At 71.6% G+C, this 57671-nt stretch carries 46 protein-coding genes and 1 pseudogene (2 of these 47 cut by a window edge); 31 read left to right on the top strand and 16 right to left on the bottom strand.

The features are described from left to right. Positions 1 to 373: the 3' portion of a response regulator gene (locus BLQ63_RS29610; protein ID WP_091032070.1), read on the top strand. It extends 269 nt beyond the left edge of the window; 373 of the gene's 642 nt are visible here — the last part of the coding sequence; its start codon lies beyond the left edge, outside the window; its stop codon occupies positions 371 to 373. 53 nt (positions 374 to 426) lie between these two features. Here the strand turns inward: BLQ63_RS29610 and BLQ63_RS08980 are convergent, their stop codons facing one another. The 3 genes and pseudogenes from BLQ63_RS08980 to BLQ63_RS08970 all read right to left on the bottom strand — a co-directional run bounded on the left by BLQ63_RS08980 (position 427) and on the right by BLQ63_RS08970 (position 4623). Further along, positions 427 to 1863: a GuaB1 family IMP dehydrogenase-related protein gene (locus tag BLQ63_RS08980; protein WP_091032065.1), complete on the bottom strand. Its 1437-nt coding sequence runs from the start codon at positions 1861 to 1863 to the stop codon at positions 427 to 429. Positions 1864 to 2011: 148 nt separating this feature from the next. After that, a pseudogene (locus BLQ63_RS08975) lies at positions 2012 to 3748 on the bottom strand (acetyl/propionyl/methylcrotonyl-CoA carboxylase subunit alpha); the annotation flags it as partial. A gap of 203 nt (positions 3749 to 3951) precedes the next feature. Then, entirely contained in the window at positions 3952 to 4623 is a 672-nt protein-coding gene (locus tag BLQ63_RS08970) for a PadR family transcriptional regulator (protein WP_091032058.1), read from the bottom strand. Between the two features lie 169 nt (positions 4624 to 4792). Here BLQ63_RS08970 and BLQ63_RS08965 point away from each other — a divergent pair, with 169 nt between their 5' ends. Together BLQ63_RS08965 and BLQ63_RS08960 are read left to right on the top strand one after the other, a co-directional pair. Continuing rightward, positions 4793 to 5761 carry an ATP-binding cassette domain-containing protein gene (locus BLQ63_RS08965; protein WP_091032054.1) on the top strand — a complete coding sequence of 323 codons (969 nt, stop codon included), beginning with the start codon at positions 4793 to 4795 and terminating at the stop codon, positions 5759 to 5761. A 1-nt stretch (position 5762) separates the two neighbouring features. Next, positions 5763 to 6524 (top strand): ABC transporter permease, encoded by a 762-nt coding sequence (locus BLQ63_RS08960; protein WP_091032050.1) that lies wholly within the window; start codon positions 5763 to 5765, stop codon positions 6522 to 6524. Between the two features lie 162 nt (positions 6525 to 6686). Here BLQ63_RS08960 and BLQ63_RS08955 read toward each other — a convergent pair whose 3' ends face one another. Continuing rightward, on the bottom strand, positions 6687 to 7961 hold the full coding sequence (locus BLQ63_RS08955) for a nucleotide sugar dehydrogenase (RefSeq protein ID WP_218125166.1): 1275 nt from the start codon (positions 7959 to 7961) through the stop codon (positions 6687 to 6689). Positions 7962 to 8299: 338 nt separating this feature from the next. Here BLQ63_RS08955 and BLQ63_RS08950 point away from each other — a divergent pair, with 338 nt between their 5' ends. Further along, a complete protein-coding gene (locus tag BLQ63_RS08950; protein WP_091032047.1) occupies positions 8300 to 9439 on the top strand; it encodes a glycosyltransferase family 2 protein in 1140 nt (379 codons plus the stop codon). Here the strand turns inward: BLQ63_RS08950 and BLQ63_RS08945 are convergent. Beyond that, a complete protein-coding gene (locus BLQ63_RS08945; RefSeq protein WP_091032043.1) occupies positions 9353 to 10810 on the bottom strand; it encodes a glycosyltransferase family 2 protein in 1458 nt (485 codons plus the stop codon). The genes BLQ63_RS08950 and BLQ63_RS08945 overlap by 87 nt on opposite strands. Before the next feature lie 7 nt (positions 10811 to 10817). Continuing rightward, a complete protein-coding gene (locus BLQ63_RS08940) occupies positions 10818 to 12317 on the bottom strand; it encodes a glycosyltransferase family 2 protein (RefSeq protein ID WP_091032038.1) in 1500 nt (499 codons plus the stop codon). Positions 12318 to 12480: 163 nt separating this feature from the next. On the opposite strand from BLQ63_RS08940, the gene BLQ63_RS08935 reads away from it, so the two are divergent. The 5 genes from BLQ63_RS08935 to BLQ63_RS27720 all read left to right on the top strand — a co-directional run bounded on the left by BLQ63_RS08935 (position 12481) and on the right by BLQ63_RS27720 (position 18845). Beyond that, on the top strand, positions 12481 to 14967 hold the full coding sequence (locus BLQ63_RS08935) for a glycosyltransferase (RefSeq protein WP_091032034.1): 2487 nt from the start codon (positions 12481 to 12483) through the stop codon (positions 14965 to 14967). A 13-nt stretch (positions 14968 to 14980) separates the two neighbouring features. Further along, positions 14981 to 15313, top strand: coding sequence for a hypothetical protein (locus tag BLQ63_RS08930; protein ID WP_091032031.1), 333 nt, complete (start codon positions 14981 to 14983; stop codon positions 15311 to 15313). A gap of 130 nt (positions 15314 to 15443) precedes the next feature. Then, a complete protein-coding gene (locus BLQ63_RS08925) occupies positions 15444 to 16298 on the top strand; it encodes an ABC transporter ATP-binding protein (RefSeq protein ID WP_091032026.1) in 855 nt (284 codons plus the stop codon). Then, positions 16295 to 18280: a CDP-alcohol phosphatidyltransferase family protein gene (locus BLQ63_RS08920; RefSeq protein ID WP_143014820.1), complete on the top strand. Its 1986-nt coding sequence runs from the start codon at positions 16295 to 16297 to the stop codon at positions 18278 to 18280. The genes BLQ63_RS08925 and BLQ63_RS08920 overlap by 4 nt, the downstream gene beginning before the upstream one ends. Before the next feature lie 106 nt (positions 18281 to 18386). After that, on the top strand, positions 18387 to 18845 hold the full coding sequence (locus tag BLQ63_RS27720; protein WP_143014819.1) for a hypothetical protein: 459 nt from the start codon (positions 18387 to 18389) through the stop codon (positions 18843 to 18845). Positions 18846 to 18866: 21 nt separating this feature from the next. On the opposite strand, the gene BLQ63_RS08910 is transcribed toward BLQ63_RS27720, so the two are convergent. After that, entirely contained in the window at positions 18867 to 19763 is an 897-nt protein-coding gene (locus BLQ63_RS08910; RefSeq protein WP_091032010.1) for a polysaccharide deacetylase family protein, read from the bottom strand. 53 nt (positions 19764 to 19816) lie between these two features. Between BLQ63_RS08910 and BLQ63_RS08905 the strand changes: the two genes are divergently transcribed. Further along, positions 19817 to 20407, top strand: a complete 591-nt coding sequence (locus BLQ63_RS08905; RefSeq protein ID WP_091032006.1) for a UbiX family flavin prenyltransferase — start codon at positions 19817 to 19819, stop codon at positions 20405 to 20407. A gap of 3 nt (positions 20408 to 20410) precedes the next feature. Further along, positions 20411 to 20662: a hypothetical protein gene (locus tag BLQ63_RS08900; protein WP_218125165.1), complete on the top strand. Its 252-nt coding sequence runs from the start codon at positions 20411 to 20413 to the stop codon at positions 20660 to 20662. A 143-nt stretch (positions 20663 to 20805) separates the two neighbouring features. On the opposite strand, the gene BLQ63_RS08895 is transcribed toward BLQ63_RS08900, so the two are convergent. Beyond that, positions 20806 to 22200, bottom strand: a complete 1395-nt coding sequence (locus tag BLQ63_RS08895) for a UDP-glucose dehydrogenase family protein (protein WP_091032000.1) — start codon at positions 22198 to 22200, stop codon at positions 20806 to 20808. Between the two features lie 312 nt (positions 22201 to 22512). Between BLQ63_RS08895 and BLQ63_RS08890 the strand changes: the two genes are divergently transcribed. Then, positions 22513 to 23679 (top strand): acyl-CoA dehydrogenase family protein, encoded by a 1167-nt coding sequence (locus BLQ63_RS08890; RefSeq protein WP_091031996.1) that lies wholly within the window; start codon positions 22513 to 22515, stop codon positions 23677 to 23679. Between the two features lie 37 nt (positions 23680 to 23716). Here the strand turns inward: BLQ63_RS08890 and BLQ63_RS08885 are convergent, their stop codons facing one another. After that, complete coding sequence (locus tag BLQ63_RS08885) at positions 23717 to 24658, bottom strand: sulfite exporter TauE/SafE family protein (protein ID WP_143014818.1); 942 nt, start codon at positions 24656 to 24658, stop codon at positions 23717 to 23719. Positions 24659 to 24874: 216 nt separating this feature from the next. Here BLQ63_RS08885 and mdh point away from each other — a divergent pair, with 216 nt between their 5' ends. The 3 genes from mdh to BLQ63_RS08870 all read left to right on the top strand — a co-directional run bounded on the left by mdh (position 24875) and on the right by BLQ63_RS08870 (position 27965). Then, entirely contained in the window at positions 24875 to 25825 is a 951-nt protein-coding gene (gene mdh / locus BLQ63_RS08880) for a malate dehydrogenase (protein WP_091031987.1), read from the top strand. A 124-nt stretch (positions 25826 to 25949) separates the two neighbouring features. Beyond that, positions 25950 to 26696: a phosphatase PAP2 family protein gene (locus BLQ63_RS08875; RefSeq protein WP_091031984.1), complete on the top strand. Its 747-nt coding sequence runs from the start codon at positions 25950 to 25952 to the stop codon at positions 26694 to 26696. Between the two features lie 36 nt (positions 26697 to 26732). Further along, positions 26733 to 27965, top strand: a complete 1233-nt coding sequence (locus BLQ63_RS08870; protein ID WP_091031980.1) for an APC family permease — start codon at positions 26733 to 26735, stop codon at positions 27963 to 27965. Positions 27966 to 27980: 15 nt separating this feature from the next. Here BLQ63_RS08870 and BLQ63_RS28795 read toward each other — a convergent pair whose 3' ends face one another. Then, positions 27981 to 28373, bottom strand: a complete 393-nt coding sequence (locus tag BLQ63_RS28795) for a DUF3263 domain-containing protein (RefSeq protein WP_218125164.1) — start codon at positions 28371 to 28373, stop codon at positions 27981 to 27983. A gap of 8 nt (positions 28374 to 28381) precedes the next feature. Further along, positions 28382 to 29167 (bottom strand): HAD-IIA family hydrolase, encoded by a 786-nt coding sequence (locus BLQ63_RS08860; protein WP_091032748.1) that lies wholly within the window; start codon positions 29165 to 29167, stop codon positions 28382 to 28384. 151 nt (positions 29168 to 29318) lie between these two features. Here BLQ63_RS08860 and BLQ63_RS08855 point away from each other — a divergent pair, with 151 nt between their 5' ends. Continuing rightward, entirely contained in the window at positions 29319 to 29909 is a 591-nt protein-coding gene (locus BLQ63_RS08855) for a heme-binding beta-barrel domain-containing protein (protein ID WP_091031973.1), read from the top strand. A 14-nt stretch (positions 29910 to 29923) separates the two neighbouring features. Here BLQ63_RS08855 and BLQ63_RS08850 read toward each other — a convergent pair whose 3' ends face one another. After that, on the bottom strand, positions 29924 to 32272 hold the full coding sequence (locus BLQ63_RS08850; RefSeq protein ID WP_218125163.1) for a DEAD/DEAH box helicase: 2349 nt from the start codon (positions 32270 to 32272) through the stop codon (positions 29924 to 29926). A gap of 204 nt (positions 32273 to 32476) precedes the next feature. Between BLQ63_RS08850 and BLQ63_RS29185 the strand changes: the two genes are divergently transcribed. The 9 genes from BLQ63_RS29185 (at position 32477) to BLQ63_RS08805 (ending at position 45565) form a co-directional block, all read left to right on the top strand. Then, positions 32477 to 32836, top strand: coding sequence for an STAS domain-containing protein (locus BLQ63_RS29185; RefSeq protein WP_245680911.1), 360 nt, complete (start codon positions 32477 to 32479; stop codon positions 32834 to 32836). Next, the gene (locus BLQ63_RS08840; RefSeq protein WP_177154851.1) at positions 32833 to 33351 is read left to right on the top strand and encodes an ATP-binding protein; all 519 of its coding nucleotides are present in this window, start codon (positions 32833 to 32835) and stop codon (positions 33349 to 33351) included. The genes BLQ63_RS29185 and BLQ63_RS08840 overlap by 4 nt, the downstream gene beginning before the upstream one ends. Positions 33352 to 33546: 195 nt before the next feature. Then, positions 33547 to 35874 (top strand): sodium-translocating pyrophosphatase, encoded by a 2328-nt coding sequence (locus BLQ63_RS08835; RefSeq protein ID WP_091031964.1) that lies wholly within the window; start codon positions 33547 to 33549, stop codon positions 35872 to 35874. A gap of 167 nt (positions 35875 to 36041) precedes the next feature. Beyond that, complete coding sequence (topA, locus tag BLQ63_RS08830; RefSeq protein WP_218125162.1) at positions 36042 to 38804, top strand: type I DNA topoisomerase; 2763 nt, start codon at positions 36042 to 36044, stop codon at positions 38802 to 38804. Positions 38805 to 39079: 275 nt separating this feature from the next. Then, positions 39080 to 40249 carry a glycosyltransferase family 4 protein gene (locus BLQ63_RS08825; protein ID WP_177154850.1) on the top strand — a complete coding sequence of 390 codons (1170 nt, stop codon included), beginning with the start codon at positions 39080 to 39082 and terminating at the stop codon, positions 40247 to 40249. Positions 40250 to 40338: 89 nt separating this feature from the next. Further along, complete coding sequence (locus BLQ63_RS08820) at positions 40339 to 41052, top strand: IspD/TarI family cytidylyltransferase (RefSeq protein ID WP_218125161.1); 714 nt, start codon at positions 40339 to 40341, stop codon at positions 41050 to 41052. A 145-nt stretch (positions 41053 to 41197) separates the two neighbouring features. After that, a complete protein-coding gene (locus BLQ63_RS08815) occupies positions 41198 to 41893 on the top strand; it encodes a phosphocholine cytidylyltransferase family protein (RefSeq protein ID WP_091031957.1) in 696 nt (231 codons plus the stop codon). A gap of 95 nt (positions 41894 to 41988) precedes the next feature. Continuing rightward, the gene (locus BLQ63_RS08810; protein ID WP_091031954.1) at positions 41989 to 43704 is read left to right on the top strand and encodes a CDP-glycerol glycerophosphotransferase family protein; all 1716 of its coding nucleotides are present in this window, start codon (positions 41989 to 41991) and stop codon (positions 43702 to 43704) included. A gap of 163 nt (positions 43705 to 43867) precedes the next feature. Next, positions 43868 to 45565, top strand: a complete 1698-nt coding sequence (locus tag BLQ63_RS08805; RefSeq protein WP_143014817.1) for a CDP-glycerol glycerophosphotransferase family protein — start codon at positions 43868 to 43870, stop codon at positions 45563 to 45565. Between the two features lie 79 nt (positions 45566 to 45644). Here the strand turns inward: BLQ63_RS08805 and BLQ63_RS08800 are convergent, their stop codons facing one another. Then, complete coding sequence (locus BLQ63_RS08800; protein ID WP_091031947.1) at positions 45645 to 46481, bottom strand: DUF3109 family protein; 837 nt, start codon at positions 46479 to 46481, stop codon at positions 45645 to 45647. A 214-nt stretch (positions 46482 to 46695) separates the two neighbouring features. On the opposite strand from BLQ63_RS08800, the gene BLQ63_RS08795 reads away from it, so the two are divergent. From BLQ63_RS08795 to galE, 6 genes are all read left to right on the top strand, one after another. Continuing rightward, on the top strand, positions 46696 to 47496 hold the full coding sequence (locus BLQ63_RS08795) for a sugar phosphate isomerase/epimerase family protein (protein ID WP_091031944.1): 801 nt from the start codon (positions 46696 to 46698) through the stop codon (positions 47494 to 47496). A 103-nt stretch (positions 47497 to 47599) separates the two neighbouring features. Continuing rightward, positions 47600 to 48694 (top strand): DegT/DnrJ/EryC1/StrS family aminotransferase, encoded by a 1095-nt coding sequence (locus tag BLQ63_RS08790; protein ID WP_091031940.1) that lies wholly within the window; start codon positions 47600 to 47602, stop codon positions 48692 to 48694. Beyond that, entirely contained in the window at positions 48691 to 49707 is a 1017-nt protein-coding gene (locus BLQ63_RS08785; RefSeq protein WP_091031935.1) for a Gfo/Idh/MocA family protein, read from the top strand. The genes BLQ63_RS08790 and BLQ63_RS08785 overlap by 4 nt, the downstream gene beginning before the upstream one ends. Beyond that, positions 49704 to 51284 carry a glycosyltransferase family 2 protein gene (locus BLQ63_RS08780; RefSeq protein ID WP_091031931.1) on the top strand — a complete coding sequence of 527 codons (1581 nt, stop codon included), beginning with the start codon at positions 49704 to 49706 and terminating at the stop codon, positions 51282 to 51284. Before BLQ63_RS08785 ends, BLQ63_RS08780 begins: the two co-directional genes overlap by 4 nt. Positions 51285 to 51286: 2 nt before the next feature. Further along, positions 51287 to 52579: a nucleotide sugar dehydrogenase gene (locus tag BLQ63_RS08775; RefSeq protein ID WP_091031928.1), complete on the top strand. Its 1293-nt coding sequence runs from the start codon at positions 51287 to 51289 to the stop codon at positions 52577 to 52579. Next, a complete protein-coding gene (gene galE / locus BLQ63_RS08770; protein WP_091031925.1) occupies positions 52576 to 53556 on the top strand; it encodes a UDP-glucose 4-epimerase GalE in 981 nt (326 codons plus the stop codon). The genes BLQ63_RS08775 and galE overlap by 4 nt, the downstream gene beginning before the upstream one ends. Positions 53557 to 53610: 54 nt before the next feature. Here galE and BLQ63_RS08765 read toward each other — a convergent pair whose 3' ends face one another. The 3 genes from BLQ63_RS08765 to BLQ63_RS08755 form a co-directional block, all read right to left on the bottom strand. Beyond that, positions 53611 to 55725, bottom strand: a complete 2115-nt coding sequence (locus tag BLQ63_RS08765; RefSeq protein ID WP_091031922.1) for a glycosyltransferase family protein — start codon at positions 55723 to 55725, stop codon at positions 53611 to 53613. After that, a complete protein-coding gene (locus BLQ63_RS08760; protein WP_177154849.1) occupies positions 55722 to 56984 on the bottom strand; it encodes a glycosyltransferase in 1263 nt (420 codons plus the stop codon). The genes BLQ63_RS08765 and BLQ63_RS08760 overlap by 4 nt, the downstream gene beginning before the upstream one ends. Before the next feature lie 288 nt (positions 56985 to 57272). After that, positions 57273 to 57671 carry the 3' portion of an acyltransferase gene (locus tag BLQ63_RS08755; protein WP_091031918.1) on the bottom strand. It continues 210 nt past the right edge of the window, so only the last 399 of its 609 coding nucleotides appear in the window; its start codon lies beyond the right edge, outside the window; its stop codon occupies positions 57273 to 57275.

Below are 57671 nucleotides of genomic sequence, written 5' to 3'. Positions count from 1 at the left end.
GGCGGCGGTGGAGGGCGGCGCGGCCGGGTTCGTGCTGAAGACGTGCGCGCCCGAGGAGCTGGTGGCGGCGGTGCGGGCGGTGGCGGCGGGGGAGGCGTACCTGTCGCCGGCGGTGACGCGGATGGTGCTGGGGCTGGTGGCCCCGGAGTCGGTGCCGCGCCGCAGGGACGCGGTCGAACGGGTGGCGCGGCTGGCAGCCCGCGAGCGGGAGGTGCTGGAGCTGGTGGCCGAGGGCCTGTCCAATGCGGAGATCGCCGGGAGGGCCCACATGAGCGAGGCGACGGTGAAGACCTATGTGAGCCGGGTGCTCGCGAAGCTCGCCTGCACCAACCGGGTCCAGGCGGCGATGCTCGCGAGGGACGCGCGGCGCTGAAGCGCCGCGGGCGCCCGCCTTGCGGCGGACGCCCGCGACTTCGCCTGCGGCGCTCACCAGCTGCTGGGGACCGGGGCGCCTTCCGTATAGCCGGCGGCCGACTGGATGCCGATCGCGGCCCGCTCGTGGAACTCCTCCAGCGTGGTCGCGCCCGCATAGGTCGCCGCCGAGCGCACGCCCGCCACGATCGAGTCGAGCAGGTCCTCCACGCCCGGGTTCTTCGGGTCCAGGTACATCCGCCCGGTGGAGATGCCCTCCTCGAACAGCGCCTTCCTGGCCTGCTGGAACGACGACTCGCTCGCGCTGCGGGCCTTCACCGCGCGCGCCGACGCCATCCCGAAGGACTCCTTGAACGGGCGCCCGTCCGCGTCGTAGTGCATGTCCCCGGGCGACTCGTGGGTCCCCGCGAACCAGGAGCCGATCATGACGTTCGACGCCCCCGCGGCCAGCGCCAGGGCGACGTCCCTCGGGTGCCGCACGCCGCCGTCGGCCCACACGTGCCGGCCGTGGCGCCGCGCGGTCGCGGCGCATTCGAGCACCGCCGAGAACTGGGGGCGGCCCACGCCGGTCATCATCCGCGTGGTGCACATCGCGCCCGGGCCCACGCCGACCTTGACGATGTCGGCGCCCGCGTTGATGAGGTCGGTCGCGCCCTCGGCGGTCACCACGTTGCCCGCGGCGATCGGCAGGTGCGGGGCCGCGTCGCGCACGAGCTTGAGCGCGTCCAGCATCTTCTCCTGGTGGCCGTGCGCGGTGTCGACGACGATCACGTCGGCCCCGGCCTCGACCAGGGCGGCGGCCTTGCCGGTCACGTCGCCGTTGATGCCGATCGCGACGGCGACCCGCAGCTTCCCGTCCGCGTCCGTGTTCGGCTTGTAGATGGTGTTGCGCAGCGCCCCGGCCCGCGTGATCACCCCGTGCAGGCGCCCGTCGGCGTCGAGCACCGGCGCGAGCTTGATGTTGGCCTCCTCCAGGACCCTGAACGCCTCGGCCTCGGGGGTCCCGATCGGGAGGGTCACGAGGCGGTCGGACGCGACCTGCTCGAGCTGGGTGAACCGGTCGACGCCGCGGCAGTCGGCCTCGGTGACCACGCCCAGCGGGCGGTGCTCGGAGTCGATGACGATGACCGCGCTGTGGGCCCGCTTGGGGAACAAGGCGATCGCCTCGGCGACGGTGGCCGTCGGCGGGAGGGTCAGGGCCGCGTCGCAGTCGAGCGGGCGGGACTTGACGCGCGCGATGACGTCGGCGACGACGTCGACGGGGATGTCCTGCGGGATGACGGCGAGCGCGCCGCGGCGCGCGAGCGTCTCCGCCATGCGCCGGCCCGAGACCGCGGTCATGTTCGCCGCGATGATCGGGATCGAGTTCCCGGTCCCGTCCTGGGTCGAGAGGTCGACGTCGAGCCGCGAGGCCACGTTCGACCGGTTCGGGACCATGAACACGTCCGAGTAGGTGAGGTCGTGTCCGGGTTGTCCGTCGATGAAGCGCATGTCAGGCCCCCTGTAGGGAGTGGTGGAGTACCGGCGGTGGATGGCCGCCGCCGGGCACTCTAACCGGTTTTCAGTCGGCAGGCGCGGTGCTTGTGGTGCTACGCACAGCGACTTCCATCATCTCTCGCCGAGGGCCCGCCTGTAAGTCGGAGATGTGACAGATCGGGGCACCGGCCGCGACGACGTCGCCGATGCCGACCTCGAGCCCCGAGACGGTGCCGGACTTGTGCGCCTCGATGGGCTGCTCCATCTTCATGGCCTCCAGGACCACGATGGTGTCGCCCTTGACGACCGACTGCCCGTCGGCGACGGCGACCTTCACGATGGTGCCCTGCATCGGCGAGGGCAGCGAGTCGCCGCCGATCGCCGGCCCCGCGTCAGCCTTCTTCTTGGGGCCGCGCTTCTTCGGCTTGCTGGAGGCGACCGGGTTCAGCAGCCCCGCCGGGATCGACACCTCGAGCCGCTTGCCGCCGACCTCGACGACGAGGCTGGTGCGCTCCTCGGCCTCGGCGCCGCCGCCCGCCCCCGCGCCGTACGGCTCCAGGGTGTTGTCGAACTCGGTCTCGATCCAGCGGGTGTGGACGGTGAAGTCTTCGGCGAAGGCCGGGTCCTCGATGACGGCGCGGTGGAACGGGAGCACCGTCGCCAGGCCCTCGACCTCCATCTCGGCGAGCGCCCGGCGCGAGCGGCGCAGGGCCTCGTCGCGGGTCGCGCCGGTGACGATGACCTTGGCCAGCAGCGAGTCGAAGTTGCCGTCGATGACGGAGCCCTCTTCGATGCCGGTGTCCACGCGCACGCCCGGGCCGGCCGGGAGGCGCAGCTTCGTGACGGTGCCGGGCGCGGGCAGGAAGCCGCGGCCCGGGTCCTCGCCGTTGATGCGGAACTCGATGGAGTGCCCGCGCGGCTCGGGGTCCTCGGTGATCGGGACGGCCTCGCCGGAGGCGATGCGGAACTGCTCGCGCACGAGGTCGAGGCCGCTGGTCTCCTCGGAGACGGGGTGCTCGACCTGGAGGCGGGTGTTCACCTCGAGGAAGGAGATGGTGCCGTCGACGGCCACGAGGAACTCGACGGTGCCCGCGCCGTGGTAGTCGGCCGCCTTGCAGATCGCCTTGGCGGCGTTGTGGATGACGGCGCGCTGGTCGTCGGTGAGGAACGGCGCGGGCGCCTCCTCGACGAGCTTCTGGTGGCGGCGCTGGAGGGAGCAGTCGCGGGTGCCGACGACGATGACGTTCCCGTGCGTGTCGGCCAGGACCTGCGCCTCGACGTGGCGGGGCCGGTCGAGGTAGCGCTCGACGAAGCACTCGCCGCGCCCGAACGCGGCCTCGGCCTCGCGCACGGCCGACTCGAACAGGTCGGGGATCTCGTCGCGCTCGCGGGCGACCTTGAGGCCGCGCCCGCCGCCGCCGAAGGCGGCCTTGATCGCGACGGGCAGGCCGTGCTCGTCGGCGAACGCGAGGATCTCGGAGGCGTCCTTCACGGGGTCCTTGGTGCCGGGCACCAGGGGCACGTCCGCCTTCATGGCGAGGTGGCGCGCGGTGACCTTGTCGCCGAGGTCCCGAATGGACTGCGGGGTGGGGCCGATCCAGGTGAGCCCGGCGTCGATGACGGCCTGGGCGAAGTCGGCGTTCTCGGAGAGGAACCCGTACCCCGGGTGGACCGCGTCCGCTTCGGACCGCTGTGCGATCTTCAGCAGCTTGTCGATCCGCAGGTAGGTGTCGGCGGCCGTGAGGCCGTCGAGGGCGAAGGCCTCGTCGGCCAGGAGCGTGTGGGGTGCATCGCGATCGCCGTCGGCGTAGACGGCGACGGACTCGTAGCCGGCGTCCCGGCAGGCCCGGATGACTCTCACTGCGATCTCGCCGCGGTTGGCGATCAAAACCTTGCGCACGTCCCGCAGTGTAGTTGCCGCGTATCCGGGTGCGGGCGGGCGGCGAGCCGGAGTGCCCGGATGAACCGGCATATACCACCCAGAGTTTGGAGGGTTTCCATAAGACGGCTTGTGGATTTTTTAGCGTGATCAATCAAACGATCGTTAAGGCGCGAAGCGCCTCGCCATTCCGTCCGCGGCGGTGTAGCGCGCCCGGGCCCGCCTCACTCGAAGGCGGCGTGCCAGATGGCCGACTCCTGGGCGAACCGCTCGCTGCGGATCGCCTCGCGCCAGTGCGCGGACGCCTCGGCATCGGGGGCGGGGTCGATCACGAGGTCCCCGGACTCGATGCGGGCGGCGACGTCCTCGCACCATGCGGCGTCGGCGTTCCACAGGTCGGTCTGGCGTTTGAGCAGCGCCCGGGCGTGCGCCGGGACGAAGGACGCCTCGGCGCCCTCCTCGAAGTCCGGCGTCGTCGCGGCGAGGATCATCGTCACCGCCTCGATGCGCTGGTAGAGGACCTCGGTGCGCTGGCGCAGCAGGGCGATGTTCTCGGCGGGGGTGAGCACCTGCGCGAAGGACCACGCGGTGTGGAAGGGGTCGTCGGAGGCCGTGACCTCCCAGAGCTTCTCGCGCAGCGTCCGCTGGAAGTCGGCCTCGCCGACGGTGGTGATGCGGTACGTCGTCCTCGCGGGGCGGTCGTCAACCGACTCGGTGGCGACGACCTCGATGAGCCCGTCGGCGGCGAGCCGCTTGAGCGCGTGGTAGATCGAGCCCGCGCCGATCTCGGAGGCGCCGGGCATCCGCCACGAGTCGATCTCGCGCCGCACCAGGTAGCCGTGGACGGGGCCGAGCCACCGGACCAGGCCGAGAACGATCAGACGCGTGCTCCACATGCCCACATATTATACCGTTGACTAATCTCATCTCGACGTCTATACCTGGTTGTGCCCTGCGCGACGGGCCCTATATAGTCAAACTTGAACAAGGAAATCGGTCGTGTTCCGCACACCCGCGAGCCCGCCGGGCGCGACCGGTGCAACCCGAACCCACCGCGAGGTACACATGCTCATCGAGACCAAGGGGCTGAAGAAGACCTTCAAGTCCCGCGGCAAGTCAGTCGAGGCCGTGCGCGGCGTCGACCTGTCCGTGAAGGAAGGGGAGATCTTCGGACTCCTCGGCCCCAACGGCGCCGGCAAGACCACGACGATGCGGATGCTCTCCACCCTCATCGAGCCCACCGAGGGCGCCGCGAAGGTCTGCGGCCACGACCTCTCCAAGGACGCCGCCGCCGTCCGCCGCGACATCGGCTACGTCGGCCAGGAGGGCGGCACCTGGGGCGAGGTCACCGCCCGCGAGGAACTGGTCATGCAGGGCCGCCTCTACGGCATGTCCAAGAAGCGCGCCGCCGACCGCGCCGAGTCGGTCCTGGGGTCCTTCGACCTCACCGAGTTCGCCGACCGCAACGTCAAGACCTACTCCGGCGGCCAGAAGCGCCGCCTCGACATCGCGCTCGGCATCATGCACGAGCCCAAGCTGCTGTTCCTCGACGAGCCCACCACCGGCCTCGACCCGCAGTCGCGCGCCCACATGTGGGACGAGGTGCGCGCCCTGCGCGAACGCGGCACCGCGATCTTCCTCACCACCCACTACCTCGACGAGGCCGACGCCCTGTGCGACCGGCTCGCCATCATCGACCACGGCGAGGTCGTCGCCGAGGGCACACCCCTCGAACTCAAGAAGGAAGTCGCGGGCGACGTGGTCGCCATCGGCGTCCTCGGCCTCGCCGCCGAAGCGCTCGACCTCCTGGGCGCCAAGGACTTCGTCCGCGAGATCGAAGCGGGCGAACCCGACCCGGCCACCGGGGTCGCGACCCTGCGCATGTACGTCGACGACGGCGCCGCCGCCCTGCCGGAGCTCCTGCGCTCCCTCGACGGCAAGGACATCGCCCCCGCGTCCATCGAGCTGCACCGGCCCAGCCTCGACGACGTCTTCCTGAAGCAGACCGGCCGCTCGCTGCGGGAGGAGAACTGACATGAAGGCACTTCGCGACACCTGGCTCGTCTACTCGCGGGCCATGAAGCTCAACCTGAAGCAGCCCGTGTGGCTGGTCGTCATGCTCATCCAGCCGCTGTACTTCCTGATCTTCTTCGCCCCGCTGCTCAACGGCCTCGACGGCGCCCCCGGATTCGAATCCGGCGCCATGGAGACCTTCGTGCCCGGCCTGATCATCATGATGGCCCTGTTCGGCTCCACGTTCGTCGGCTTCGGCCTCATCGCCGAACTGCGGGCGGGCGTCATCGAGCGCATGCGGGTCACCCCCGTCAGCCGCGCGGCGCTCCTCATCGGACGGACGCTCGCCACGGTGACGACCACGCTCATCCAGGCGCTCCTGCTGGTCGTGCTCGCCGCCCCGATCGGCGGCCTGACCATCTACTGGCCGGGCGTGTTCCTCATGTTCGGGATCATCATCCTGACCTCGTTCATGCTCGGCGCGCTCTCCTACGGGGTGGCGATCGTCCTCAAGAGCGAGGACACGCTCGCGCCGGTGCTCAACACCTTCGTCCAGCCGATCATGCTGCTGTCGGGCATCATGCTGCCGATGGCGCTGGCCCCGCAGTGGCTCCAGAGCGTGGCCGACTTCAACCCGTTCTACTACGCGGTCGAGGCCGCGCGCTCCCTCTTCGAGGGCGACATGGGCGCGAACGCGATCTGGCAGGCCGCCGCCTACATCGGCGCGCTCGCGATCGTGCTCGTGTGGTGGGCGACCCGCAAGTTCGCCCGCGCCGTCGCATAGCCGGGGAAGACGAGAACCGCCGCGGGCCGGAAGGCCCGCGGCGGTTCTTTCACTCTTTCGGATGACAATTTCGCTTACGACGGTAAGACGGCCGCTTTTCTGTCGGACCCCCGCAGAAAACTTGAGCTGGGGACGCCCCCCTGGGAGGGCGGGGGGCTGCCGTCAGAGCGTTTCGACGCCTTCCGTGCCGCGCAGCGCGCCTCGCGTGTCGAGGACCGACACGCCGGCCGGCAGCGCCTCCGGCGCGTACTCGGCGTGGTTCGTCAGCAGCACGATCAGGTCCGCCTTGGCCGTGGCCAGGTCCACCACCCGCTCGACCTCGTGCCCGGCGACCGACCAGGACGGCACGTGCGGGTCGTGGTAGGCCAACTCGGCGCCCGCCTCGATCAGCTTGCGCGCCACCGGAGTCGAAGGCGACTCGCGCTGGTCGGCGATGTCGGGCTTGTAGGTCACGCCCAGCAGCAGCACGCGCGCGCGCGAAAGCGCCAGGCCGTCCGCGTTCAGCTTCGCCATCGCGCGGGTGACCACATATTCCGGCATCCGGTTGTTGATCTCCTGCGCCAGCTCCACGAACCGGAACGGGTACCCGAGCGTGCGGACCTTGTACGACAGGTAGTTCGGGTCGATCGGGATGCAGTGCCCGCCCACGCCCGGCCCGGGGTAGAAGGCCTGGTAGCCGAACGGTTTGGTCTTCGCCAGGCCGATCGCGTCCCACAGGTCCACGCCGAGCTCGCGGCAGAAGACCGCCATCTCGTTGACCAGCGCGATGTTCACATGCCGGTAGGTGTTCTCGAGCAGCTTCGCCATCTCCGCCTCGCGGGTGCCCTTGGCCTCCACGATGGTGTCGATGAACTGCGAGTAGAGCGCCTTCGCCACGGCGGTGCACTCGGGCGTCAGACCGCCGACGACCTTGGGGGTGTTGACGATCCCGTAGACCGGGTTGCCCGGGTCGACGCGCTCGGGGGAGAACGCCAGGTGGAAGTCGACGCCCGGCTCCAGGCCGGACTCCTCGCGCAGGATCGGCGCGACGACCTCCTCGGTGGTGCCGGGGTAGGTGGTGGACTCCAGGACCACCAGGGCGCCCGGGGTCAGGTGCTGCCCGGCGGCGCGGGACGCGCCGATGACGGCGGCCAGGTCGGGCCCGCCCGCCTCGCCCAGCGGCGTCGGCACGCAGATGACGATCGCCTTCGCCCGGGACTGGACGGACGCGTCGGCCGAGGCGGTGTAGCCCTGGCCGAGCATGACGTCGAGTTCGGCGTCGCTGACGTCGTCGATGTGGCTGACCCCTGAGTTGAGCGCGTCGACGACGCGCTGGGAGCGGTCGAGGCCGACCACGGTCAGGCCCTTGGCGGTCGCCGCCTGGGCCAGCGGCAGGCCGACGTAGCCCTGGCCGACCACGACCAGGTCGATCGGGGTCCCGGCTTCAACAGATGCCACAGTGGAGTCCTTTGCGATTCGGCGGGGTGGTTCGAGGGTGCTCGAAACGAGATTAGCAATAGCGAATTACTACACTTTGACCAGGGCAAACGTCGGATATTGTTGACCATTGGTTCAGGTGTTGTACATGTAAAGTCAACGTGGCGGCCGACTGACCTGATTGTTCACCCGCCGCTCGAAAAGAGTTCACCATTATCCGAATCTTCGCGGCGCGGCGGGAATGGTACGAAACGCTCCCCGTAATCTGTCGTTTACATGCGAAAACGGCCTGTCTGTGACGAGACATGGGCCCTATTCGGTTCCCGCGGTTCGCGGTGACGTAGGGCTACGATCGGTGCATGCCCTCTTTGAGCATTGTCATCCCCGTCTACGAGGCCGAGGACTACCTCGCGGGTTGCCTCGACACCATCGTGGGCGGCGGCGGAGACCGGCTCGAGATCGTCATCGTCGACGACTGCTCGCCCGACGGCTCGCGGGCCGTCGCCGAGCGGTACGCAAGCGCCGACCCGCGCGTGCGCGTGGTCGCCACGCCCGAGAACGCCGGCTCCGGTCCGGCGCGCAACATCGGCCTCGCCCAGGCCACCGGCGACTACGTGTGGTTCGTGGACGCCGACGACGAGCTCAAGCCGGGTGCGGTCGAGCGGGTCCTCGCCGCCGTCACCGGAAGCGAGCGCCCCGACGTGGTCCTCGTGCAGCACGAGAAGGTGCGCGACACGGGCGTCGTGGAGACCGGCGAGCTCGCTGAACTGGCCGAGCGCTGCCCGGCGGACCCGAACGGCTTCACGCTCGCCGAGTGGCCCCGGATCGTGGACTACACGCACACGCCGTGGACGAAGGTCTCCCGCCGCGAGTTCCTCACCGGCATCGACCTCGACTTCCCCGCCGGCTGGTACACCGACATCCCCTGGACGTACGGGCTGCTGCGCCGCGCCGAGCGGATCGCGGTGGTCACCGAGTGCTGCTACCAGTGGCGCCAGCGCGCCGGCTCCTCGATCACCCGCACCCGCGACGACCGCCACTTCGACGTGTTCACCCAGTGGCAGCGCACCTGGGACGACTTCGACGGCGTCGAGGACGCCGGCGTCCGCGTCGCCCTGTTCAACCACATGGTCTGGCACCTGCTGCTCGTCATCGGCAACACCGAGCGGGTCGACCCGCGCAAGCGCCGCGAGTTCTTCCGCCGCACCTCGGAGCTGTACCGCCGCTACCACCCCGGGCCCGAGGCCTGGCGGCCCGCCGAGGGCGTCACCGGTCTCAAGCAGCGGCTCCTGGCCGCCCGCGCCTACCTCGGCTACGAGGCGCTGCGCCAGGTCTACCGGTTCAGCAGGAAGGTGCGCGGGGACGCGAGCGTCCCGCAGGCGCGGGCCGAGGTCCGGGCCCCGGCCGACCTGTCAGGACCCCAGAACGCGCCTGACGACGCGTCGGGCCTTCCCGCTCAGCCCACGCTTCCGGCCTCCACCCGCCTCTCGGGGTCCTGAGGCCCCGGGCTCCGGGGCCGCCCCGAACGCTTCGGCGAGCGGTCCGGCGGTGACGCGCTCGGCGCCCCACACCGCGTCGATCGTCGTCTCCAGGTGCGCCGCGCGCGCGGCGGCCGCGGTGCGCTCCAAGCGGACCGCGCCCGACGGGAGCGCCACCTCGACCAGTCCGAGCCGGTGCTCGTTGGCGTGGGCGACGAGTGCGGCCACGGCTTCGGGCCGCGGCTTCGCGTCGGCGGGCACATGGATGCGGTAGGGCACGCGGCGGTCCGTTTCGGCGTCGAGCGCGAAGCGCACACGGCCCTCGCCCTTGAACGACTCCAGGAGCAGCCGGGCGTCCAGCTGCGGGTCGTCAAGGGGCGCATGGCGTCCGGCGTCGGGCTCGGGCCACTGGCCGAGGAGGGTCACGCGCAGGTCCGCGGTGGTGCCCGTCAGGAGCGCGTCCACGCAGGCCTCGGCGCCGGGCGCGGCGTCCACGAACACGTCGGCGAGCGGCGTGTCCCAGCTTCGCGGGGCCCTGGGCCGCTTGAGGTCCAGTTCGGGCACCCGGTTGGCGATGTGGGGCCTGCGGTAGCGCTTGGCGAGGTCGCCCCGCGCGCTGATCTGGCGCGGGCCCAGGTGCCAGGACGAGGAGTCGTCGTCGGGCACGAAGAGCGCGCCGGCCTGGTGCAGCCGGTAGCCGAAGACCGTGTCGGAGCCGAGGACCACGTCGGCGTCCATGCCGCCCGAGGCCTCGTACAGGCTGCGCGGCACGGAGAACGAGGCGCCGACGAGCACCCGGAACGCCCGGTGGTCGGCCTCGCGCAGGCCGCCGGTCGCGTCGATGATCCGCTCGATCCACTGCGGCTCTGAGCTTTCGCGGTCGAACAGCTCGGCGGCCTTGCCGGCCTTCACCGACTCGTACACCGCGGCCGGGTCGAGGTCGCCGACCGCGTAGGCCACGAACCGCTTGTGGCCCAGCACCGCGAGGTAGTCGGCCGCGTGGTGCCAGCGCAGCTGCGACTCGACGTGGTCGTCGAAGACCAGCATGTCCGAGTCCAGGCGCAGGACGACGTCGCCGTCCGACTGGGCCGCACCGGAGTTGGTGGCGTGCGCCGAGGCCCATCCGCCCGGGAGCGGGGCGACGATCCGGGTCCGCTCGGGGCGGATCTCGGGCAGGCGCAGCGGGGGCTCGGTGCCGTCGTCGACGACGACCGCTTCGAGGAGCGCGGCCGGGTACGTCTGGGCCGCGAGGGACGCCAGTGTCGCGTCGAGCTTGTCCTGGTGCCCGTGGGCGGGGATGACGACGCTGACGCTCAGCCGGGGTTCGCCGGTGTGGCGCTCCAGGGGTCCGTAGTCGTTGCGCCGCAGGACCGGTCCGTGCTCCGCATGCATCCGCTGCTCACTTCCTCAGGATCTCGCGCAGGCGCGCGCGCTGGCGTGCGTTGAAGAACCGGCGTACGAACCGCCTGGCGGGGCACACGGGCGGCGGTTCGAAGACGGTGCCGTCGGCCTCGGCCTCGGCGAGGCCGGTGTAGCTCGTCGCGCCCCAGATGCCGGCCACGACCTGGTCGAGTCCGCCGCCGCCGGTGATGTGGCGGGCGCGGGCGAAGGCCGCGGTGCGTTCGAAGCGGGCGGGCGGCCCGCCGGGCAGTTCGGCGAGGACCAGGCCGGCGTCGGCCCGTTCGATCGCCTGCACGAGTTTGCCGACGCTGCCGGGCCGCAGGGGGACCGGCTTGGGGAGCAGGAGCCGGTAGGGCACGGACGGGTCGGGTTCGGGGGCCTGCGCGGACAGTCGCACCCGCGCTTCGGCGTCGTACTGCTCTTCCATGAGCCGCAGCTGCGCGCCGTCTCCGGCGAGGATCGAGGCGCGGTCCTGGGGGGCGGGGCCCTGCCCGGTGACGAGGGTGATGCGCGCGTCGCCGTCGGGGCCGCCGAGCACGGGCGCCACGGCCGCGTCGACCTCGGCGACGGTCGCGTTCTTGACGTCGATGACGATGTCCACCAGGGGGACGCGCCAGGCGCGCGGGGGCGCGGTGCGCCGCATCCCGTGCAGCGGCACGCGCTGCGCGATGTAGGGGACGCGCTGGAGGCGGCCGGTCTCCTCCTTCTCCTGCATCTGGGGGAAGCCCAGGTGCCAGGCCGAGGAGGTGGTCTCGGGGACGAACACCGCGCCGGCCTGCGAGAGCCGGTAGGCGAATTCGGTGTCCGAGCCCAGTCGCAGGTCGGTGTCGAGGCCGCCGACGGTCTTGAAGAAGTCGCGGTGCAGTGAACCGGTGGCGCCGATGAACACCCGGAAGTTCCCGGGGTGGTGGGAGGTCAGCCGGTCGGTGTCGGCGATGGTCTTCTCGATCCAGTGCGGGCGCGAGTCCTCGACCGCGAACAGCGCCGACGCCTCGCCGCACAGGACTTTCTCGTGGACCTGTTCGGGGGTCATCGCGTCCGGTTCCCAGGCCACGAACCGCTTGTGGCCCAGCACGGCGAGGTAGTCGGCCGCGTGGTGCCAGCGCAGCTGCGCCTCGACGTGGTCGCGGAACGCCACCATGTCGGCGTCGAGGCGCAGGACGACCTGCCCGTCGGTGTGGTTCACACCGGTGTTCACCGCGTGCGCCGAGCCCCAGGACTCGGCCGTGGTGACGACCAGCCGGGTGTGCTCGGGGCGCAGTTCGGGCAGTCGCAGCGCGGGGGAGGAATTGTCGTCGACGACGACCACTTCCATGAGGTCCGACGGATAGCTCTGCGCCGCAAGGGCGGCCAACGTGAGGTCCAGTTTGTCCTGGCTACCATAAGCCGGGATGACGACGCTCACCGCGAGACTCGGCTTCCATTCACCCGGTTTCGGGGGGTGCAGGGCCATATAGTCGTTGCGGACGATGCGCGGGCGTTTCGGTGAGTCGCTCATTTCGCGCTCACGATATCCCGCCTACCCCGGTTGACATTGACCGGCTTCCCGGTTCAACATCTGTTTACACAGGTGAGGACATTTGTTCGCCTTCAATTCAACATTATTGCCTTTAAGCAGGCGAAGATCTGGGCGGAATGCAACCTGGAGATGAACGGACGAGATGACCGCAGCTGACGAGACCGCGCGCTATCCGGCCCGCCTCACCGACGACTACCTGGTGCGGGCGAAGGCCCGGCCGCCCGGCACGCTCGCCGCGACCGCGCTGCGCACCCGCTCGCCGGGGGCGCGCCACCTGCTGGCGCGCGCCGCCTGCCGGAGCCTGTCGCTCCCCGCGCTCCTGGAGGCCGCCCGCGGCGGCGGCACCGACGCCGCGGTGGACGTCGAGGCGCTGTGCGCCCTGGCCCGCGTCGTCGGGCTGCAGTTCGGCGGCGAGGAGGACCGCCGGGACGCCCTGGCGCTGTTCGACCTCGCCCTCGACCGCGGAGGCCCCAAGCGGGTCCCCCCGCGGGACGCCGCCGTCCACGGGCAGCTCGCGTACGCGCTCGGCGACTTCGACCGGGCCCGGCAGCTGCTGCGCCGCTACGGGAAGCACATGGCGCCGCTGGAGCGCGGCGGCCTGGCCGCCGACCTCGCGCACCCCGACCGGGGCGGCGACGAGGCCGCCTGGGTCAAGCGGTTGGGCGCGCTGTCGCGCCAGCCCTCGCTGCGGCTGGACCCCGACCGGGGCCTGCCGTGGTTCGACCGCCTCCGCGCCGACGCGGGGCCGCGGATCGAGCACGGGCCCCGGATCTCGGTGGTCATGACCGCGTTCCGGCCCGACCGGGCGCTGCTGACCGCCGTCAGGTCCCTCCTGGAGGGGACGTGGCGGAACCTGGAGGTCCTCGTCGTCGACGACGCCTCGGGGGCGGAGTACGACGCGGTCCTGGAGGCCGCGGCGGCCCTGGACGACCGCGTGCGGGTGATCCGCAAGCCGTCCAACGGCGGCACGTTCGCGGCCCGCAACACCGCGTTCGACCGCATCCTCGACCGCGCCGCCCTCGACAGTGCGACCGGCGAGTTCATCACCGGGCTCGACTCCGACGACTGGGCCGTCCCCGACCGCCTCGCGCGCTCGATCGCGCCCCTGCTGGCCGAGCCGGAGGTCCAGCTGACGCACGGCGAGGCGTTCCTGTTCAACGAGGACCTCACCGTCACCCGCCCCGGCCGGGTCGTCACCACCATCTCCACGGCCTCGATGATGTTCCGCCGCGGCGTGCTCGAGCGGATCGGCTACTACGACGAGGTCCGCAAGGGCGCCGACACCGAGTTCCTGCAACGGGTCTCGTCCGCGTTCGGCAAGGACGCGGTGCACCGCCTCCAGGGCGCGTGGGACACGTTCATGCGCCAGGCCCCCGGCTCGCTCTCCCGCGAGGAGTTCGGGCCCGGCTGGAAGCACCCGTCCCGGCGCGCCTACCAGTCCTCATACCCCTTGTGGCACAAGGAGATCAGCAAGGGCGGCGCCGACCCGTACCTGCCCCGGAGCCCGCGGCCGCGCCCGTTCTGGGCCCCGCAGCACACCGCGGTGGCCCGGGCCGACCAGCGGCAGCGGCACTTCGACGTCGTGTTCTGCCTCGACTGGCGGCCCTTCGGCGGACCGCAGAAGTCCACGATGGAGGAGATCCGGGCGCTCAGGGCCGAGGGCATGTCCATCGCGGTCATGCACCTGGAGTCGTGGCGGCACATGACCACCGAGGACCGGCTCTACTGCGAGCCGATCCAGCGGATGATCAACGACGGCACCGTCGAGCAGGTCCTGGTCACCGACGACGTCGTGTGCGACCTGCTGGTCCTGCGCTACCCGCCGATCCTGCAGTTCCGCTCCGGGGAGGTGTCGAACGTGCGCCCGAAGCGGATGGTGGTCCTGGCCAACCAGGCCCCGGCCGAGCGCGACGGCACCGACATCCGCTACGTCCCGGACGCCTGCCACGACAACGCGGCCGAGATGTTCGGGGTCGCGCCGCTGTGGGTCCCCCAGGGCCCGCAGGTCCGCGAGGCGCTCGCCGACCTGACCGCCGGGCGCATGGCCGCCTTCGACATGCCCGGCATCCTCGACACCGCCGACATCGCGCCCGCCCGCACCGGCTTCCGCTCGGTCCTGCCGGTGGTCGGGCGCCACTCCCGCGACGACGCGACCAAGTGGCCCACGGCCGCCGACCTGCCCCGGATCTACCCCGGGGACGGGCGCTGGGACGTGCGCGTCATGGGCGGGGTCAAGTCCGTCGCCCGCATCACCGGCCAGGCCCCGCCGGTGTCGTGGACCTGCTACGGCTTCAACGAGACCGACGTCGACTCGTTCCTGTTCCAGCTCGACTTCTGGATCTACTTCCCGCACCCGAACCAGTACGAGGCCTTCGGGCGGGCGGTCCTGGAGGCGCTCGCGGCCGGGTGCGTGACCGTGCTGCCGCCGCGCTTCGAGCCGACGTTCGGCGACGCGGCCCTGTACTGCGAACCGTCCGAAGTGGTGGATCTGGTCGACGCCCACTACGCCGACCTCGAACGGTTCCTGGCCCGCAGCGCCCTCGCCCAGCAGCGGGTGCGCGAGCGGTTCAGCCACGACTCGTACCGCAAGCTCGTGTCGGACCTGCTGGCCGACCCCATCGTGAGTTGAGAGTGCACCGCGCATGAAATCGAAGTTCAAAGCCCTCTACGTCCGGCTCGGCCGGCCCTCGGTCCTGCGGGTCGGCGCCGCCGCGGGGCTCCTCGCCGCCGCCGGGCTGCTCGCCGTCGCCCTGTTCGGCGACCAGCGCCTGGTGTGGGCCGTCTCATTCCTCATGAGCCTGGTCACCCTGGGCGCCTTGGGCCTGGTGTGGAACGAGAGCTACCGGGCCCGGCTCGAAGCCAGAGCCTCGACCGAGCGGGCCGAGGTCACCTACCGGCGGATCCTGGCCGCGTTCGAGGTCGAACGCCTGGCAGCGGAGCGCCGCCACGCCGCCGGCGCCGACCGGAGCGCCTGAGGCCCGCAGGGGCGCCCGGCCGGCCGCGGGGCCATGAGAAGCGTCTCGGATCGGCCGTCATCCGGCGGCAACGACCGGGCGGTACTATTGGCGCGCCGTGTCAACCACCTGTTCCGGGAGGGCCGCCCCCATGGAAGAGCCGATCATCCAGGCTCGCGACCTCGGGATCTGCTTCGCTAAAGGCAAGCAGAAGAAAGGCCGGGTCAAGGACCTGTTCGTGCGCCGCAGCGCCAACCAGAAGGGCGCCGCCGCGCAGGACTTCTGGCCGCTGCGCCACGTCAACTTCGACATCTTCCCCGGCGATGCGGTCGGCATCATCGGCCGCAACGGCACCGGCAAGTCCACGCTGCTGCGCCTGATCACCGGCGTGCTCATCCCCGACGAGGGCTACGTGCGCCGCGAGGGCCGCGTGGCCCCGCTCATCGCGCTGTCGGCCGGCTTCTCCGGCGACCTCACCGGGCGCGAGAACGTCAACCTCGTGGGCGCCCTGCACGGCATGTCCAGCAAGGAGATCAAGTCGAAGTTCGACGAGATCGTCGACTTCTCCGAGCTCGAGGACTTCATCGACACGCCCGTCAAGCACTACTCCTCGGGCATGAAGGTGCGCCTGGGCTTCGGCGTCATCACGCAGCTGCCGCACCCGATCCTCCTGGTCGACGAGGCGCTCGCCGTCGGCGACGCCGCGTTCAAACGCAAGTGCCAGGTCGTCATCCGCGGCCTGCTCGACCAGGGCCGCACCCTCGTGTTCGTCTCCCACTCCGAAGGCGACCTGAAGAAGTACTGCAAGCGCGGCATCTTCCTCGACGCGGGCACCGTCGTCACCGACGGCACCGTGCAGGAGGCCCTCGACTCCTACAAGGAGGCCGAGGAGCGCGACACGAAGCGCAAGGCCGAGAAGAAGAAGCGCCAGAAAGCGGAGAAGGAGGCCGCCGAGCGGGCCGCCGCTCCGGTCCTCGTCCCCGGCCCCGCCGAGGCGGCCACGTGAGTCGAGCCGTCATCTTGCCGGCTCCGGGCGGCCACGCCGAACTCGACGAAGACCGCACTGTTCTCGACAGGCTCATCGCGCAGATCCGCGAGGCCGGCTGCGACGACGTGATCGTGCTCTCCAGGCCGGGGACGGACCGTCCCGTCAAGGCCACCCAGGTCGAGTCGGCCGACGCCGACGCCGACCTGGAGCACCTCGGCGAACTCGCCTTCTCCGGCTCGGGCGCCCTGTTCCTGGCCTGCGCCGACCTGGTCGCCTCCCAGACCACGGTGGCCGCGGTCCTGTCGGACTCCACCCGGCGCTCGGGCGTCCTGATCGGCGCCGACGACCCCGCCGCCGCCCCCGTCACCGTCGAACGGGGCCTGGTCACCGGCCCCGGGCCGGGCCCGACCCGCCTCGGCGGCCTCGCGAAAGTCTCCGCGGCCCACCTCGCGCGCCTGCGCCGGCACTGGCCGCGCCGCAGCGACGGCGACGCCTTCGCGGCCGTGCTCGCCGGCCTCCAGGCCCGCGCCGTCCCCGTGAACGCCTACCGGACCGGCGGCCTCGAGCACCGCCAGGTCGACACCGGCGAGGAGGCCCGCGAGGTCATCGGCGCGTTCGAAGCGGTCGACATGGACGCCTGGCGCCTCGGCAACGCCGTCAAGCACGACGACGACCTCTTCGCGACCTACGCCGTCTCGACCTGGTCGCCCCGCCTCGTGAAGCTCTGCGCGCGCCTGGGCTGGACCCCCACCCCGATCACCTGGGTCTCCATCGCCCTCGCCCTCGGCGCCGCCGCGATCTTCGCCGCCGGACACTCCCTGCCGCTGTACCTCGCCGCGGCCGCCCTCATGTACTTCAGCTTCGTCTTCGACTGTGTCGACGGCCAACTCGCGCGCTACACCCAGAACTTCTCCTCCTTCGGCGGCTGGCTCGACATGATGGCCGACCGCTCCAAGGAGTTCGTGCTCTACGCGGGCCTCGCCGCCGGGGCCGTCGCCGACGGCGCCTCCGCGCCCGCCGCGTGGGGCCTCGCGATCGGTGCGATGGCCACCCAGACCGTCCGGCACACCGCCGACACCTGGTACGCCGTCCTGCTCGACACCGCCGTGGTCCGCCAGGCCCGCCGGCGCGAATCCGCCCCGCCCGTGGGCCGCGCCGCCCACCTCGGCCAGCGCCTCGGCTCGGCCTCCGAGCAGGTCATGGGCGCGCACCGGACCCCCCTGTACTGGGTCAAGCGCACCATCGTCGCGCCCGTCGGCGAACGCTGGCTCCTCCTCGCCGCCGCCGCGGTCGCCTTCGGCCCGCAGATCGCGATCACCGCGCTCCTGGCCTGGCAGCTGCTGGCGCTCGGCTACACGACCGCGGGCCGCACGCTCCGGTCCCTGGCCGCCCGCACCGCCGCCCTGCGCCGCCCCGACCGGTCCGCGCACCGCGACGACGGGCCCCTGGCCCGCCTGGTGCCGCGTTCACCCGTGGGCGGGGACATGACGCCGTTCGCCGCGACCGCCGCCGCGGTGCTGGCCGCGGGCGCGGCCGTGCTCGCCGCGGGCCTCGGCACGCCGCCGTGGGTGCCGTTCGGGCTCGCCGCGCTCGCGCTCGTGCTGGCCGCCTCGGTGGCGCGCACCGATCACGAGGGCCTGTTCGACTGGTTCATCCCCGCGGGGCTCCGCGCGGTCGAACTGGGCGTCATCTGCGCGTCCGGGATCGCCGCGGGCGTGTCCTGGCCGGTCCTGTACCTGCTGCTGACGGTGATCGCGCTGTACTTCTACGACCTCGCCGCGGGGCTCGACAAGGCCGCCTCGCCGGTGGCCCGCCGCGACCTCGGGCTCGGCTGGCCGGCGAGGAGCCTCGTCGCGATCATCGCGGGCGCCGTCGCGGTCGCGACCGTTCCCATGGCGGCCACTGTGGTCTATGCGGCGCTGGCCGCGTACGTCGCCGCGGTGTTCGTCGGGGCCGTCGTGGCGGGCACGGTCCGCGCCTCGCGCGAGGCCGCGGCCTGACCGCCGCGGGCCCCCGATCGGACTGTCAAGACCGTCAACCGAACTCGTTCGGCGTACATGCCCCGACGGGCGCGCGCCGATGGTTCGCCGCGACTAAGGTGTACGTGTGCGCAAGTGTCGGCTCCAGCGTCTGGTGCTCGCCGCGGCCGTGGTCGGGGCGGTGGGCGTGCTTTCCCTGCCCTGGTATGCCGACCGCGGTTCGAACGCGGAGGGCGAATCCGCCATTTCCCAAGTGGACTGGCTCAACGCCGACGAGACCAACCCGTGGCCGCCCGGCACCTCGCCGGGCGAGAGCCCGAGTTACGACGGCGACGGCACCTCGGACACCGGTGACGGTGACGGTGACGGGGACGGCGACGGCGACGGCGGCGAGGGTGACGAGGGCGGCGACGGCCCCTCCGGCGACGGCGCCACCCCGGGCTCGGGCCCGGTCGGCGGCCAGAACAAGTCGGACGGCATCCTCGGCCTGGCCTTCCCGGTCCAGGCGGGCATGAGCGTGGGGCTGCTCGCGCTCGCGTTCCTGGCGCTGCTGCCGGGCCGGAAGATGCCGGCCGGCCTGCGCTGACCGCGCCTTAGGGCGGGGAGCTCACAGCCCGGTGTAGGTGTAGCCGCGGCGCTCGAACTCGTCGAGGATCGACGTCAGGGCCCCGCACATGTCCTTCTGGTTCGAGGCGCCGTCGTGCAGCAGCACGATCCCGCCGGGCTCGGTCCGGTCCGTCACGTGGTCGCGGATCTGGGCCTCGGTGGTCGCGTTGTCCCAGTCGGAGGGGTCGACCGACCAGTGCAGGGACTCCATGCCCATGTCGGCGGCGACCGCGACGGCCCGGTCGGTCCACTGGCCGCCCGGGTGCCGGAAGTACGCCACGGCGGCGCCGGGCGCGGCCTTGGTGATCGCGTCGTTGGTGCGCTGGAGGTTCGCGCGGATCTCGTCGTCGCCCTGCGTGCCGAGGTCGAACTCGTGGAACCACGAGTGGTTGCACAGGGTGTGGCCCTCGCGGACGATGTCGGCGACGAGCTCGGGGTAGGCCTCGGCGTAGGCGCCGATGAGGCAGAACGTGGCCTTGATGCCGCGTTCGCGCAGCTCCCCGAGGACCTTCGGCGTCCATTCGGGCGAGGGTCCGTCGTCGAAGGTGAGGGCCACGGCCTCGGTGCCGGTGTGGTTGCGGGTGCCGAGCGGCCCGTCGTAGGCGTTCGCGGCCGGTTCGGCCGCCGGGGCCGGGGACGGCTCCGCGGCGGACTCGGGGGCCGTGGTGGGCGCCGGTTCGCTCGGGGTCTCGCCGGAGGCGTCCGGCTCCGGCGAGGAGGAGGAGCCGGTGTCCTCGGCCTCGTCGGGGTCCTCGCTCGCGGGCGGGGCGTCCGCGGAGGCAGTAGGCTCGGTCGCGGTCAGGGTCCCCGCCGGCGGCTCACTGCCTTCGGGCCACACCCAGGCGAGCGCGAACAGTACGACGATCGCTGTCGCTATGCCCAGCTTGTGGCGTCCCATCCCGTGATTGTAGGTGTCCCCGGCGAGGGGACGCGGTATTCGAGGAGGCTCATATGCGACTGGTCGTCGGCATGACCGGCGCGACCGGCGCGATCTTCGGCGTGCGGCTGCTCCAGGAGCTGCGGGGGATCGACGGCGTCGAGACGCACCTGGTCATGAGCCGCTGGGCGCGCACGACGCTCCGGCTGGAGACCCCGTACTCGCCGTCCGAAGTGGCCGGTCTGGCCGACCACTCGTGGGGTCCGGGGGAGCAGGCCGCGCCGATCTCCTCGGGGTCGTTCCGCACCGACGGGATGATCATCGCGCCCTGTTCGATGAAGACCGTGGCAGCGGTGCGCACCGGCTACACCGAGGGCCTCATCGGGCGGGCCGCGGACGTGACGCTCAAGGAGCGGCGCCGCCTGGTGCTGCTGGCCCGCGAGAGCCCGCTTTCGGAGATCCACCTGGAGAACCTGCTCGCGCTCTCGCGCATGGGCGCGGTGGTGCTGCCGCCGGTGCCCGCGTTCTACAACCTCCCTGAGACCATCGAGGACATCGTCGACCACGTGGTCGCCCGGACCCTCGACCAGTTCGGCCTCGAGAGCGCGAAAGCGAAGCGCTGGAAGGGCCTGGGACCGGACGGGGCGGGCGCAGAGGAGGAGTAAGCGGTGGACACGCTGATGTGGGAGGCCAAGGCCGCCGAGGGGCGGGGGGCCGCGCTGCTGCGCTGGGTCCTGGACGAGGGCGTGCGGACGATCAACGACCCGTCGCTGCGCACCGAGGTGTTCGTCGCGGGCGACCGGGTGGTCGTCATCGCGGTGGGGGAGCACCCGCCCAGGCGATTGCCGGACCCGCCCGAGGAGCTCGTCGACCGCGCCCCGCACGCCTGGCCGTTCACGCGGGTGAACCTCGCGACCTGATCGAACACGCGGTCGTCGCACCCCGCGGGCATCGTTGAGCACGGGGGGACCTCGGGATGTCCGGTTTGAAGGCTGACGCCGCGAATCGCCGGAAATGATGAACCGCCCGGCGCGATGCGCCGGGCGGTGTCGCGTATGCGGGCCTAGCGGCCGATGCCCTGGTAGGTCCAGCCGTGGCCGCGCCAGCGCTCGGGGTCGAAGGCGTTCATGCCGTCGAGGATGCGCCGCTCGGCGACCTGCTGGCCCAGCGCCTCGGGGTCGAGCGTGCGGAACTCCTCCCACGGGACCATCGCGCACACCACGTCGGCTCCCGCCACGGCCTCGGCGAGGGTCTTCACGAAGCTCAGCTCGGGCGCGTGGGCCTTGGCGTTCTCCAGGCCCTCGGGGTCGTACACGACGACGTCGGCGCGCGCGCTGCGCAGGCGCCGGGCGATGTCGAGCGCGGGCGAGTCGCGGATGTCGTCGGTGTCGGGCTTGAAGGTCGCGCCCAGGTAGGCGATGCGCACGCCCGACAGGTCGGGTCCGTTCGGGCCCGGCGTGCGCCCGACCAGGTTCGCGACCGAGCGCACGGCGTGCGAGCGGCGGCGCGTGTTGACCGCGTCGACCTCGTCGAGGAACCGGAAGGACTCGCCCACGCCCAGCTCGCCGGCGCGGGCCGAGAGCGCCCGGATGTCCTTGGGCAGGCACCCGCCGCCGAAGCCGATGCCGGCGCGCAGGAACTTGTTGCCGATGCGCTGGTCGTAGCCGATGGCCTTGGCCAGGTCGGCGACGTCGCCGCCGGTGACCTCGCACAGGTCGGCCATGGCGTTGATGAAGGAGATCTTGGTGGACAGGAACGCGTTGGCCGCGACCTTCACCAGTTCGGCCGTGGCCAGGTCGGTCTCCACGACGGGGACCTCGCGGTCCTCGACCGCGGCGAGTTCGAGGATGCCGCGGTGGACGTCCTTGAGCAGCTGGGAGGCCCATTCGGACTGCGCGGCGTAGACGATGCGGTTGGGGCGCAGCACGTCGTGCATCGCGTTGGACTCCTGGAGGAACTCCGGGCTCCAGCCGACCTCGACGCCCAGGCCCTGCGGGGCGTGGCGGTCGACGAGCTCCTGGACCCAGGAGGCGGTGCCGACGGGCACCGTGGACTTGCCGACGATGAGGACCTTGCGGCTCAGGTGCTTGGAGAGGTCGACGACCGAGGCCTCGATGTAGGAGAGGTCGGCGCCCGGCTCGCCCTTGCGCTGGGGGGTGCCCACGCAGATGAAGTGCACGTCGGCGAAGTCGGCGACGGACTGGACGTCGGTGGTGAAGCGCAGGCGCCCCGATTCGAGGTTCTTCTTCAGCAGCTCGGGCAGGCCGGGCTCGTGGAAGGGCACGGTCCCGGAGGCGAAGGAGTCGATCTTGGCGGTGTCGACGTCGTATCCGATCACCTCGTACCCCAACTCGGCGAAGCAGATCGCGTAGGTCGCTCCGAGGTAGCCGCAGCCCAGGAAGGAGATGCGGGGCCGTGTCGTGGTGTTCTGCGAGGGGTTCTGGATCGCGTTGACCATCTGGTGCGTGCCCTGTCTGTGTCGTCCGGCAGTGCCTGGCTGGCGCACCGGTTCGGCAGTGCGCGCTCGTTCGTGCGGTATCGGCGGAGCTCAAGTCTGGCGTGTCCGCGGGCCGATAGCGCGGGGACCTCGAATTGTACGTGAGCACGCACTATGGCCTGCGCCATCGTATATTCAACTTCACGCATGAACGTCCGGTGACGTTGCAGGGAAGGCGTGGAGAATTCGCGGTGTTGACCGTCACCGGTCCGCTCGGGCGTGCGTTACACTCGCCCTACCTTACTGACGAGTAACAACTGCCGGGAGTCATCGATGCCTGCTGGGTTCGCCCCCTATCAGCTGCCAGACGAGTACGCCGACATCCGCGCCGCGACCCGGGACGTGTGCGACGCGGGCGTCGCACCGCACGCCGCCGAGGCCGACGCGACCGCGACGTTCCCCGAGCAGTCCTACGCGGCGCTCAAGTCCGCCGACCTCCACGCCCCGCACGTCCCCGCGGAGTACGGCGGGGCCGGCATCGACGCGCTCGGCACCGCGATCGTCATCGAGGAGGTCGCGCGCGCGTGCGCCTCGTCCTCGCTCATCCCCGCGGTCAACAAGCTCGGCTCGCTGCCGCTGCTGCTCGACGGCTCCGAGGACCTCAAGCGCCGCTACCTGCCGCCGGTGGCCGCGGGCGAGGCGATGTTCTCCTACTGCCTCTCCGAGCCCGAGGCGGGCTCCGACGCCGCCTCCATGACCACCCGGGCCGTGAAAGACGGCGACGGCTGGGTCCTCGACGGCGTCAAGCGCTGGATCACCAACGCGGGCGTCAGCGACTACTACACGGTCTTCGCCGTGACCGAGCCCGGCGCCGGCGCCAAGGGCATCTCCGCGTTCGTGGTCGAGAAGTCCGACGCGGGCGTCTCCTTCGGCAAGCCCGAGAAGAAGCTCGGCGTCAAGGGCTCCCCGACCGCCGAGGTCTACTTCGACGGGGTGCGCCTGGGCGCCGACCGCCTCATCGGCGAACTCGGGCAGGGCTTCTCCCTCGCGATGCGCACGCTCGACCACACGCGCGTGACCATCGCCGCGCAGGCCCTCGGGATCGCCCAGGGCGCGCTCGACGCCGCCACCGGCTACGCGGCCGAGCGCGAGCAGTTCGGGCGCCCGATCGCGGCGTTCCAGGGCGTGCAGTTCCTCCTCGCCGACGCGGCGATGAAGATCAGCGCCGCCCGCGAGCTGACCTACGCCGCCGCGGCGAAGTCCGAGCGCGGCGACGGCGACCTCACCTACTTCGGCGCGGCCGCCAAGTGCTTCGCCTCGGACGCGGCCATGCAGATCACCACCGACATGGTCCAGGTCCTCGGCGGCTACGGCTACACGCAGGACTTCCCCCTCGAGCGCATGATGCGCGACGCCAAGATCACCCAGATCTACGAGGGCACCAACCAGATCCAGCGGATCGTCATCGCTAGGGAGCTCCAGCGCGGCAAGGCGTTCTGAGGCTTTCGAGCGGGCCCGGACCGAACGGTCCGGGCCGCTATTTCGTCGGGGCCGGCGCCGGCTCGCCCTCCGGGCGCTCGTCGGGCGCCGCGACGCCCGGGTCCTGCTCGGCCCGCGCCTCGGCCGCCTTCGCGCGGACCGGGCCCACCAGCGCCACCGCCCAGCCGGCGGCGAGCGCGAGGTACAGGAGCACCACCACGGGCCAGGGCACGCTGAAGTTCCCCAGCAGCGTGCGCAGGTTCAGGGCGACCACGAGCATCCCGATGGTCGAGCCGAGCTTCGCGGTCGGGATCCGGCGCGTCAGCCACGCCGCGAGCGGGGCCGCCGCCATGCCGCCGAGCGCCATGCCGACCACCAGGGGCCACACCACCGTGAGCGTGTGCGGCACCGCGAGCCAGAACCCGAGCACGGCCGCCGCCGAGGCGAACAGCTGCGCCGTCGAGACCGACCCGACGACCCGGTGCGGCTCCAGCCGCGACGTCGAGAGCGTGATCGGCATCGTCACCGGACCCCAGCCGCCCCCGCCGACGGCCGCGAGGAATCCGCCGACCAGGCCCGTCGGCACCGCGAAACCGGTCCGGATCGGGCCCGTCCCGGTCCCCTTGCCGTAGGCGAAGCGCCACACGATGACCGCGCCCAGGGCGATGAGGACCGCGCTGGTGACCGGCGTGGCCGCGTCGAGCCGGGTGAGGGAGGCGAGCGCCCACGCGCCCGCGAAGCCGCCGACCGCGCCGGGGACGCCGAGCCGCAGCGTGGTGGGCCAGTGGACGTTCCGCAGCCGGTGGTGGGAGGCGGCGCTGACCGCGCTGGTGGCGATCGTCGCGACGTTGACCGATGCCGAGGCGGCGGCCGGGGCGATGCCCAGGCCCAAGAGGAAGGTCATGGTGATGGTGCCGAAGCCCATGCCGAGGCTGCCGTCGACGAGCTGGGCGACGAAGCCCGCCACGACGGCGGAGATGACGGTGGTCGCGATCAGCACGCGCGGCTCCCTCGGATTCTGGTCGGCCTCAGAATAGTCCACTTGACCGCTGGGAATCGTCGACGCGAGTCCCGTCCAGCGGGACGCCCGGGCCGCCCGCGAGCCCGTAGAGGTGCCCGCCACCCGGGCAGGGGCCGGATGCGCTCCCCGAGACCGGGGTCATAGCGTGGACGAACAGTCCTGGTGACAGGCAGTCCTGATGCAGAGGAGCATTCGATGGGTAAGAAGGTCACGGTAGTCGGCGCCGGTTTCTACGGCTCCACCACCGCCCAGCGCCTGGCCGAGTACGACGTCTTCGACGAGGTCGTCCTCACCGACATCGTGGAGGGCAAGCCTGAGGGCATCGCCCTCGACATGAACCAGTCCCGCACCATCGAGGGCTTCGAGACGAAGGTCGTCGGCGCGACCACCGACAACGACGGCAACGGCTACGACAAGACCGCCGGGTCCGACGTCATCGTCATCACCGCCGGCCTGCCCCGCAAGCCCGGCATGAGCCGCATGGACCTCCTCGAGGTCAACGCCGGGATCGTCCGCGGCGTGACCGAGAACCTCGCCAAGCACTCCCCGAACGCCGTCATCATCGTCGTCTCCAACCCCCTCGACGAGATGACCGCCCTCGCGCAGCTCGCCTCCGGGTTCCCCAAGAACCGGGTCCTCGGCCAGGCCGGGATGCTCGACACCGCCCGCTTCACGAACTTCGTCGCCGAAGAGCTCCACGTCCCCGTCAAGTCCGTGACCACCCTGACCCTCGGCTCCCACGGCGACACCATGGTCCCGGTCCCGAGCCAGTCCTCGGTCGACGGCAAGCCGCTCGCCGAGCTGCTCCCCGCCGACAAGATCGAGGAGCTCGTCACCAAGACCCGCAACGGCGGCGCCGAGATCGTCGCGCTGCTCAAGACCGGCTCGGCCTACTACGCCCCCTCGGCCGCCGCCGCCCGCATGGCCAAGGCCGTCGCCGAGGACTCCGGCGCTGTCATGCCCGTGTGCGCGTGGGTCGACGGCGAGTACGGCATCTCCGGCGTCTACCTGGGCGTCAACGCGCAGATCGGCGCCGAGGGCGTCAAGGCCGTCGTCGAGACCCCCCTCAGCGACGACGAACTGGCGAACCTCAAGGAGGCCGCCGAAGCCGTCCGCGCCAAGCAGGGCGACGTCGCCGACCTGTAGACAGAGCGCGAAACCGGCCCGGGGCGTCCGATCGCGGACGCCCCGGGCCGCTCCGCGTGAACCGAAGGCCCGGTCATGCGGTATCGGATTCGACCGGCCCGCTCCAGTCGCTAGGCTTACGCCCGTGATCGCCGCAGACCAGCGCCGCACCGGGGCCCCCGCGCAGGCCTGGCGGCCCTTCGTCCTCAAGCGACCGAAGTCGTGGTGGCCCGAGACCGCCATGGTCGCGGCGTTCGCACTGCTGACGATCCCGCTGTCGTGGCCCAGCCCCCTGATCGACCTCGACATCTGGATCCGCGACCTCTCCGACGCCAACCGGCCCGCATGGGCCTACTTCATCGCCGTGCAGACCAACCGGCTCGGCCAGGGGGGCCTGCTCGGCGGGATCGCGCTCGCGCTCGCCGCGTTCCTCGCCCTGCGCGCCCGCAGCGTCCGCCCGCTGCTGGCGTTCCTCGCGGCCTACGGGATGGCCGGCGCCGTGCTCGTGCTCAAGGACGTCCTCCCGCGCGTGTACCCGCACTGGCCCCGGCCCGCTTCCGGGGCCTATGCCGAAGCGGCCCAAGCGGTCCTGTTCACGTCGCTGGAGCCGTCCGGCGCCTACCCGTCGGGCCACGTGCTCAACACGATCGTCTGGTACGGGTTCATCATCTTCCTCGTCGGCGCCCGCATGCGGCCCTGGCAGCGGGGACTGATGCGGTTCGCCCCGCCGGTGATCGTCATGTTCTCCACGACCTACGTCGCCTTCCACTGGTTCAGCGACACCCCCGGAGGCCTCCTGATCGGCGTGGTCATCCTCCGCATCGTCCAGCGCATCCCGTGGGACGCAATAGAGCTGCCGCTGCTGCTGGAGCCCGAGAGGCGTTATCGCTAGCGGGGTTCCGTAACGTCCACGCGGTATCTTCAAGCCATGCCCACTCCTGCGCGGGACCGGCCGGCCCTCCCCCGGCGACTCGGCCTGCCGTCCGCGATCGCGATCGGCCTCGCCTCCATGCTCGGAGCGGGCGTCTTCGTCGTCTGGGGCCCGGCCGCGCAGGCCGCCGGCTCCGGCCCCGGCCTCCTCGCCGCCCTCGCGATCGCCGGGTTCCTCGCCTACTGCAACGCCCGCTCCTCGGCCCGCCTCGCCGCCCTCCACCCGCAGTCCGGCGGCGCCTACATCTGGGGGACGCGGCAGCTCCACCCGGCCGCGGGGTTCGCCGCCGGATGGGCCTTCCTCGTCGGCAAGACCGCCTCCGGCGCCGCGATGGCCCTGACCCTCGGCGCCTACCTCATGCCCGACCACCCGCGGGCGCTCGCCGCCGCCGCGGTCGTGGCCTTCTGCGCCATCAACCTCCTGGGCGTCAAGAAGACCGCGCTCGCCTCCGCGGTGTTCTCGGGGATCACCCTCGCGGTGATCGGCGCCGTCGTCATCGCCGGCATGACCGGACCCGTCGCCGCCAGGCCCCTGGGCGACACCCACTTCTGGGGGACGCTGACGGCGGCCGGGTTCATCTTCTTCGCCTTCGCCGGGTACGCCCGCGTCGCCACCCTCGGCGAGGAGGTCGAGAACCCCGAGCGGACCATCCCGAGGGCGGTCGCCGTCAGCCTCGCCGTCACCGTCGGCGTGTACGCCCTCGTCGCGGTGACCCTCCTCAGCGTGCTCGGCGCCGGGACGCTCGCGGAGTCGACCGCGCCCCTGTCCGACCTCGCCGGGGCCGGGGCGCCCGCGATCAAGCCGCTCGTGGTGATCGGCGCCGGGATCGCCGTGGCCGGGGTCCTGTTGAGCCTCCTGGCCGGGATCGGGCGCACGGCGCTGGCGATGGCCCGCGACGGCCGCCTCCCGGGCCTCCTGGCGGCCGTCTCCGAGCGCTTCGGGGTGCCGTGGGCCGCCGAGCTCGCCGCGAGCGCGATCGTCCTCGTGCTGATATCCACCATGGATCTCGCCGGTGCGATCGGGTTCTCGAGCTTCCTGGTGCTGCTCTACTACGCGGTCGCGAACGCCTCGGCCGCGACGCTGGACCGGCGCGCGCCGCTGCCGTGGATCGGGCTCGCCGGCTGCGTGCTCGTGGCCGCGAGCCTGCCCGTGTCCTCAGTGCTCGGGGGCCTGGCGGTGCTCGCCGCCGGCGCCGGCTGGTACGCGCTCACCGAGCGCCGCCGGGCCTGACTCCCGGTGCGCCGCTTACCGGGCCGCGCGGCGCTCGTCGCGGGCCGCCCTGAGCCGGCGGACCACCGCCGGCTGCTCCGAAGCGGCCGCCGGGTGCTCGATGAGCCGCGCCAGCTGCTGGTAGTACCGCTCCGGCGTGAGCTCCAGCTCGTCGCTGATCGCCTGCGTCTTCGCGCCCGAGGCGCGCCACCAGCGCGCCTCGAACGACAGGATGCGCGACTCCATCGCGCTGAGCTTCGACTCCGGCTCGCGCCGGTGCGACTGGCCTTGGCGCGCTTGCTTGGGCGCCTCCCGGGACGGACGGGGGGCCTCGTTCTGGGGGCCGCGTGCGGGGCGCGGCACGGGCGAGGGCTCGTCCTCCTGGCGCGCACGCGGAACTGACTGGGCGGGGCGGTGGCCGGGAGGCATGGGTACTCCTATTCGATCCAGTCGATGAGGTCCGCCACCGAGTCCTTGACGTGGTTCGGCCGGAACGGGTAGCGCTCGACTTCCTCCAGTGTGTCAGTGACCCCCGACAGAACCAAGACCGTCTCGAGCCCGGCCTCGAGGCCCGACAGCACGTCGGTGTCCATGCGGTCGCCGATCATCACCGTCGACTCGGAGTGGGCTCCGATGCGCCGCAAGGCGTTGCGCATCATCAGCGGGTTCGGCTTGCCGGGGAAGTACGCGTCGGAGCCGGTGGCCGCCGTGATCATCGCCGCAACCGCGCCGACGCCCAGCAGCACGCCGTCCGGGCTCGGACCGGTCGTGTCGGGGTTCGTGCAGATCAGCCGCGCCCCGGCCTTGACGAGGCGCACCGCCGTGGTCAGCGAACCGAAGTCGTACCGGCGCGTCTCGCCCAGCACCACGTAGTCGGGCCGGTAGTCGGTGAGCACGTAGCCGATCTCGTGCAGCGCCGTCGTCAGGCCCGACTCCCCGATGACGTACGCCGAGCCCTTGGGCCGCTGGGCGTGCAGGAAGTCCGCGGTGGCCATCGCCGAGGTGTAGATCGACTCCTCCGGCACCGCCAGACCCGAGTTCTTCAGTCGCACATGCAGGTCGCGCGGGGTGTAGATCGAGTTGTTGGTCAGGACGAGGAACCGCTTCCCCGCCGACTGCAGCTTCTCGATGAGCTTGTTCGCGCCCGGAACGGGCACCCCCTCGTGGACGAGCACGCCGTCCATGTCCGAGAGCCAGCTGTCGAAGGGTCCAGGTGTAGTCATGTTCAACATCTTGCCATCGCTTTGGGAAATCAACGAGGACCGCACGTAAAGTGGTGGCCGTGGAGACGGCATTGACAGCCGTGCTCGTCATCGCCGCAGGCGCCATGGCGGGTGCGCTCGGCTACTGGACGATTCGAACCGCGAGGAACAAATGAGCGAGCGCGAAGTACCGACGGAGTTCGCCTCGACCTTCGAGAAGGTCGAGCCCTACCCGTTCGAGGAGACCGACGACCTGCGCCGGGGGCCCAACCTCCATGACGACCTGCTGCCGCTGCTGCCGCTGGTCGGGAGCTGGCGCGGGCGAGGGCAGGGCGGCTACCCCGGCGCCGAGGACTTCCTCTACGCCCAGGAGCTGCGCTTCACCCACGACGGGCGGCCGTTCCTGCGCTACGAGGCGCGGTCCTGGATCATCGACGCGGACGGCAAGCCCGTCCGGCCCGCCGCCCGGGAGTCCGGGTGGTGGCGCGTCGTGCCCGGCGACGACCCCAAGCGGCCCGACGTCGAAGTCCTCCTCGCCCACCCCACCGGGGTGCTCGACCTCTACTACGGGCACGTCGACGGCACCAGGATCGAGATCGCGACCGACGCCGTCGTGCGCAGCCCGCAGGCCAAAGAGGTCACCGCGGGCAAGCGCCTCTACGGACTCGTCGAAGGCGCCCTCATGTACGCGCAGGAGATGGCCGCCGAAGGCCACCCGATGAGCCCCCACCTCAGCGCCAGCCTCAACCGCGTCGCGGGCTAGTCGCAGGACAGGCCCTAGAAGTCGCCGGGCCAGAGGTCGTCTTCGGGCTCCTTCTCGGCCCCGGCCGCGAACGTCGTCGCCGTCACCGGGCCCTCGCCCGCCTTCAGGACCTTGTCCAGCAGGGTGATCGCGCCCCGCTTGCTCAGCGGCTCGTTGCCGTTGCCGCACTTGGGGCTCTGGATGCAGCCGGGGCAGCCCGCGGTGCACTCGCAGCCGGTGATCGCGTTCCTCGTGGCGCCCAGCCAGTCCGTCCACTCGCGGAACGCCTGCTCGGCGAAGCCCGCCCCGCCGGGGTGCCCGTCGTAGACGAACACCGTCGGCAGCTCCGTGTCCATGTGCGCGGCCGTCGACAGGCCCCCGATGTCCCACCGGTCGCACGTCGCCACCAGCGGCAGCAGGCCGATCGACGCGTGCTCGGCCGCGTGCAGCGAACCGGCCAGGTCCTTGAGCCCGCCGAGGGACTCCGGGTCCACCGTCCACCACACCGCGACGGTCCGCAGCGTCTGCGGCGGCAGGTCCAGCGACTGCGTGTCGATCACCTCGCCCGACGGCAACCGCCTGCGCTGGTAGGAGATCACGCACGACGTGACCTCCACCTCCCCGAGGCTCAGCGTCACGTCGCCCATCTCCAGGCGCTCGCGCTCGCCGAGGATCTCCAGGTGCGTGATCTCCTGCGTGGTGGTCGTCCACGGCGGCTTCGCCCGGTGCACCAGCGCCAGGCCCTCGTCCAGGTCCAGGTCGTCCACCACGTACGACTCGCCCTGGTGCAGGTACAGCGCGCCCCGGTGCACCAGCCGGTGCGACGCGGCCGCGTCGACCGTGCCGATGAGCCTGCCCGTGTTCACCTCCGCGATGTCCACGCCCATCGGGCCCGAACCGCGCAGCGTCACCTCCGGGCGCTCCGAACCGACCCAGTAGTACCGCCCGCCGGGGCGCCGTCGCAGCAGCTTCTGCTCGCACAGCTGCTCGGCCACCGCGAGGCTGCCGGGGATCGACGCCAGGTCGGACTCCTTCAGCGGCAGCTCCTCCGCGGCCAGGCACAGGTGCCCGGCCAGCACGTACGGGTTCGACGGGTCGCACACGCTCGCCTCCACCGGGCGGTCGAAGATCGCCTCCGGGTGGTGCACCAGGAACGTGTCGAGCGGATCGTCCTTCGCGAGCATCACGGCGAGGGCCTCGGTGTCCCCGCGCCCGGCCCGCCCGATCTGCTGCCAGAACGAGGCCAGGCGGCCCGGATACCCGCACAGCAGCACCGCGTCGAGCCCCGTGACGTCGATGCCCAGCTCCAGCGCGTTCGTCGTCGCCACCCCGAGGAGCCTGCCCTCGCGCAGGTCGGCCTCGAGGTCGCGCCGGTGCTCGCGCAGGTAGCCCGCCCGGTAGGCCGCGATTCGGCCGGCCGCCGGATCGGCCCCCAGCCGGGAGCGCGCCTCGGCCGCCACGATCTCCGCGCCCCGGCGCGAGGGCACGAACGCGAGCGTCCGCACGCCGCGGCGCACCAGCTGCGCCAGCATCCGCGCGGTCTCCGACAGGGTGCTCGCCTGCTGCGGCTCGCCGTCGATCACGTGCGTCACCGGCTCCCACAGGGCGACCGTCGCCCCCGGGTGCGGCGAGTGGTCCTCGGTGACCGCCACGGCGGGCCGCCCCGTGAGGACCGACAGGGACGCCGCGGGGTCGGCGGCCGTCGCGCTGGCGGCGATTACGACGGGGTTCGCGCCGTAGTGCTCGGCGAGGCGCAGGAGCCGGCGCAGGGTCAGGGCGACATGGGCGCCGAAGACGCCCCGGTAGACGTGGCATTCGTCGACCACGACGTACTTGAGGTTCTTGAGGAGCGAGCGCCACATGCGGTGGCGGGGGAGCAGCGAGTGGTGCAGCAGGTCGGGGTTGGACAGGACGAGGTTCGCGAAGCGCTGGGCCCACTGGCGGTGCTCGAACGGGGTGTCGCCGTCGACGATCGCCGGGATCAGGCCCGGGACCTCGAATTCGGCCACCGCGCGGGCCTGGTCGGCCGCGAGGGCTTTCGTCGGGGCGAGGTAGAGCGTGCGCCCCTCGCCCGAGCCGTCGGCCGGGCCGGAGGCGGCCTCGGTGAGCAGCGGCAGCAGGTACGCGAGGCTCTTGCCCGAGGCGGTGCCGGTCGCGATCACGACGTCGCGGCCCTCGAACGCGTGCGTCGCGGCCTCGGCCTGGTGGGGCCACGGCCGCGTGATACCGATGGCGCCCAAGGCGTCGCGGACCTCCGGCGGGACCCATTCGGGCCATTCGGTGCGCACCGCCCGGCGCGCCGGCAGGCGGCGCACATGGCGCACGCCGCCGTCCTCGGAGTCGAGGGCAGTCAACAGCTGCGCGGCGGGATGGTCGGTCGGCACTTCCCAATGATGCCGCAGGCCTCCGACATCGGGCCGCACCGCTGCGCCCCCTCCGGCTGCGTCGAACGCAATTCGGTCATACGCTCCCGGCTCCCCTCCAGTGCGAACGCAGTACGCTTATGGGCCAAGACACAGTGTTTTCGAGGCACTGAGCAGACAGGCCCGGGCCCCGGCCCGAGCCTCGCCATCGGTGAGGGAGACGGCGTGAGGGGAACATCAGGGGACGGCGCGGCCGAGCCCGAACTGGGGCTCGGCCTCTCGACTGTCGGCGACTACGCCGTCATCAGCGTCACCGGCGAGATCGACATGTACACGGCCCCGCAGCTGCGCGAGGCCGTCCGCCAGCTGTCCTCGGAAGGCCGCATGCGGGTCGCCATCGACCTGACGCCCACCGAGTTCTGCGACTCGACCGGCCTCGGCGTGCTCATCGGGGCGCGCCGGCGCCTCTCCGACGCGGGCGGGAGCCTGGTCGTCGTCTGCGCCAACCCACGCATCAGGAAGCTCCTGGACCTCACCGGACTCGACAAGGTGCTCGATGTCCGGGAAGCGGTGCCCGGCGAGTGAACGGCTCCAAGCACGACCGCGCCGGAGCACGGGCCGAGGCCGCCACGGTCCGGTTCGCGTTCACCCCGGCCGCCGCCTACGTCCGCGCCGCCCGCCTCGTGGCGGCCGACGTCGCGGCGCACGCCGGCGTGGCCTCGGGGCTGCTCGACGAGGTGCGCCAGGCCGTCGGCGAGGCGTGCACGCGCGCGGTCCTGCGGCACCGCGACCGGGGCATCGATGAACTTGTGCGCGTAGAATTTTCGATCGGTGATCGTTTCGTTGCGAAAGTGACCGACAACGCGCAGGATCTGCGCGCGCGGTCCGGCGACCGGGTCGGCGCGGGCGTGGCCGGCGGCGATGCGCGAGCGAACGATCACGAAGCGATCGAAGAGGACACCCTCTCGGAGGAGATCACGCTCATCGTCCTCGGCGGACTGGTCGAAGACCTGGTCGTGACCGGTCCCGACGCGGAAGGCGGCACCACCGTCAGCATGAGCTGGCCCCTGCCCGGATCGGGCTCGGCGGCCGACCACTGAGGCCTTCCCCACCCGGCGGTGCACCCGTGACCGACCCCACTCCTAAAGCCCTCACATCGTTACACTCCGCACGTTCAGTCTGCCGGGCCACAGGTCCGGCCCGGCCGCTCCGTCCTACCCGGTACCGCGGCCGTCGGTCTTTGTGTCAGCCGGACGCGCGTTGCCCGCGCGTCCGTGCACTGCTTGGAGGAATACATGCATACGTTGCTCGCCAACGGCGACGAGGGCGTAGGCCAGCTCGCGGGCTCGAACCTGAGCCTCGTCGTGGTCGCCGCCGCGCTCGCTCTGGTCGCGCTCGGGGGGGCCGCCGCGCTCGTCAAGGGCATCCTCGCGGCCGGAACCGGCACCGACAAGATGCGCGAGATCGCCGGAGCCGTCCAGGAGGGCGCCTCCGCCTACCTGCGCCGCCAGTTCCGAGCGCTCGGCGTCTTCGTCGTGATCGCCGTGGTCCTGCTCTTCCTGCTGCCCGTCGGGGAGGCCGGGAACGACGTCCGCATCGGACGGAGCCTGTTCTTCATCGTCGGCGCCGGATTCAGCGCCTTCATCGGCTGGGCCGGCATGAGCCTCGCGACCCGCGCGAACGTCCGCGTCGCCTCCGCGGCCCGCGACGGCCAGCCCATCAGCGCGATGCACCTCGCCTTCCGCACCGGCGGCGTGGTCGGCTTCCTCACGATCGGCCTGGGCCTGCTCGGCGCCTCGATCGTGGTCATGGTCTACAACGGCGACGCGCCGGTGGTCCTGGAGGGCTTCGGCTTCGGCGCCGCGCTCCTGGCCATGTTCATGCGCGTCGGCGGCGGCATCTTCACCAAGGCCGCCGACGTCGGCGCCGACCTGGTCGGCAAGGTCGAGCAGGGCATCCCCGAGGACGACCCGCGCAACCCCGCCACCATCGCCGACAACGTGGGCGACAACGTCGGCGACTGCGCCGGCATGGCCGCCGACCTGTTCGAGTCCTACGCGGTCGTCCTGGTCGCCAGCCTCATCCTCGGCCGCGCCGCCTTCGGCGAGACCGGCCTGGTCCTGCCGCTCCTGGTCGCCTCCGTCGGCATCGTCTGCGCCATCATCGGCGTGCTCATCACCCGCATGCGGGCCTCCGACGCCTCGGGCCTGACCGCGATCAACCGCGCGTTCTACATCTCCGCGTTCATCGCGGCGCTGGCCACCGCGGCCGCCGTCATCGCCTACGTGCCCTCCAGCTGGAGCGAACTCGGCAGCGGCATCGACGCCTCCGAGGTCCCCGTGAACCCGCAGGTGCTCGCCATCGTCGCCGTCGTCATCGGCATCGCGCTCGCCGCGGCGATCATGAGCCTCACCGGCTACTACACCGACACGCGCTACAAGCCCACGCGCGACGTCTCCGCGGCCACGCGCACCGGCGCGGCCACGAACATCCTCGCGGGCTTCTCGCTCGGCCTGGAGTCGGCCGTCTACACCGCGCTGCTCATCGCCGCCGCGGTCCTGGGCGCCTACCTGCTCGGCGGCGGCGTCATCCTCGTGGGCCTGTTCGCCGTGGCCCTCGCAGGCTGCGGCCTGCTGACCACCGTCGGCGTCATCGTCGCGATGGACACCTTCGGGCCCATCAGCGACAACGCCCAGGGCATCGCGGAGATGTCCGGCGACGTCGACGGGGACGCCGCGCAGACCCTGACCGACCTCGACGCGGTCGGCAACACCACCAAGGCCATCACCAAGGGCATCGCCATCGCCACCGCGGTCCTGGCCGCGACGGCGCTGTTCGGCTCCTACACCAACGCGGTGGAGATCGAGGGCCTCATCGGCGGCCAGCTCCTGTCCGAGCTGAGCATCGCCGACCCGGCGAACATCGTGGGCCTGATCATCGGCGCCGCGGTCGTGTTCCTGTTCTCCGGCCTCGCGATCAACGCCGTGGCCCGCTCCGCGGGCTCGGTCGTGCACGAGGTCCGCGACCAGTTCGCGCGCTTCCCCGGGATCATGGCGGGCACCCAGCGCCCCGAGTACGGCCGCGTGGTCGACATCTGCACCCGCGACGCGCAGCGCGAACTCGTGACGCCCGGCCTGCTGGCCATCACCGCGCCCATCGCCGTCGGCTTCGGCCTCGGCGTGGGCCCGCTGGCCGCGTACCTGGCCGGCGCGATCGCGTGCGGCGTGCTCATGGCGATCCTCCTGGCGAACTCGGGCGGCGCCTGGGACAACGCGAAGAAGGACGTCGAGGACGGCAACCACGGCGGCAAGGGCTCCGAGGCCCACGCCGCGGCCGTGATCGGCGACACCGTCGGCGACCCGTTCAAGGACACCGCCGGCCCGGCCATCAACCCGCTGCTGAAGGTCATGAACCTGGTGAGCCTCATCATCGCGCCGACCGTGGTCGTCTACACGGTCGAGGGCGTGGGCGAGGGCGCCGACGGACCGGTGCGCTGGATCATCGCCGGGATCGCCGTGGCCGTGCTCGTGGGCGCGATCCTCGTGTCCAAGCGCCGCTCAGCGGTGGTGGAGTCGGGGGAATCCCGAGCCCCGGAACAGCGTGAGTCGGTCGAAGTCGGCTAGCTGACCGGGACGAACGTCGGGGTGTGCCCCGGTCGCTTTTTCCGCGGAGCGCGCGCGTCGCAGCTTCGCCCGGCGACCGGGGCACACCCATACTCAGGGGACGCAATACGGAAGCGTGAGCTAACGTAACGAATCGAGTGCATTTTTCCGAGTGAACGGTGGGAGCAGTGCCGGACATCAAACGCCTGGTCATCGTCGAGTCTCCGGCGAAGGCGAAGACCATCGCCTCTTATCTGGGCCCCGGCTACATCGTCGACTCCTCTCTCGGGCACATCCGCGACCTCCCGCGCAGCGCCAAAGAGATCCCGGCGAAGTACAAGGACAAGGCCTGGTCGCGCCTGGGCGTCGACGTCGACAACGGCTTCGCGCCGCTCTACATCGTCAACCCCGAGCGGTCGGCCCACGTCAAGAAGCTCAAGGGCTACCTCGCGGAAGTCGACGAACTCTTCCTCGCCACCGATGAGGACCGCGAGGGCGAGGCCATCGCCTGGCACCTCCTGGAGACCCTGAAGCCGAAGATCCCCGTCAAGCGGATGGTCTTCCACGAGATCACCCCGCAGGCCATCGCCGAGGCCGCCGCGAACCCGCGCGAACTCAACCAGGACCTGGTCGACGCCCAGGAGGGGCGCCGCATCCTCGACCGCCTCTACGGCTACGAGGTCAGCCCGGTCCTGTGGAAGAAGGTCATGCCGCGCCTGTCGGCCGGCCGCGTCCAGTCGGTCGCGACCCGCCTCGTCGTCGAGCGCGAGCGGGCCCGCATGGCCTTCCGCGCCGCCGACTACTGGGACGTCTCCGCGAACCTCGCCACGGACGACGACCAGACCTTCAAGGCCACCCTCATCGCCCTCGACGGCGACCGCGTCGCCACCGGCAAGGACTTCGACGCCGCCACCGGCAGGGCCAAGGGCAACGTCGTCCACCTCGACGAGGCCGGCGCCCGCGGCCTGGCCCGGCGCCTCGAGGGCCGCGACTTCACCGTCCTCAAGGTCGAGAAGAAGCCGTACCGCCGCAAGCCCTACGCGCCGTTCATCACCTCGACGCTCCAGCAGGAGGCCGGGCGCAAGCTCCGCCTCTCCAGCGCGCAGGTCATGCGGGTCGCCCAGCGGCTCTACGAGAACGGCCACATCACCTATATGCGGACCGACTCGACGAACCTGTCGAGCACCGCGATCAACGCCGCCCGCGCGCAGGCCGCCGAGCTCTACGGCGCCCAGTACGTGCCCTCCGAGCCGCGCCACTACGCCCGCAAGGTGAAGAACGCGCAGGAGGCGCACGAGGCCATCAGGCCCTCGGGCGACCGCTTCAAGACCCCGCAGCAGCTCAAGAGCCAGCTCTCGGCCGAGGAGCACCGCCTCTACGAGCTCATCTGGCGGCGCACGCTCGCCTCCCAGATGGTCGACGCCACCGGGAACTCCACGTCGGTGCGCACCCGGGCGACCACCCCCGACGGCGAGCAGGCCGACTTCGGCGCCTCCGGCAAGACCATCACCAACCCGGGCTTCCTCCTCGCCTACGTCGAGTCGATCGAGGAGGGCGACGCCGACGACGCCGAGAAGCGCCTGCCGGAGCTGACCGAGCGCCAGCACCTGGCCGAGCGCGGCCTCGAGGCCGCCGGGCACACCACCCAGCCGCCCGCCCGCTACACCGAGGCGAGCCTGGTCAAGGCCCTCGAGGAGCGCGGCATCGGCCGGCCGTCGACGTACGCGTCGATCATGCAGACCATCCAGGACCGCGAGTACGTGTTCAAGAAGGGCCAGGCGCTCGTGCCGGCCTTCCGGGCGTTCGCCGTGATCGGCCTCATGGAGCAGCACTTCCCGCGCCTGGTCGACTACGACTTCACCGCCGGGATGGAGAACGAGCTCGACGAGGTCGCCTCCGGGCAGGAGCGGCGCGGCGAGTTCCTCAGCAAGTTCTACTTCGGCGGCAAGGACAAGGAGGGCACCGTGGCCGCCTCCGGCGGGCTGCGGCGCATGGTCGAGGAAGAGCTCGGCAAGATCGACGCCCGCGAGGTCAACTCGATCCCGCTGTACACCGACGAGAAGGACCGCAAGGTCGTCGTCCGCGTGGGCCGCTACGGCCCCTACCTGGAGCGGGCCGACCCGGCCCAGGTCGAGGCCGGCGAGCCGGGCGAGCGCACCTCCATCCCCGAGTCGATGGCCCCCGACGAGCTGACGCCCGAGAAGGTCGAGGAGCTCTACGAGCTCGGCTCCGGCGAGGGCGAGCTGGGGACGCACCCCGAGACCGGGGAGCCCGTGTACGCCAAGACCGGCCGCTACGGGCCGTACGTCACCTCCGGTGAGAAGTCGTCCTCGCTCCTGACGGGGCAGAAGCTCTCCGAGCTGAGCCTGGAGGACGCCGTCAAGCTCCTGACGCTGCCGCGCCTGGTGGGCAAGGACGCCGACGGCGAGGAGATCCGCACGGGTCTGGGCCCGCACGGCCCCTACGTGAAGAAGAACCGCGACTTCCGCTCCCTCGAGAACGAGGAGCAGCTGTTCACGCTCACCCTCGAGCAGGCCGAGAAGCTGCTCGCGCAGCCGAAGTCGCGCGGGCGCCAGCAGCGGGCGCAGTCCCTGCTCAAGGAGCTGGGCCCCGACCCGGTCACGGGCAAGGAGGTCTCGCTCAAGGACGGGCGCTTCGGCCCCTACGTCACCGACGGCGAGACCAACGCCTCGATCCGCAAGACCGACTCGATCGAGGACCTGACCATCGACCGCGCGGCCGAGCTGCTGGCCGAGCGCCGCGAGAAGGTCGCCTCGGGCGCCGTCCCGGCCAAGAAGACGGCGAAGAAGGCCGCCAAGAAGGCGACGAAGAAGACCGCCGCGAAGAAGACGGCGGCCAAGAAGACCGCGACCAAGTCCGCGGCCAAGAAGACCACCGCCAAGAAGACGGCGAAGAAGGCCGCCAAGAAGGCCGCGTCCTCCGACGAGTAGCCGCCGCGCGACGCCGACATCGGCCCGCTTCCGCATCGCGGAAGCGGGCCGTCGCTTTCTCGCAGTTGTGGCATGGCTGACAGGAAGATGTCATCGGCCACGCCCGGCCATGGTAAGGATCCCTAGTGTTCAATCTTCCGTAAACTCAACGGCCTGCGGATGCAACCCGTGGCGGGTGCCGATGCGTCAAGGCATTGCGGACAATGTTCGAAGGCGAGCATCGAATGTCCGATGTGGCTGAAGACGGCAATTCTTCGAAAGCGAGTTTCGAGTTCATGCGAATCACATTTCTGGTACGTAGCATCTGGGGTATCGGCGGCACCATCAAGACCACCCTCAATACCGCTGAAGCCCTGGTGGAGCTCGGCCACGACGTGACCATCGCGTCCTGCGTGCGCAACAAGGCCAAGGCCGATTTCGCCATCGATCCGCGCATCGAGGTCGTCTCGCTCTGGGACGTCCGCAAACCCGAAGAGGGCGGCGAACGCCTGTCCTTCCTGGACCGTTGGCGAATGAAGCGTCCGTCGTTCCTCGATGCGGACAAGGTGAACAACATGGGTGAGTCATCGAAATTGCTCGATGTACGAGTCCGGAAGTTCCTCCAGACGCACCAGACCGACGTCCTCGTCGGCACGCAGATCTCGATCAACCTCTATATGGCGGCCTATGGGCGGCCCGCCGCATACGCGATGGTCGCGCAGGAGCACCTTTACCTCGACCATTACACCGACACGCTGCGCGGCCTCATCCTCGAGCACTACCCGAAGATGGACGCGATCGTGACCATCACCGACGCGGACGCCGCCGCCTACCGCGAGGCCCTGCCCGCGCAGGCCGACAAGGTCGTGTGCGTCCCCAACTCGATCCCGCCCAGCTCCAAGGCCCCGTCCGAGCTGACCGAGCCGGTCATCATGACCGCCGGGCGCCTGACGGGCATGAAGGGCTTCGACATCCTCATCAAGGGCTTCGCCCAGGTCGCGGACGACTTCCCCGAGTGGAAGGTCAAGATCTTCGGCCGCGGCAAGGACCGCAAGAAGCTCAAGGGCATCATCGACGAGTACGGCCTCCAGGGCCGCGTCGAGATGCCCGGCCCGGTGACCCCGCTCGACGCCGAGTGGCAGCAGGCCTCCATCGCCGCGATCCCCTCCCGCTTCGAGCCGTTCGGCCTGGTCATCGTCGAGGCGATGGCCGCCGGCCTCCCGGTGGTCTGCTCCGCGGTCAAGCACGGCCCGCTGGAGATCGTCCGGACCGAGGAGAACGGCATCCTCGTCGAACCCAAGCAGCCCAAGCAGCTCGCCGACGCGCTGCGCCGCCTCATGAGCGACCCGAGCCTGCGCCGCAAGCTCGCCGACGGCGGCCTGAACACCGCCAAGCGCTTCGAGCCCGGCCAGGTCGTCGGCCTGCACGTCGACCTGTTCGACAAGCTCGTCAAGGCGCGCGCCTAGACGACTCGCGGGCGGGCCCGCACCGGTTCGGGGCCCTCGGGCCCGTAGATTGGTGCGGCAGCCGCCCGCCGACGACCAGGAGTCCCGCCGTGCCGACCGACCAGTTGACGATCGCGGCCGTCCTCGCGGGCGGCACCGGCGCCCGCATGGGCGCCGCGGTCCCCAAGCAGCTCCTGGAGGTCGCCGGCAAGCCCGTCCTCCAGCACACGCTGGAGGCCTTCGAGGCCGCCGGCGCGGTCGACCGGATCGTCCTGGTCATGGCCGAGGGGCACCACGACGCCGCCTGGGCCATAGCAAAGACCGCAAATGTGACAAAACTCTCTGCGGTCATCGCGGGCGGGGCCGCCCGCTCCGACTCGTCGCTCGCCGCGATCCGCTGGGCGCAGTCCCAGCCCGAAGCGGGACCCCGGACCCGCCTGCTCCTGCACGACGCCGCCCGGATGCTCGTGACCGGCCGCATCATCGCCGACGTGGCCGCGGCCCTCGGCGAGCACGCGGCCGTCACGGCCGCGATACCGTCCTCCGACACCGTCGTCGAGACCGCGGACGGGCGCATCACCGCCGTCCCCGACCGCGAGGCCCTGCGCCGGGTCCAGACCCCGCAGGGCTTCCACCTGGGCCTCATCGGCGAAGCCCACGCCGCAGCCGCCGCCGACCCGCACTTCACGCCGACCGACGACTGCTCGGTGGTCCTGCGGTTCCGGCCCGACGTCCCCGTCCGCATCGTCGCGGGCTCGACGCGCAACCTCAAAGTGACCGAACCCGCCGACCTGGCCGTCGCCGAGGCCCTCCTGCGCGCCTGAAGCCGTCACCGGACGTCCGGCGCCGACCGCGCACCGTGCGCATGTGACGCCCGCGAGCGCCACGCGTTGGGCCCCGCGTAATAGCCCGTTTAACTAGGTAAACTGCACGAATCCAGCACCCTAACCGAACGAGGTGGCTCTCGACATGTCCACGAACATCGTGATCCTCGCGGCCGGCGTCGGCTCGCGGCTCGGCAAGCCGCACCCGAAGTCCCTGACGCCCCTGAACACCGGCGAGACCATCCTGGGCCGCTCGCTCCGGCTGCTCACCTCCCGGTTCAGCCGACACTCCATCCACCTGGTCGTGGGATACAAGAAGGAGATGATCATGGAGGAGGTGCCCGACGTCGGCTTCATCTACAACCAGGCCTACGGCGACACCAACACCTCCAAGAGCCTCCTGAAGGCATTCAACATCCTCGGCCCCGGCGGGGTCCTGTGGCTCAACGGCGACGTCGTCTTCGACCCCCAGGTCCTCGACGTGCTCCTCCCGCACATCGCCATGGACCACTCCTTCGTCGCGGTCAACACCGCGAAGGTCTCCGACGAGGAGGTCAAGTACACCCTCGGCGCCGACGGCTACATCAACAAGCTCTCCAAGCAGGTCTCCGAAGGCGCGCTCGGCGAGGCCGTGGGCATCAACTACGTCTCCGCGGACGACCGGGCCCTGGTGGCCAAGCGGCTCGCCGAGGTCGACGACCAGGACTACTTCGAGGGCGGCATCGAGCTCGCCATCGAGAAGGACGGCCTGAAGTTCGAGGCCGTCGACATCTCCCAGCACAACGTCATCGAGGTCGACTTCGCCGAGGACCTCAACAGCGTCAACGAGGCCTTCAAGTAGGCCACGCCTTCGACCCGGCGAAACGAAACGCGCGGCAGCGGCGCCGACGCCCGACACGCACCGATCAGCGAAACACCATGTAAGGGCACGCCGAGTTGAAGAATCTGCTCAAATCCTGGTCCATCCGCCTGAACCTACTGGCGTTCGCGGCGGTCGCCACCGCCGTGGCGCTGCCCGACCTGCGCTGGGTGCCGCTCGCCCTGTCGCTGGCCGTCTTCGCCGTGGTCCCCTGGCAGTTCGGCGGCGCGGTCGCCAGCGTCCGGATCGCCCGCACGCTCACGGCCCTGTCGGTGCTCATCTGCGCCTGGGGCGCCGGCGGCCTCGAACGCTGGCCGCTCCTGGCCGCCGGCCTCATGGTCACGCTGTTCATCGCCTACGCCGACATCGTCGCCCGGGCCCTGAACGTGGGCTTCCTGGAGACCGTGAACCTCGGCGTCACCCGGACCCGGCGCCAGCGCTGGACGGCGCCGGCCGTGGTGGGGGGCCTGGTGAACGGCCTCGCCGTGCTCTACGCCCTGGCCGCCTTCGCGGCCGGGCCGGCGGCGCTCGCGACCGACCTGGTGCTCCTGGCGGCGTCCCTCGCCGTCTTCGGGTGGACCGGTTCGGCGGTCCTGGAGAACTACCTCCACCGCCGCCGCGAGTCGCACCCGGTCGACACGCAGGTCATCAGCGCGGTCCGGCGGCTCCAGCCGCGCTACGTGGTGCACTTCGCGGGCGCGCGCGAGTCGGAGTACCAGCTCCAGATGTGGCTCGACTACTTCGAGGCCGTCGGGGACCCGTACCTCATCATCATCCGCGACCGGTACCTGCTCGACGGGATCGCGGCCAGGACCGCGGCGCCGATCGTGCTCGTCCCGGCCCAGTCGGTGCTCGACAGCCTGCTGCCCGAGAGCGTGCGCGCCTGCTACTACGTCAACCACGCGGTCAAGAACGCGCAGCTCATCAAGCTGGACAAGTACATCCACGTGCAGCTGATGCACGGCGACTCTGACAAGGCCATCAGCCGCAGCCCGGTGTCGCTCATGTACGACCGGGTGTTCGTCGCCGGGCAGGCCGGCGTCGACCGCTACCACCGCCACGGCGTGGACATCCCGAACTACAAGTTCAAGCGGATCGGCCGCCCGCAGCTGCACGACCTCCAGGTCGGCGAGCGCGCCCGGATCGAGGGCAGCCGCCCGGTGGTGCTCTACACGCCCACGTGGACGGGCCTGACCGCCGACGTCAACTACTCCTCGCTCAAGCAGGGCCGGCGGATCGTGGAGGCGCTCCTCAAGCGGGACGTCACGGTCGTCTTCCGCACCCACCCGTACACGCGCACCAACGCCGCCTACCAGGCGCTCGCCGACGAGATCAAGGCGCTGATCGCGGCGGACGCGGCGCAGACGGGCCGGGCGCACCTGTGGGGCGGGCAGGCCGAGACCGCGGTGAGCCTGACCGAGTGCATCAACGCCGCCGACGTGGCGATCTCCGACATCAGCGGCACGGCCTCGGACTGGCTCTACAGCGGCCGGCCGTTCGCGATGACCGACCCGAAGGGGTTCCGGGCCGCGTACCTGGAGGAGTTCCCGCTGGCGAAGGCCGCCTACCTGCTCGACCCGGAGGCCGCGAACATCGACCAGGTCCTCGACGAGCTGCTGCTGACCGACTCGAAGGCCGGGGTGCGGGCGGAGGTCCGCGAGTACTACCTGGGCGACGTCGAGCCGGGCGAACTGATCCCGCTGTTCGCCAAGGAGGTCAAGGCGACCTACGGGCACCGGGTCCGCAAGGTCGCGACGGGCGAGTCGGCGCTGCCGGTCGAACGGGCCGCCTGAGCGACGCCGTCCGAGGGGCCCGCCGCGGCGGGCCCCTCGGCGTTTTTGCAGTTCCGGACCGCGGGCGGCGGTTTCGTGATACCTGCCACCGGAGCGCGGACGGATGCGTGTTTACTTCATCTTGAGTTAATAGCCCGTTAACTCGTGCTTCAAGGGAGTGAACATGACCCGTTTGTGGAGGCAGCGGTACGAGGTCATCGCGCTCGCAGCGGTGATCGCCGCGGCGATCGCGCCGACGCCCCTCATCGCTTACGCGCTGGCCGCGTTCGTGCTCGCCGTCACCGCCTGGTCCTACCGGGACGACCAGGCCACGGTGCGCACCGCCAAGCTGCTGGCCGTCCTCGCGGTCCTCGTCGCCGCCTGGTCGGGCGAGACCCCGCTGTGGACCCTGACCGCGGCCTGCGTCCTGGCCGCCGGATTCCTGGCCGTCGCCGGCGCGGTCCGCATCGCCCTCGGCCTGTCCCACCTGGAGACGGTCAACCTGGTCGTGCACCGCAGCTTCGCGCAGCGCGCCGCCGAGCCGAAGCTGATCATCTCCGCGACGGGCGCCGCCGCGACGCTGCTGCCGTTCGCGGCCGCCGTGCCCGAGCCCATGCGGCCGGTCACCGACGCCGCCGCGCTGGGGATCATGCTGGCCGTCCTGCTCTGGACCGCCGTCGCGGTCCTGGCGAACCTGCGGCGCCGCCGCGTCGAGTCCCACCCGATCGACGAGGACGTCGTGGCCGCCGTGGAGGCCCTCCAGCCGCGGTTCGTGGTCCACTTCGGCGGGGCGCGGTTCTCGGAGTACCAGATCCAGATGTGGCTGCCGTACTTCGACCAGATCGGCGACCCCTACCTGGTCCTGGTCCGCGACGCGCACCTGATGAAGGGCACCGCCGCGTGCACGAGCGCGCCGATCGTCCTCGCCCCCGGGCAGAACGTCCTCGACAAGCTCCTGCCCCAGAGCGTGCGCGCCTGCTTCTACTCCAACCACGCGCAGAAGAACACCGCGCTCATCCGCCACGGCGAGCTGCTGCACATCCAGCTCATGCACGGCGACTCGGACAAGGCCATCAGCCGCAGCGCCCTCTCGCTCATGTACGACCGGGTGTTCGTGGCCGGCCAGGCTGGCGTCGACCGCTACCACCGCCACGGCGTCGACCTCCCCGAGCACAAGTTCCGGCTCATCGGCCGCCCCCAGCTGCACGGCATCCGCGTCGGCGAGCGCGAGCGGGCCGAGGGCGAGGCGCCCGTGGTCCTCTACGCCCCCACGTGGACCGGCTTCACCGAGGACGTCAACTACTCGTCCCTCGAGGAGGGCCGGACGATCGTCCAGGCGGTCCTCGCCCGCGAGGCCAGCGTCATCTTCCGGACCCACCCCTACACGCGCACCAACGCCGCCTACCAGGCCCACGCCGAGGAGATCCGCGCGATCCTCGCCGCCGACGCGGCCTCCACGGGGCGTCCGCACCGCTGGGGCCCCGCCGCCGAGCAGGAGCTGAGCCTCGTCGACTGCATCAACGCCGCCGACGTCGCCGTGAGCGACATCAGCGGCGCGGCCTCGGACTGGCTCTACAGCGGCCGGCCCTTCGCCATGACCGACCCCAAGGGCCTGCGCGAGGACTACCTGGAGGAGTTCCCGGTCGCCGAGGGCGCGTACCTGCTGGAGCCGGGCGCGGCCAACATCGAGGCGGTGCTCGACGAGATGCTCGTGACCGACTCCAAGGCCGTGCGGCGCCAGGCGACCCGCGAGTACTACCTCGGCGACCACGCCCCCGGCGACCTCTTCGAGGTCTTCGCCGGCGCGGTCCGCGAGACCTATGCCGAACCGGTCCGCAAGGAGGTCGCCGCGCTCGTCGGCGAACCGGTCCAGGCCGCCTGACCCCTCGAAGGGCGAGGCCCCCGGCGCGATGCGCCGGGGGCCTCGTGCGTCATGGGCCGACTTCAGTTCAGGGCCGCCTTCAGTTCAGGGGCGTCGCGTCCGCCTTGCGCCGCCGCAGCGGGATCGGCAGCCGCTTGAGGGCGGCGGCGCTCGCCGGGTGCGGGGCGACCAGGCCGCGCTCGTCCCGCTCGGCGCACAGGTCCGCGAGGCGCTCGTACGCCGGGGCGCCGAGCAGCTCGGTCAGCTCCACCGCGTACGACAGGTACACCGGCTCGGCGGCGGTGTGCGCCAGCGGCGAACCCGTGCACCACCAGTCGAAGTCGTGCCCGCCCGGACCCCACGAGGCCCGGTCGAACTCGGTGATGAGGGTGACGTCGACCTTTGTGCCGTCCGCGCGGTGCTCGGTCTTGAAGTCGCGCTTGACCGGCAGCTGCCAGCACACCTCGGGCTTGTACTCCATCGGGTGCACGCCGTCGCGCATCGCCTGCTGGTGCAGGGCGCAGCCCGAGCCGGTCGGAAAGCCCTCGCGGTTGTGGAAGACGCACGCGCCGTCGACCACCGCGGTCTTCTTCGCCGGCTCCTCCTCGCCCTCGTCGTTCTCGAGGGTGTCGTCGACGATGGTGTCCTTCCACCGCCGGTGCAGCTGCCAGGTCTCGGGGGTGAGCTTCTTGACGATCTCCTTCGTGCGCCGCACGTCGGCCTCGTCGGTGTAGAACGCCCCGTGCAGGCAGCACCCGTCGGCGGGACTGCCCTGGTCGATGCCGGGACACCCGCCCTCGTCGGGGTGCTTGCCGAAGATGCAGCCCCACCTCGAAAGGAGCCAGGTCAGATCGGCCCGGACCATCGTGTCCTGATCGGCCGGATCGAGGAACTCCACCCACTCGCGGTCGAAACCCGCGGCCACCTCGTCGGTCATCCGTCAACGGTACCCGCAGCCCCGCGCCCGGACCGGTACGCGCCGCGCCCACCGCGGGCGAGCGGGCACCGCGACGTTCACCGGCCGTCGGCCCCCCGTCCCCGCGAAGCTCGCGAGCTGTAAATGTGCGTCCACGGCGATGTTCCCGAGCCGTACATGTGCGGCCACGGCGAAGCTTGCGAGCCGTAAATGTGCAGGGCGTACCCTTGTCCCCGTGACCCAGTCCGTCCCGGTTCTGCTGTCGACCACCTCCGTCTACCCGGAGCCCACCGCGGTGGGCTTCGAGCTCGCCGCCGAACTCGGCTACGACGGGGTCGAGCTCATGGTCTTCACCGACCGGGTCTCCCAGGACCCCTCGGCCGCGGCCAGCCTCGCCAAGCACTACGGCGTCAAGATCGGCGCCGTCCACGCCCCGTGCCTCCTGGTCACGCAGCGCGTGTGGAGCGCCGACCCGTGGACGCGCCTGCGCCGCTCGGTCCAGGCCGCCGAATACCTCGACTCGCCGACCGTGGTCATCCACCCGCCGTTCTCCTGGCAGCGCGAGTACGCCGCGAAGTTCTCCACCGTCCTGGACGGCCTCAGGGCCCGATACCCCCAGGTCACCATCGCCGTGGAGAACATGTTCCCGCTCAAGGTCGGCAAGCGGAATCTCGTGCCCTACCGGCCCCACTGGGACCCCACCCGCCACGGCTACGAGGCCTACACCCTCGACCTGTCGCACTGCGCCGCCTCCGGGGCCGACGCCATCGCCATGGCCGAGCGCATGGGTAAGGGCCTCAGGCACATCCACTTGTGCGACGGCACCGCGCCCGGAGCCGACCAGCACCTCGTCCCCGGCCGCGGCTCCCAGCCCTGCGCCGAACTCCTCGGATCGCTCGGCGCCTCCGACTGGGACGGCTCCATCACCGTCGAGGTCTCCACCCGCAAGAGCGGGAACCGGACCCGGCGGGCCGATGACCTGCACGAATCCCTGAAATTCGCCCGCGACGCGCTCAACTCGCGTTCACCCGGGTGACGCTTCGACGTTGATGGGAGTTCTCCCCGCGTTAACGCCGGATTGCATCGGTATTATCGACGTCGCATCACCACCGACGTACCCACAAACCCAGGGGGAACGAATGCCGGACGAGCAGCGGGACTTCATTCCCCCGGCGAAACCGCACATCGGCGACGACGAGATCGAAGCCGCAGTCAGAGTCCTCCGGTCCGGAATGGTCGTCCAGGGCCCCGAGGTAGCCGCCTTCGAAGAGGCCTTCACCGCCGTCTCCGGCACCGCGCACTGCGTCGCCGTCAACTCGGGCACCTCCGCCCTCCAACTCGCCCTCCTCGCCATGGGCATCGGCCCCGGCGACGAGGTCATCGTCCCCTCCTTCTCGTTCGCCGCCAGCGCGAACGCGGTCCGCCTCGTCGGCGCCGACCCGGTCTTCGCCGACATCGAGCCCGACTCCTTCGGCCTCGACCCCGACGCCGTCGCCGCCCTCGTCGGGCCCCGGACCGCCGCGATCATGCCGGTGCACCTGTACGGCCACCCCGCCGACATGACCCGCCTGACCGCGCTGGCCGAGCGCCACTCGCTGGCGATCCTGGAGGACGCCTGCCAGGCCCACGGCGCGCAGATCGGCGGCAAGCCGGTCGGCTCCTTCGGCGCGGCCGGGACGTTCAGCTTCTATCCGACGAAGAACATGCACTCCCTCGAGGGCGGCATGGTCTCCACCGACGACGCCGAGCTCGCGCGCACCCTGCGCCTGCTGCGCAACCAGGGCATGGAGCAGCGCTACGCGAACGAGATCGTCGGCGCGAACATGCGCATGACCGACGTCGCCGCCGCGATCGGCCGCGTGCAGCTGGGCCGGCTCGACGAGTGGACCGAGCGCCGCCGCGCGAACGCGGCCCGCTTCGACGCCGGGATCAAGACCGTCACGGTGCCCCCGGTCGCCGCCGGCGTGCGGCACATCTACCACCAGTACACGGTGCGCGTCGAGGGCGACCGCGACGGCGCGCAGGCGCAGCTCAAGGACGCGGGGATCGGCTCGGCGGTCTACTACCCGACCCCGATCCACAAGCTCATCCCCTACCGGCACATCGACGTCGACCTCCCCGAGACCGATCGGGCCGCCGCGGAGGTCCTGTCCATCCCCGTCCACCCCTCGCTGACCGACGGCGAGATCGACCGCGTCATCGACGCGGTGAACGCTTTGGAGGACCTCTCGTGACCGCAGACCTTCGCGCCGGATTGATCGGCCTGGGCGCCATGGGGCGCAACCACGCCCGCGTCCTCGCCGCGCTCGAGGGCGTCGACCTCGTCGGCGTGGCCGACCCGGTCGCCGACGGCTCGGCCCTGCCGTCCGGGGCCGTCCTGGTCGGCACGGTCGAAGAGCTCATCGGCCTCGGGATCGACTACGCCGTGGTCGCCTGCCCGACCGGCTACCACGAGCAGATCGGCCTGGCCCTGGCCGAGGCCGGGGTCCACGCGCTCATCGAGAAGCCCCTCGCGCACTCGGTCGAGGCGTCCGAGCGGCTCGTGGAGGCCTTCGGCTCGCGCGGGCTCGTCGCCGGCGTCGGGCACATCGAGCGCTTCAACCCGGCGATCATGAGCCTGCGCCAGCGGCTCGAGGCCGGGGAGCTCGGCGAGATCCTCCAGGTCGTCACCCGCCGCCAGGGGCCCTTCCCGGGCCGCATCGCGGACGTCGGCGTGGTCAAGGACCTCGCGACCCACGACATCGACCTCACCAGCTTCGTGACGGGCCAGTCGTACCGGTCGATCACGGCGCAGACGGTCTCGCGCTCGGGGCGCGAGCACGAGGACATGCTCTCGGCGATCGGCCAGCTCTCGGGCGGGGCCATCGCGAACCACTCGGTGAACTGGCTGAGCCCGTTCAAGGAGCGCACCGCCGTCGTCACCGGCGACCGGGGCTGCTTCGTCGCCGACACGCTGACGGCGGACCTGACGTTCTACGCCAACGGCGTCCAGGACACCGAGTGGGAGGCGCTGCGCGCCTTCCGCGGCGTGTCCGAAGGGGACATGGTCCGCTACGCGATCCGCAAGCGCGAGCCGCTCCAGGTCGAGCACGAGCAGTTCCGCAACGCCGTGCGCGGCGAGGAGAGCGACATCGTCGACCTCGAGTCGGGCGCCGCGACCGTGGTGGTCTCCGAGACGATGCTGCGCTCGGCCGCGCTGGGGGAGACCGTGCTGCTGGACGGGTCCGGAGCGACGGTGCGGGCATGAGCGAGCGCGTCCCCGACGTCACCGTGGTCACGGCCGTGTACAACACGATGCCGTACCTGACCGCGTGCCTCGAATCGCTCGCGCACCAGACGATCGGCGCCGACCGCTTCGAGGCGCTCATGGTCGACGACGGCTCGACCGACGGCAGCGCCGCCGAGCTCGAGCGCTTCGCCGCGGCGTACCCCGACGTGTTCCGCGTCTTCCGCCAGGAGAACTCCGGCGGGCCCGCCGCGCCGAGCAACCTGGCGCTCGAGCACGCGAAGGGCCGCTACGTCATCTTCCTCGGCTCGGACGACTACCTCGGGCCCGAGTCGCTGGAGCGGATGGTCGCCTCGGCCGACGAGTGGGGCTCGGACGTGCTGCTGTGCAAGATGGTCGGGGTCGGCGGCCGCAAGGCGCCCCCGGTCTTCGAGCGCACGGTCCCCGACGCGGAGTACCCCTCCAACGACCTGGCCTGGGCGCTGTCGAACACCAAGCTGTTCCGCCGCGAGCTGATCGAGCGCGAGGGCCTGCGCTTCCCCGTGGACATGGAAGTGCTCTCGGACGGCCCCTTCACCATGCGCGCGATGGCGAAGGCCTCCAAGGTCTCGATCCTGGCCGACTACGACCACTACTTCGCGGTGAAGCGGGAGAAGGCCGAGAACCTGACCTACGCGACGCCGCCGTTCGGCTGGGTCGACGCCGCCGACCGCCTGGTCGCCACCACCTACGAGCTGTTCCCCGAGGGCCAGGGCCGCGACGACCTGATCTACCGCGTCTTCTCGCGCGAGATCGACAAGATGCTCCAGCCGCAGTTCTTGAAGACCCAGCACGCCGAGCGCCACAAGTTCTGGGAGGCCGCGGCCCACTTCGCGGACCTGCACCTCACCGAGGCGATCCGCGAGCGCCTGCCGAGCATCAAGCGCGTCAAGGTCTCCCTGGCCCAGGCCCGCGAGTTCGCGCTCCTGGAGGAGGCCATCGACGAGCCCGCGCCGCGGTTCCTGGTCGAGGACGGCCGGATCTACGCGTGCTACCAGGGCTTCCGGGACGAGGAGAAGGACTTCCCCGACTCCTGGTTCGAGGCCGGGAACGAGCGGGTCCTCGTGCGCTTCGCGCGCGGCGTCGAACCGATCGACCTCGCCTGGCCGCAGGACCCCGAGGACGGGCACTGCCTGGAGTACCTGTTCCGCCTTCCGGTCGCCGGCCTGCCCGCCGAGGCGGTGACCGCCGGGGCCGAGCGCGCCGCCAAGAGCGGCAAGCCCAGGCGCCGCGCCGCCGTGCCCGTCGAGGAGGTCGCCCCGATCGCCGTGCCGGCCGCCGTCTCGGTGCGGGAGGACGGCGACAGCGCGGTCGTCACCGTCCGCCTGCCGCTGCACGCCCTCGACTCGGGCAAGTGGTCGCTGCGGACCCGGGTCGCCCTCGGCGAATGGGTCTACGACCTGCCGTTGAAGATCGTCCCCGAGCCGGTCGAGCGCCAGGGCCGGGTCAGGACCGTCACCGCCGGGCGCGACGACAAGCGCAGCCTGGTGATCACCGTGGAGCCACCGAAGCGCGGCCTGGCCGGACGCCTCGCCCGCTTCGCATCGAAGAGGAAGTGACCATGAAGATCTGCGTCGTCGCCCTGGGCAAGATCGGGCTGCCGCTGGCCGTCCAGTTCGCCTCCAAGGGCCACACCGTCATCGGGGCGGACGTCAACCCGAAGGTCGTCGCCGACGTCAACGCCGGCACCGAGCCCTTCCCGGGCGAGCACCGCCTCGGCGAGCTGCTGAAGACCGCCGTCGCCGAAGGGCGCCTGTCGGCCACCGTCGACACGGCCGCCGCGGTCGCCGAGTCCGAGGCCGTCGTCATCGTCGTCCCGCTGTTCGTGGACGCCGAGGGCGTCCCGGACTTCGGGTGGATGGACGCCGCGACCGACGCCGTCGCCAAGGGGCTCAAGCCGGGCACCCTCGTCTCCTACGAGACCACGCTGCCGGTCGGCACCACCCGCGAGCGCTGGGCCCCCCGCCTGGAGTCGGGCTCGGGCCTGCGCGTCGGGGAGGACTTCCACCTGGTCTTCAGCCCCGAGCGGGTGCTCACCGGCCGCGTCTTCGCCGACCTGCGCCGCTACCCCAAGCTCGTCGGCGGCGTCGACGAGGCCTCGGCGAAGGCCGGGGTCGAGTTCTACGAGGCCGTCCTCGACTTCGACGAGCGCGAGGACCTGCCGCGCGCCAACGGCGTGTGGGACCTGGGCTCCGCGGAGGCCTCCGAGATGGCCAAGCTCGCCGAGACCACCTACCGCGACGTCAACATCGGACTGGCGAACCAGTTCGCGCGGTTCGCCGACAAGCAGGGCCTGGACGTCATGAAGGTCATCGAGGCCTGCAACTCCCAGCCCTACAGCCACATCCACCGCCCCGGCATCGCCGTCGGCGGCCACTGCATCCCGATCTACCCGCAGATGTACCTGTGGAACGACCCCGAGGCGACCGTGGTCCGCTCCGCGCGCGCGGCGAACGCCGCCATGCCCTCCTACGCGGTCGACGTGCTCGCCGCCGCCTACGGCGACCTCGCGGGCGCGAACGTGCTCGTCCTCGGCGCGGCCTACCGCGGCGGCGTCAAGGAGACCGCGTTCTCCGGCGTGTTCGGGCTCGTGGAGTCGCTGCGCGCCAAGGGCGCCCACCCGTTCGTGGCCGACCCGATGTACACCGTGGACGAGCTCGAGCACGAGGGGCTGCCCGCCCACCGCGGCGAGGCCGTCACCGCCGCGCTGGTCCAGGCCGACCACGCCGAGTACCGGGCGCTGTCCCCGGCGGACCTGCCGGACGTGCGCGTCCTCCTGGACGGGCGCCGCGTCACCGACCCGGCCGCGTGGGCCGACCGCCGCCACATCGTCATCGGCGGGGGCGCCGAGTGAGCTGGCTGGTCACCGGCGGCGCCGGGTACATCGGCTCGCACGTGGTGCGGGAGATGGCGGCCGCCGGTGAGCGGCTCGTCGTCCTCGACGACCTCAGCTCCGGCAGCTCCGCCCGCCTCCCGGCCGGCGTGGCCCTGGAGAAGGGCAGCGTCCTGGACCGGGCCCGGCTCGACCACGTGCTGCGCGAGCACGAGCTCACCGGCGTCGTCCACATCGCCGCCAGGAAGCAGGTGGGGGAGTCGGTCGAGCGCCCCCTGGAGTACTACCGGGAGAACGTCGAGGGCCTGCGCACGGTCCTGGAGGCGTCCGCCGCCGCGGGCGTGCGGCACTTCCTGTTCTCGTCCTCGGCCGCGGTCTACGGCATGACCGACGTCGACCTGGTCACCGAGGACACGCCCTGCGCGCCCATGAGCCCCTACGGCGAGACGAAACTGGCCGGGGAGTGGCTGGTGCAGGCCGCGGGCCGGGCCCACGGCTTCGCCACCGCGTGCCTGCGCTACTTCAACGTCGCGGGCGCCGCGGTGCCCGAACTCGCCGACGAAGGCGTGTTCAACCTGGTCCCGATGGTCTTCGACCGGCTGACCAGGGGCGAGGCGCCGGTCATCTTCGGCGACGACTACCCGACCGCCGACGGCACCTGCGAACGCGACTACGTCCACGTCGAGGACGTCGCCTCCGCGCACCTCGCGGCCGCCCGCCGGCTCGCGGCCGACCCCGAGACCCGGCTGGTGCTCAACATCGGCCGGGGCGAGGGCGCCTCGGTCGCGCAGATCGCCGGGGTCATCCTCGACGTCGCCGGCTGCGAAGGCGTCCGCCCCGAGATCGCCCCGCGCCGCCCGGGCGACCCGGCGCGCGTGGTCGCCTCCGCGGAACTGGCCCGGCGCGAGCTGGACTGGTCGGCGAAGTACGGCGTGCGCGACATGATCGAGTCCGCCTGGCGGGGATGGTGCCTGCGCCACCCCGAAGCGCAGCGCTGACACCGACGTGAAAGGAGCGCCTCCCCGGCCGGGGAGGCGCTCCTTTCACGTCCGCTACTTCTGTTCGCCGAGGAACAGCCGGTCGAAGTCGGCGCTGACGACGGACCAGTCCCAGGTGGACAGGGCGTACTTCGAAGCGAGCTTGCCGTTGTCGTGCCAGTTCTCCTCAGAGGCGTTGACCTGGAGCACGCGCTCGGCCGCCGCGGCCGGCGTCTCCACGATCCAGCCCTCCGGGTACAGCGTGCGGGCGCCGTTGGCCTTGTCGGCGTAGAACGGCCAGTTCCGCACCACCGGGACCGCACCGCTGGCCGCGCCCTCCATCAGGGCGTTGTGGCTGCCTTCGCGCACCGACGTGCTGAGGATGAACCCCAGGTCGACGAGCTTGCCGGCGACGTCGTCGGTCGGTCCGAGCCGCAGCACGGCGCCGGACTCGACCAGCGGGTCCAGCACCTTCTCCATCTCGTTGCGGTAGTTGCGGCTGGCGCGGCTGTTCTTGTGCGGCATGTCGCCGCCGACCATCCAGAGCCGGTAGCGCTCGTCCTCCTCGCGGAGCAGGCGCAGCACCTCCACCGCCCAGAGGGGGTCCTTGGCGACCTGGCCGACGCCGACGAGCCCGAGGTTGAAGCGGGCGTCCGGCGTCTTGGGACGGGCGAAGTCGTTGAGTGGCATGGCGTTGTGCAGGACGGGCTTGCGCGGCGCCTGCGGGCCGCTCAGCTGCGGCACCACCACTTCGGCGAGGTCGCGCACGTGGTCGGCGACGAACACGAGGTCGTCGATGCGGGAGAAGTCCGCCATGTGCGTCCAGCGGGTGAACGCCTCGTAGCTGTGCAGCCGGATGATCATCCGGGTGTCGCCGGGGTCGATCGTGGTGAGCATCCCGGACGGGGCCAGGCACCAGTCGAGGAACACGGTGTCGGCCCAGTCCAGGTGGGGACGGAGCAGGCGCTCCACCGTCTCGGCGTACTCGTCGTCGCCGCCCAGGCGCTCCTTGAGGACCCGCAGTGGTGCGCTCGAGGCGTCCCTGAGCGCGCGGTGCTGCGCCAGGTCCAGGTAGCGCAGCTCGACGCCGGGGTGCTCCCGGTACCGGTCGAGGATCTGCGGCAGGAAGTGGTCGTTCGCCCTGACCATCACCAGCAGTCGCAGCGGCCGGTCGGTCGGCGGCGGTGCGGCCGGGCGGACCCGGCCCCGGGTGGTCGCGACCGTCTGCATCGCGCGGGAGCGGTGGAACGGCTTGACGTAGGCCTCGGCGTCCTCGGCCAGCGGCGAAGAGAGCTGGTCGATGTGGACGACCCGGTGGAAGCCCAGCATGAGGGCACGGAGCAGGGACTGGGCGGCGGCGTCGATGCGGCCGTTCTCGGCCGACTCGTCCGCGTGGGCGAGCAGCGCCTGAACGGCGTCGCCGAGGTGCTCGGGGACGACGCCCCGGTCGAGCTCCTGCTGCACCGAGTCGTCGAGCAGTTCGGCCTTCGTCGCCGGGTCCGAGATGTGGGTGGCGGTCAGCGCGAGCGCATACGCCGCGCCGCTCCTGCGGCCCGCCCAGTTCATGGCCTCGGCGACCCGGCGGCCCGTCGCGACGCGGAGCCGGTCGGGCACGCCCGGAGCGCGCAGCGGCACTCGCCAGAGCTTGGCGCCCAGCGAACTGCGCATGATGGAGCGGGAGGTGAGGGCGCGCGCCACGGAGGCCGGCAGCTCCCGGGCGACGCGGAGCGTCTCCTGGGCGATGAACGACGGCGACGGCAGGGAGCTCCCGCGGGCGGGCGTCCCGCCTTCGCGGGCGAGTTCGCGCACGGAGGCGAGGGCGGGGCTGAGGCCGAAGACGGCCCTGGCCGCACGGTTGCGGCGGGCCAGTTGCCAGACCGTGTAGATCGAACCGTTGTCGAGCGCGACGATCACATGGGCCGCACGCGCCTTCTCGCGCAGCCAGGAGTCCGTGCGGTTGCGCAGCCAGACCCGCTCCCCGTTGGGGAGCCCGACCGCGTGCCGCAGATTGGTGCGGGGGAGGCGGTGCCGGTCGGCGAAGGGGACGTCGACGAGCTCGTCGTCCTTCCCCGCGGACGGGACCGTGCCGCCGTACCAGACGCGGGCGCCCTCGGCGTCGAGCAGCCGCACGGTGTCGGCGACCAGGTTGACCGGTGGGTTGCTGCTGCTGATGAAGAGAACGTCGATCACTGGGTGTGGCCCTTCCGCACCTGCAACTCGCTGATCAGATTCTTCACGGCGGCGGCCATGATGCTCTCGCGCGCGAACTGGTGGGCGTGCGTCATCGCCGCCGCGTACTGCTCGTCGGTGGACTCCACCGACATGTGCGCCGCCTTGACGAACGACGCGGCCATCGACTCGCTGTCGACGTCGTGCGCCCCGGTCCACAGCGGACGCCCCTGCAGGAGGTTCGTGGCGTCGTGGTCCGCCGCGTGGGCGGACACGATCGGAAGGCCCGTGGCCATGTACTCGTAGACCTTGCCGGAGGTCATGTAGTGGCCGCCGGTGATGATGAGCACCAGCGCGTCCCAGGCGCCGTAGGTGGCGGCGACGTCGGCCTTCGCCACCGGGCCGCCGAAGCTGACGCCGTCCGAGGCGGCCTCCCGCAGGATCTCGACCTGGCGGTTGGTGCCGCGCTGCGAGCCGTTGCCGGTGTGGCCGCGGAACTCGAAGCGGGCGTTGGCCAGCAGCGGCTCGCGCTCGCGGGCGAGGTGCCAGCCCTCGAGGACCGCCCTGAGGAGGTTCGTGGGGAAGGTCGCCGTGCCCAGGTAGCCGAAGACCAGGCCCGAATCGGGGTCGGGGCGGTGCGGCCGGGCGGGCGCGCTGTCGGCGTCGTAGCCGTTGCGCACGACGTGGACGCGGTCGGCGTACTCCGGGTAGTGGCCGCGGTAGTGCTCGGCGATCGGGTCGTTGACGGTCCACAGGCTGATCGCGGAGCCGAGGATGCGCTCCTCCCAGCGGCCTTCCGCGGAGTCCCGGCCGAAGGCGATGTTGCCGTCGATCACGTCGATCGACCAGCCGTCGCGGAAGTCGACGGCGTACGGGACCCGCGCCTCCTCCCACAGCCTCCAGGCCGCGGCGAGGCTCACGTACGGCACGCAGCTGGTCAGCAGCAGGTCGGCGGGCCGCTCTCGGTGGAGGCGCAGCACCGCCTCTTCGAGCGCGCCGCGCCATCCGCCGAACGTCGGCTCGGGGAACGACTCGGCGTTGCGCTCGCGCAGGGACTTGACCCATTGCGGCGGGTCGACGGCCCGCTCGGCGCTGTAGCCGCGGATGTCCGTCTCCAGGTCCTCGCGCCGAAGCGGGAGCTTGACGACGTTCACACGCGGGTCGACCTGCTCGGAGAGGGTGTGGTCGACCCCCGAGTCCAGCTCCCACGACTCGTCCTCGATGGTGACGACCGTGACGTCCCAGCCCTGCGCGGCGAACTGGTTGGCGGTCTCCCTCATGCGGTACGTACAGCTTTTCGCGGCCGGGGGAAACCCGACCGCGATGTAGATCAGATGGGGGATTTGCGTGTCACGGCCCGGTCCGGGTGATCGTTCCGACCGAGCGGCCCCGGACGCAGAAAAGGCTGCCATGGGGTGGATGCTAGCACGTCGCGGCGAGGGCCTCGGCCGTCCGGATCGCAGGCGCGGACCGGCGATCCGCGGCGGTGCCGGGGACGCGGTCAGGCCACCGTGGAGGGTGTCTCGGGGCCGCCCGCACCGTGGCCGACGGCGCGCCGACCACGCTCGCTACGCCGCTTCCTCCGGCTCGGCCTCGGACAGTACGCCGTCGGACTCAACGTAGTGCGCGCCGGTTTCGGGGCAGCGCCAGCGGCCCTCGCCCTCGTGCTCCAACCGCGCCCCCCCGCGCCCGACCCACCCGGCCCGTTTGGCGGGGACGCCCATGACGAGCGCGAAGTCCGGAACGTCCCTGGTGACCACGGCCCCGGCGGCGACCATCGCCCAGCGGCCGATGCGCACCGGCGCGACGCAGACCGCGCGGGCCCCGATGGAGGCCCCCTCGGCGACGTCGACGCCGACGGCCTCCCAGTCCGAAGCGCGCTTGAGCGTGCCGTCGGGGGCGACCGAGCGGGGGTTGTGGTCGTTGGTGAAGACGGCCGCGGGGCCGACGAACACGCCGTCGGCGAG

This window comes from Glycomyces harbinensis (assembly GCF_900101745.1).
Classification (GTDB): domain Bacteria; phylum Actinomycetota; class Actinomycetes; order Mycobacteriales; family Micromonosporaceae; genus Glycomyces; species Glycomyces harbinensis.
Note: the sequence above shows the minus strand (reverse complement) of the source record. Positions and strands in the feature narration are given on the sequence as shown.

What these genes read in the sequence shown, in the direction of transcription:
- BLQ63_RS08980 (WP_091032065.1), bottom strand. Translation starts at nt 1,863, where the DNA reads ATGCGCTTCATCGACGGACAACCCGGACACGACCTCACCTACTCGGAC.
- BLQ63_RS08970 (WP_091032058.1), bottom strand. Translation starts at nt 4,623, where the DNA reads ATGTGGAGCACGCGTCTGATCGTTCTCGGCCTGGTCCGGTGGCTCGGC.
- BLQ63_RS08965 (WP_091032054.1), top strand. Translation starts at nt 4,793, where the DNA reads ATGCTCATCGAGACCAAGGGGCTGAAGAAGACCTTCAAGTCCCGCGGC.
- BLQ63_RS08960 (WP_091032050.1), top strand. Translation starts at nt 5,763, where the DNA reads ATGAAGGCACTTCGCGACACCTGGCTCGTCTACTCGCGGGCCATGAAG.
- BLQ63_RS08950 (WP_091032047.1), top strand. Translation starts at nt 8,300, where the DNA reads ATGCCCTCTTTGAGCATTGTCATCCCCGTCTACGAGGCCGAGGACTAC.
- BLQ63_RS08945 (WP_091032043.1), bottom strand. Translation starts at nt 10,810, where the DNA reads ATGCATGCGGAGCACGGACCGGTCCTGCGGCGCAACGACTACGGACCC.
- BLQ63_RS08940 (WP_091032038.1), bottom strand. Translation starts at nt 12,317, where the DNA reads ATGAGCGACTCACCGAAACGCCCGCGCATCGTCCGCAACGACTATATG.
- BLQ63_RS08935 (WP_091032034.1), top strand. Translation starts at nt 12,481, where the DNA reads ATGACCGCAGCTGACGAGACCGCGCGCTATCCGGCCCGCCTCACCGAC.
- BLQ63_RS08930 (WP_091032031.1), top strand. Translation starts at nt 14,981, where the DNA reads ATGAAATCGAAGTTCAAAGCCCTCTACGTCCGGCTCGGCCGGCCCTCG.
- BLQ63_RS08925 (WP_091032026.1), top strand. Translation starts at nt 15,444, where the DNA reads ATGGAAGAGCCGATCATCCAGGCTCGCGACCTCGGGATCTGCTTCGCT.
- BLQ63_RS08910 (WP_091032010.1), bottom strand. Translation starts at nt 19,763, where the DNA reads ATGGGACGCCACAAGCTGGGCATAGCGACAGCGATCGTCGTACTGTTC.
- BLQ63_RS08905 (WP_091032006.1), top strand. Translation starts at nt 19,817, where the DNA reads ATGCGACTGGTCGTCGGCATGACCGGCGCGACCGGCGCGATCTTCGGC.
- BLQ63_RS08895 (WP_091032000.1), bottom strand. Translation starts at nt 22,200, where the DNA reads ATGGTCAACGCGATCCAGAACCCCTCGCAGAACACCACGACACGGCCC.
- BLQ63_RS08890 (WP_091031996.1), top strand. Translation starts at nt 22,513, where the DNA reads ATGCCTGCTGGGTTCGCCCCCTATCAGCTGCCAGACGAGTACGCCGAC.
- mdh (WP_091031987.1), top strand. Translation starts at nt 24,875, where the DNA reads ATGGGTAAGAAGGTCACGGTAGTCGGCGCCGGTTTCTACGGCTCCACC.
- BLQ63_RS08870 (WP_091031980.1), top strand. Translation starts at nt 26,733, where the DNA reads ATGCCCACTCCTGCGCGGGACCGGCCGGCCCTCCCCCGGCGACTCGGC.
- BLQ63_RS28795 (WP_218125164.1), bottom strand. Translation starts at nt 28,373, where the DNA reads ATGCCTCCCGGCCACCGCCCCGCCCAGTCAGTTCCGCGTGCGCGCCAG.
- BLQ63_RS08860 (WP_091032748.1), bottom strand. Translation starts at nt 29,167, where the DNA reads ATGACTACACCTGGACCCTTCGACAGCTGGCTCTCGGACATGGACGGC.
- BLQ63_RS08855 (WP_091031973.1), top strand. Translation starts at nt 29,319, where the DNA reads ATGAGCGAGCGCGAAGTACCGACGGAGTTCGCCTCGACCTTCGAGAAG.
- BLQ63_RS08835 (WP_091031964.1), top strand. Translation starts at nt 33,547, where the DNA reads ATGCATACGTTGCTCGCCAACGGCGACGAGGGCGTAGGCCAGCTCGCG.
- BLQ63_RS08825 (WP_177154850.1), top strand. Translation starts at nt 39,080, where the DNA reads ATGCGAATCACATTTCTGGTACGTAGCATCTGGGGTATCGGCGGCACC.
- BLQ63_RS08815 (WP_091031957.1), top strand. Translation starts at nt 41,198, where the DNA reads ATGTCCACGAACATCGTGATCCTCGCGGCCGGCGTCGGCTCGCGGCTC.
- BLQ63_RS08805 (WP_143014817.1), top strand. Translation starts at nt 43,868, where the DNA reads ATGACCCGTTTGTGGAGGCAGCGGTACGAGGTCATCGCGCTCGCAGCG.
- BLQ63_RS08800 (WP_091031947.1), bottom strand. Translation starts at nt 46,481, where the DNA reads ATGACCGACGAGGTGGCCGCGGGTTTCGACCGCGAGTGGGTGGAGTTC.
- BLQ63_RS08790 (WP_091031940.1), top strand. Translation starts at nt 47,600, where the DNA reads ATGCCGGACGAGCAGCGGGACTTCATTCCCCCGGCGAAACCGCACATC.
- BLQ63_RS08780 (WP_091031931.1), top strand. Translation starts at nt 49,704, where the DNA reads ATGAGCGAGCGCGTCCCCGACGTCACCGTGGTCACGGCCGTGTACAAC.
- BLQ63_RS08775 (WP_091031928.1), top strand. Translation starts at nt 51,287, where the DNA reads ATGAAGATCTGCGTCGTCGCCCTGGGCAAGATCGGGCTGCCGCTGGCC.
- BLQ63_RS08760 (WP_177154849.1), bottom strand. Translation starts at nt 56,984, where the DNA reads ATGAGGGAGACCGCCAACCAGTTCGCCGCGCAGGGCTGGGACGTCACG.